This is a genomic window from Proteiniphilum sp. (assembly GCF_034927365.1).
Taxonomy (GTDB): domain Bacteria; phylum Bacteroidota; class Bacteroidia; order Bacteroidales; family Dysgonomonadaceae; genus Proteiniphilum.
In genome coordinates this window covers 57,672-115,342 of the sequence record NZ_JAYFQD010000015.1, presented here as the reverse complement: position 1 = coordinate 115,342, position 57,671 = coordinate 57,672, and the positions used below count along the sequence as shown (strand labels likewise).

Genomic DNA, 57,671 nt, shown 5'->3' with positions numbered 1-57,671 from the left:
CGAGGAGTTCAAACCCTATGAACAGAAGGAATACGATTGTATCATCAAAAATGAACTTTATCCCCAGAACGGAGGAGCTATAAAGATGGGCGAGGTGGTTAACAAGGTCACCGAAGCCACCCGGAACAGGGCGATCTGTGTGACGGACGTAGGGCAACACCAGATGATGGCTACCCGCTATTTCAAGTACAATCAAACACGGAGTATGGTTACGTCAGGCGGATTGGGTACGATGGGATTCGGACTGCCTGCAGGAATTGGCGCTAAATATGGTGCACCCGACAGAACAGTTTGTATCTTCGTGGGCGACGGTGGACTGCAGATGACGATCCAGGAATTCGGAACCATCATGGAGTACGGCATCGATGTGAAGATCATCCTGCTGAACAATAATTTCCTTGGGATGGTGCGCCAATGGCAGGAACTTTTCTTTGATGAACGCTATTCGGAGACCCACCTGAAAAATCCTGATTTTATAAAAATTGCCGATGCCTATAATATCAAGGGAAGGAAAGTGACAGAACGCACAGAACTCGATAGTGCTATACAGGAGATGCTCGCTCACAAAGGAGCTTACCTGCTCGAAGTGCTTGTAGAAACCAAAGGTATGGTTTACCCGATGGTACCTGCCGGAGGGACTATTACGAATATTCTTCTCGGGAACGGACACTCTTTATAAAGTTAAAAGTGAAAAATTAAAAGTGATTTTCTTGGAAACGCGGACAACATCAAATTTGTATGTAGAATGCCGGATTACGATAGAAAATCAGACTAATAAATAATTAGCATGGACGGGAATAAAAAATTATATACCATCACTATTTTCTCAGAAAATACGGTAGGTGTGCTCAATCAGATCACTACGATCTTTACCCGCAGACAACTCAATATCGAGACATTGTCGGTTTCTCCTTCTGCTATCAGAGGAATCCACAAGTTTACCATTACTACTTTTTCAGAAGATGATGAGGTAATGAAAAAACTGGTACGGCTGATCGATAAACGGGTAGATATCCTGAAGGCTTATTTCAACACCGATGAAGATCTGGTACATCAGGAGTTGGCTCTCTATAAACTTTCCACCGATAAGGTAATGGAACATGGTTCTATAGAGTATCTGGTAAGAAAATACAATATCAGGATACTGGAAGTCAATAAAGACTGCGTGGTATTCCTGAAGGCAGGCCATTATGAAGAGACTCAGAATCTGTTCGAAGAACTGGCCGACTCCATTGGTGTGTTGCAGTTCGTTCGTTCAGGAAGGATCGCCATCACCAAATCGAAGGTGGAACGCCTGAGTGATATGCTGGCTAAATGGGAACAGCAGAGAAACGGGATTGCTCAACCTGAGAGTGCAGTACAAAATCAATGAAACAGGAAATTAATTATAAACAAACAGTCAGGGATTTAGGATGTAAGATGTAGGATTGAGAAATTTAGATTCGGAATTTAAAGTCTTGAGTCTAAAAATCTTGGTTCTAAAAGTCTAAAAATCTTGATTCTTGACTCTAATAGTCTAACAAAAATGGCAAGAATGAATTTTGGCGGGGTTGAAGAGAATGTCGTTACCCGCGACGAGTTTCCCCTGGAGAAAGCACGGGAGGTATTGAAAGATGAAACAATTGCGGTGATCGGTTATGGTGTGCAAGGTCCCGGACAATCCCTCAACCTGCGTGATAATGGTTTTAACGTGATCATAGGGCAACGGAAAGAGAGTAAAACCTGGGATAAGGCGGTAGCCGATGGATGGGTTCCCGGCGAAACGCTCTTCGATATTGAAGAGGCTTGTCAACGGGGAACTATCATTCAATACCTGTTGTCTGATGCTGCACAGATTGCTTTGTGGCCGACGGTGAAAAAACACCTGACTCCCGGTAAGGCGCTCTATTTTTCACATGGATTCGGTATTACCTATAAAGAACGTACCGGTATCATTCCTTCCGCCGATGTGGATGTGATCTTAGTCGCACCCAAAGGATCCGGCACAAGCCTCCGCAAGATGTTCCTGGAAGGACGTGGATTGAATTCCAGTTATGCCGTTTATCAGGATGCAACCGGAAGGGCACACGATCGTGCTATCGCCCTCGGTATTGGTGTGGGTTCAGGTTATCTTTTCGAAACCGACTTCAAACGTGAAGTGTATTCCGACCTGACGGGTGAACGTGGTACGCTGATGGGGGCTATCCAGGGTTTATTGTTAGCACAATACGAAGTATTGCGTGAAAACGGACATACCCCTTCCGAAGCGTTCAACGAAACCGTAGAAGAACTTACCCAGTCGTTAATGCCCTTGTTCGCAGAAAAGGGTATGGACTGGATGTATGCCAACTGTTCAACTACTGCGCAGCGCGGAGCTCTCGACTGGATGGGACCGTTCCACGACGCTACCAAGCCGGTATTCGAAAAACTCTATAAAGAAGTAGCTTGTGGCAATGAAGCACAACGTTCCATCGACAGCAATTCCCAGGTTGATTACCGGGAAAAACTGGAAGAGGAACTCAAAGCCCTTCGTGAGAGCGAAATGTGGCAGACCGGTGCAGTTGTAAGAAAATTGCGTCCGGAAAACAATTGATTGCTACGAAGCTGATCATAGATGCAGTAACCCTAAAAGTTAGAGCCCGATGAATACCGGGCTCTTTTTTATTTTAGGGAGTAATTCAAATTGCAAGGATCAGGATTTATAGCTAATTTTGTTTCATAAATCAAGAATATGTCTTGCATCTTGTGTCTAAAAGTCTTGACTCTAAATTTTCAATATATGAAACAGAATCTGATCATTTTTTTTATCTATAGCCTTATTTCATTTGGAGAAGTATTGAGTGTAGAGGCGCAAAACCTAAAAGGTTTTACACTACCTACCCCGTGGACAGAAGATGCGTTGAGGGCTGAAGTCCCTTTGCCGGAATACCCTCGTCCGCAAATGGAACGTACCGAGTGGCTTAATCTCAATGGTAAATGGGACTATATGGGAGGAAAAGACAAGGCAGATCCCGTATCAGCTATTATGACTCCAAAATTCCCTGCAAATCCCGAAAAAATATGGGTGCCCTTTGCTCCCGAAGCAGAGCTTTCGGGCATTGCGCGAAAGGACGAAGTGAATTTGTGGTACAGACGTTCCGTAACTCTGCCTGCTCAATGGAAGGATAAACGTATCCTGCTGCATTTTGGTGCGGTGGATCGGATTGCCGCTATTTTTATCAATGACCGGAAGGTGGGTACACACAAAGGTGGATACGGAAGTTTCTCGTTTGATATTACCGATTATCTGAGACCGGGGATCAATACTCTTGTGGTAGGTGCGTACGATCCTAATGACGGACTTGCTCCATCAGGTAAGAATGGACCTCGCGGCGATTACACTTTCTCTTCCGGAATATGGCAGACGGTATGGATGGAACCTGTGGAAAAAGAATACATTTCCGGCATAAAACTTATTCCCGATATTAACAACAACCGGTTGGAAGTAACAGTGTCGACAACCATGAGTGGACTTAAAGTAACCGCCACAGCTATGGCCGACGGTTCACAAGTAGCCAGGGTAGAAGGAACAGCAAGCGAAAAATTCTATATACCTATTCCAAATCCAAGACTTTGGTCTCCGAAAGATCCTTTCCTGTATGACTTGAAACTGGAACTGCGCAACAAACGCGGACAGGTAGTAGATGTGGTAAAAAGCTACTTTGGAATGCGCTCAATAGAACTTGGGAAAGTGGGAGGAGTAACCCGTACACTGCTTAATGGTGAGTTCCAATTCCATCTCGGCCTTCTCGATCAGGGTTACTGGCCCGATGGCGTATTCACTGCTCCCTCGGATGAGGCTTTGCTCTACGATATCGAGCTGGCTCAAAGAACAGGTTTCAACGTGATACGTAAACACATTAAAGTGGAGCCGCAACGTTGGTATTATCATTGTGATCGTCTTGGGGTGCTTGTATGGCAGGATATGCCCAATCTCTGGGAACCCGATCTTCCCGATTCGGTAGCCTTAAGGAAGCAGTTCCGCGAAGAATTGAAGGAGATGATCGATCAACATATCAATTCACCATCCATTGTGATGTGGGTACCATTCAATGAGAATTGGGGTGCTTTCGAAGTTACCGATATCACGGACTGGATAAAAAAGTATGATCCTTCCCGATTGGTGAATGGGAACTCCGGTTATAACTATGCCCCAGGATACCGACCGGCTTATGGTGATCCGGGTAACGGTGATTTTAACGATTTACATAACTATGGACAAATTAATGAATCGCATACTCCTGCTCCTGACGATCGCCGTGCTGCTTCTATAGGTGAATTCGGCGGCAAAGGACTTTATGTGCGGGATCACATGTGGCCGGTAAGAAACAATGCATACGAGATACTAATCAATAAAGAAAACCTGTCCGACACTTATGTCAAGTTGATTTTTGATGTAGAGCAAATGATGGTCTATCGGGGGGTAAGTGCAGCCATTTACACTCAAACTACCGATGTGGAACACGAGATCAACGGTCTTGTTACCTATGACCGTCAGGTTGAAAAAATGGAATTCGACAAAGTAAAGGCTATCAATGAGGCTTTGTTGAAAACGGCAAAAAAGCTGAATGATAATGGCAATACCCTGTCGGAATCACGTACCTATCCACAATAATTGCGGTTACTATTATTGCAAGATTCATCGAATTATTCTGATACTCTATCTGTCATTCACTGATTTAACGATATGGTTTGAAACCAGGCTATCGTATAAGGTATTGTAATAAGAGTTGCTTATCGGTAAGGATAAATTTTCTGCGATGATGACCCTTTTATATTCTATGGCTTTTATTCGCGATACTGACACTATATAGGAGCGGTGTATTCTTTTGAAAAAGTCATTGGGCAATGTTTTTTCCAAATTTTTCAGACTATCCATGATTACGATGGGCTTGGAATTTTCGTGATGAATTTTTATATAATCACCTATTGCTTCAATATAAATAATATCAGTATAGTTTATTTTAAGTAATTTCCCTTTTGATTTTATGAAGATATAGTCCTTTGCTGATTCGATGGATGGTACATGATCTTTCATATCCGTATCTATATCTTTCGAACCCTTCTCTTTTATATAGTCGAGTATTTTTTGTGTCGTTTTAAGGTATCTGGCAAAAGGCACGGGTTTCAACAAATAGTCGATAGCATTGATATTGAATCCGTCTATTGCATATTTGGTATGGGCCGAGATTATAACTACCAGGGCATTTTTATTCTGGTTTAAACAGAGAGACTCCAGTAGCTGAAGTCCGTTAATATCAGGCATCTCTACATCACAAAAGATCACATCAACTTTTTTAGTCCTTAACCCCTCTAAAGCCTTTATCGGATCATAATATATTTCGGTTACTTCAAAATTCGGAGTCTTATCTATGTAGTATTTTAAAATATCCGAAGCGGGAGGTTCATCATCAATAATAACACAGTTTATTTTTCTCATTATCGTATCTATTATATTATTTCTATTTACACGAAGTATCAAAGATGATTAAATCGAGGTAGAAAGAATCATTTGTTTCCTTTATAAACAGTTTGTGTTTATCAGGATAGATGAGGTTTAATTTCCTTTTCGTATTCTTTATTCCGATATTTTTTCCGATATGTTGAAAATCAATCTTCTTGTATTTTTTATTTTTTGTCGTGAAATGTATGCTATTCTCTTCTGCTTTGATATGGATAGATATGGTAGACTGGTAATGATTACTTATCCCATACTGAAAGCTGTTTTCAATGAATGAGATGAATGTAAGAGGAGCAATCATGTGCCCCTCTGTATTACCTTCCACATTAAATTCGATATTTAAAGTATCCGTAAACCGTAAACTTTGCAGATCAATATAATTAATGATATAGTCGATTTCTTCTTGTAAAGTGACAAGATTTGTATCTATTTTGTCAAATATATAGCGAATTACCTGTGAATATAGTAGTATGGCATCCAGTGCTTTATCGCTTTCCTTAAGGACTAATGAATAAATCGTATTTAGCGTATTGAGAATGAAATGAGGATTGATCTGGGCTTTTAAATAAGCAAGTTCAATGATGGTTTTTTCAGCTTCTATTTCTTTATTTCTTTTGTTGAGTGATATCCATTCATCTGTTAGCCTATAACATGAACTAAGCATCCAGAATAGTAAAAATTGGGTCAGAGGGAGAATAATCCGCCTGCTGTGAATTATTCTTCTCCTTTCCGGTGTAAAGGGTGGGATTTCAAAAGGAGGAGGTCCTTTTGGATACATTTCCGGATTATGAAAAAAATCAAATTGAAAAAAAAGAGAAAAGACATAATGATGAAAATAGATGTATAACACAAGGATTATCGCTATTATGAGGCTATAGAGTATATACTTTTTATTGAAGATTAATGTGACGAATAAATAATTGGCATTCACGTAAAAGAAACATACTAAATACAAATATATAATGATAAAGGGAAGGCTTCTTATCAAAGAAAATGTATTGTCCGGATGTGAAGACATTGATGTTATGATCAGGAGAATAACAACCCAGATAAGAATGTGTAATAATATTCGTATTAATTTTTTATACATCAAATAGTTAGTTTAAATCTAAAGTGAATTGTAGATTGTGATTATATATCGCTAATCAGATATATTGATTTTTTCACTGAGTTCTTCAACCGTAATGGATGGGTCTCCTCCGTTTCTTATTTTTGAGACAACAATTTCACCAATGTCGAGGGCTGATTTTTTATCCGGGAAAGGCTTACCTCCTGTAATACAAGGTATATATGGTTGCAATATGATCACTTTGTCATTCTTGCTTATTTGATATCCCCAGCCATTTCCTGATTTAAATGTTTCTACCTTATAAATGTCACTACTTTCATTTTTGATTGAAAAGGGAAGTGAGAAATATATCAGTAAAGTAACTGCGATTACAGATAATATAATTATTGATACTCTTTTAATCATACTCACTATATTCATCTCTCGGTTTAAATTCCCACATATCATCAAAATAAAGAGAGGTTGATGTTGTAGACCCTACACCCGTTAAGACAAACCCCCTGTTATCGATCGAAAAGCCAACAGCTCCGGTGCGGGCTGATCCTTCAAAAGATGTTCTTTGGGTCCATCTGTCGGTAGTAGGATTATATTCCCAGGTGTAGCTGTTAAGACTACCGGTTTCACCTGTTGATAAATATCCCAATCCGTTAATGACAAAAGAAACAGTATTTAAACGTGCAATGGTCGTATAATCGTCATCGAAATCGGAATCAGTTTTATCACCTATATGAGCTTTTTGTTCCCATGTTTGAGTGTCGGGATCGAACATCCAAAAATCAGTAGGATAGGTAGCATTATTTATACCTCCCACCACATATGCTTTATTGTTTATAACAAAACTGGTAGCATTGCCCCGTTTTGTCCCTTGTATACTCACTCCGGTTTCCCATGTATCTGTCTGGGGGCTGTATTTATAAAAATCCATATAATAATTGGTGCTAAAACCGGTACCTACATAGCCAATGCCTTTCAGATAAAATGCAGTAACACCATAACGGGCACCGCCTGGAAAATCGGCTTTTTGTGTCCATTGATTATTGACCGGATCAAATTCCCAGAAATCGCTATGATAATTGATACCATCGGTTCCGGTACCATAATAACCTTTATCTTCAGATGCAAATACAAAGGCAGAACTCCGCGCGGGTCCGGGAAAATCAGCTTTCTGTGTCCAATAGCCCTGATCAATATTATACTCCCAAATGTCATTTAATCTTTGGCTTCTGGTAGTATAGCCTCCTACTACATATGCTTTTCGGTCTATTACGAAGCAAGACGCAAATCCCCTGACCGGCCCTCCGAAATCCGAACGTCTGATCCAGTTACCCACCAAATCATCATCGTCATCATCAGAGCAGGAGAGAAAACAGAATAGACTGCATAAACCAAGAAAAAGGATTACTAATAGTTTGATTCGATCATTCATAATAATATGGATTAATTAATATTTTACTACTCCTTTGTTTTCTTCAAGTATGGACAAAAGTATACAAGCTCTCTTTCCTGAAAAAAAAATATCGACGAATGTCGTTTGAATTACGATGAACGCCCAAAAAACATCGCCAATTGACTTTCAACTGATGATTCCTCACAAAAATCGTATTTATAGAACATAAGGAATGACTCAAAGATGAACCTATTCAGGTCATCGATTATATTTTTCAATCATATTTCCTTCATATTTCTTTGTTGAGTCAACTAAAATACATTTATGAAACGAACATAAAATCGATGAGTGATATACCGATAAGGTAGTTCTGATCAAAAGTCGATAAATCATTAAATAAATAATGTTGTATGAAATTTGCATCCTGCTTCTTATTATGCTTTCTCTTTTTTGCATCCTGCATCAGCGATCATTTTTCCGTGGGAGATAATCTCGTTTCAGTGAAAGGAAGGAATATGATTATAGAAGATTGTACGGTTGAGTTGGAAAGTCATTTGGGCGATTCATCCGTAACAACAGGATTGTCGAGAATTTTTGAGGGTAGGTATCACTCCCCAGACTTTGGAGTGATTACGGCCCATTCCTATTTCGACTTTAACCCTCCCTCTTATAGTTTGTCGGAATTTGCTCCTGATGCCATTACCACAGTTATATTTGATTCGATTACGTTGATTCTGAGATATGATAATTTTAGTTACGGAGATACAACTCAAATTCAGACAATGAATATTTACAAACTTCAGCAAATCATTGAATTAGATGGTAGAAATCAATTGTATACCACTTCATCTGTTCCTGTCGGGGAAGATCCCTGGGTGACTTATAAATTCCACAGGCCTGCAGAACATTGGGAAAACGATACTTTATTGGAACTGAGACTGCCGGATGAATTCGGATTAGAGTTGGTTAATCTTATGAAAACCCAGTCTGATTTGCTAAAAACCTATGATAATTTCCGAACTTATTTCAAAGGGATAAAGCTTTCTCCCGGTGTAGATGATAATGCTGCCGTCAACAGTTTTGTGATTAATAATGAATATCCGATTATAAGAATTTATTACACCACTATAGAGGGTATCACTACTGAAGAAAGAAAATTGGATATGACTGTTAATTCAACTACTGCCTTTTCTCAAATTGAAACCGACAGAAGCGAGACATTATTATATCCGTTGGGCTATAACAATTCTTTACCGTCCGCTGAAACCGATCATAAGGTATATTTACAGGGGTTGACCGGTTTATATACAAAACTTAGTTTCCCAGATCTAAATGAAATTCTAAAACTGGGAAAGCATATAATCATTTCTTCAGCAATCCTATATGTGTACCCGGTATTAGGGACATATGACGATTTTACTCCTCTGCCGACAAATCTTTCATTGAATTATCTGGATGAGAACGGCAAGGCAATAGATATATACGTTGATCCCAGTACAACAACTGTGCAATCCGGAACCCTGGTCGAGGATAAAGTTTATAATAAAAACACATATTATGTATTTGATGTAACAAGTTATCTGCAATATGAGTTAGGAATGATCGGGATGTACAAATCCTCATTACAATTATTTTTAGATGACACCGACAAGAACAACACCTTAAAAAGTTTAGTATTGGGCGATTCATCGTTTTCAAATGAGGAGAACAGAATTAAATTAATTATACAAGTTGTAATTTATGATAGAGATTAGAAAAAAGATATTTGTAATAATATTAACTCCAATCTGTTTTGGTTTGAATATTCAGGCCCAGGCAACTTATTCACCTTACTCGATGCTTGGGTTGGGAGAAATTGAGAACAGAGATTACGGAAGAACAGCAGGAATGTCTAATATCGGAATAGGAGTAAGAGATTTTGATTATTTGAATGTAATAAATCCGGCTGGTATTACGAAGTTGGATAGTTTAAGATTCATATATGATTTGTCGGTGGCAGGTAGACAATCGTATTTTACAGGAAAGGGAAAGCAAGACAATGCATTTAATGCAAATATGAAAAAAATCGCATTGGGATTCAGAATGTTACCTGGGTGGGGAATCTCTTTAGGGATAAAACCTTTTAGTGATACGGGTTATCAAATATATAGTGAAGAGCCTATCGAAGGATCCATAAATACAAAATCAGTATATCTCGAAGGGAGCGGAGGATTGTATCAATTATATCTGTCGAATGGAATTAAAATAACAGATTACCTATCTATAGGGGTCAATACAAAATATATAAGAGGTACATTGAAACAAACTGAAAATCAGTCAGAGTATCTTTTTGAAAAAGAGTCTAGAGTTTCTCAATTCTATAATACATTTGGGCTTCAATATCATAAAAAAGGAGTGACGGTTGGAGCAACCTATGGATATAAACAAAATATTTCGATGAAAAATAAAATGATAATATATAATAGTGGGCGCGAAATAATTCAGGAACAAAACGGCAGATTAACAGATCAATTTATCCCGGAAACGTTCGGACTGGGTTTTTCCAGTGGCACGAAAAAGATTATTTGGGGGATGGACTTCGAGTATCAGAAATGGAAAGGCCTTGAGTCCGGAATCAGTAGCGCTAAAATAGTAGATTCATATAGTCTGAATGCCGGTCTTGGTTATACTCCTAAAGGTAATCGATATTATAAATTCAGAACTTCAGGACAAATACAAGTCGGAGGCTCTTTTTCTAAATCTTATATACACATAGGAGGAAAGGATGCTTATAACTATTCTGTATCTGCCGGATACAGTTTGCCTGTATATTGGAATTTATTAAATATTTCACTTGAATACGGCAATTCTTTATCTGCACCATCAAGTTACATAAGAGAATCTTATTTAATGGTCACATTAAATTGCTCGATTATTGATGAATGGTTTAATATTAGAAGGTTTGAATAAAGATATTCGTTAAGTTAATACCTATTGTTATATCTCCTCCTCATGGGTAAGATCGAGTTTCTCGTCATCCTTGCCTCGGTCGAAGAACATCTTCTTGAGTGGATTTTTGCGGGCCTCATCATAAGCCTGCCTGTTCCTGAAGATGTCAATCCCCATATAGATCGCCTGACGGAACGACTCGTCGGATGCCAGGTCTTTACCTGCGATATCGTAAGCCGTACCATGATCGGGTGAGGTGCGAACGATGGGGAGCCCGGCGGTAAAATTGACCCCCGAATCCATGGCGAGCGTCTTGAAAGGGATCAGTCCCTGATCATGATACATAGCCAGGATGGCGTCGAATTCCTTGAAACGTCCGGAACCGAAGAATCCATCGGCGGGGAAAGGGCCGGCACAGAGGATCCACTGGTCTTGCGCCTCTTTCACCGCGGGAGCAATGATTTCGGCTTCCTCTTTACCCAGCAATCCGTTTTCACCGGCATGAGGATTCAAACCCAACACTGCAATACGCGGATTCTCTACCCTGAAATCGCGTTTGAGCGTCCGGTCGAGTGTCTTCAATTTCTCCATGATCAGTTCCTTGGATAGTTTCGACGACACTTCGGCAAGGGGAACGTGGGCTGTAGCCAATGCTACGCGCATCGTTTCGGTAGCCATAATCATCAAAGCCTTTTCTCCATTCGAGGCAAAACGTTCCTCCAGAAATTCGGTATGTCCGGGGAAATGGAACCGTTCGTTCTGGATAGAGTCTTTGTTGATAGGTAGGGTGACTAAAAGGTCGATCTTGCCATTGGCCAGATCACGGCAGGCAACATCCAATGCCGTATAGGCCGCTTCACCTGCTTCGGGACTTGGAGAGCCAAGCTCTATCTTAGTCTCCTCCCTGACACAATTGACAAGGTTAACTTTCCCTGAATGGGATTCTTCAACTTTAGAGATAATATGAAAGTTTACGGTGTCATTCTGAAGCACCTTGCGGTGATAAGACGCCGATTTGGATGATCCGTATACGATTGGGTGGAATAACTCTAATATTCTGGTGTCGGAGAAGGCTTTCATCAGTATCTCGTACCCTACGCCGTTCACATCACCATGCGTGATACCCACCTTGATTAATTCTGACATGTATATATGTTGATTAAAAACTTATGTAACTTTAAATATTTATCATCTTACGATTCTTCTTTTGTCGGAACACTAATGGTATATAGTGTGGATTCCAGATTTCTCAGAAGATTTCTTTTGTTCATTTCCGGGGCATAGACGAATACTTCCGCAACAACTACCATGCCGGTGTTCTTGTTGACGAACGCATGCATCACGAAGGGACCTCCCATCATATCGGAAGTCATCTCCCAGAGACCACGCAGTTCTGCCCTGAAAAGGCTGTCAGCCACCATCGTCCGGTAATCGGGAGAATAGGCAGAGGTGGTTGTCATTTCTGAATCGAATGATCCCCTGATATATTGGCCTAACACCTTATTGCGAGTAGTGATGAGAGAATCCTTTTCGAAAACGTTTTCCGTTCTGTAGGGAAATTGGTATATTACAACGTCCTGGCGTCCACGCGCAGCATTGTTGGTTGCCCAATAAAAATTCTCATGTTCAGTGACAGTCGTTAATCCCCTCGGAACATGGATGTTGATGTCAAAGATCTGCTTTACACGTGATAACGGTTCTTTTGTCTGATTCTTCAGGAGTACTACATTGCGTTGCAGTTCCTTTGTGACAAAATAATCCACTATCTCCTCCCTGTTTTCTCTGACGAATTCCACGAAAGCGGCCGTATCGGAGGCATGGATATGCATGATTACCTGTCCTACGGCATATTTATCGAGCTCCGAAGAGAGTTTCGGGTAGCTGTATATATTTGATATTTCCGGAACGATTATGTTCCTCGCCATCTTAAAAGTACCACTGAAATTCTCCGGTGTAAGTTGTAATATCCTGAAGTTGGGCTCCGGTTGTGGTAGCGCCTTCGCATTGGAGTTGAGTACGTCAAAAAGAGTCCTTCCCGCAATACCATCCCAATCTGTCTTGTCCATTATCACCATCACCTCGTTGGATGCTCCTGTGGCGGTAAAAAAACCGGCTCCGCTATCACAAGATGCAAACAGCAGGATAAATCCAAAAACAAGGGGCAAAACGGGATATCGTTTCATACTTATTTTTTAACGAACAAATATACGATTATTTGTATGAAATAAGAGTGCCCCGGTGAAAATAATCGTTAAACTTGCTGATAGAATGATGGCTATTTTACCAGTTTCGCCGTCGACAGCATGCCGCAGGCGGCGAAGATATCCTCTCCCCTCGAAGCACGGATGGTACAGATGAACCCTTTGGCGGTAAGAAAATCGCGGAATTTAACCATGTTCTCGTTGGTAGAGGGTTTCAGGTTACTCATCGGGATCACGTGGAACCGGATCAGGTTGATACGGCAATCCAGTCCGGCGAGCAATTTGGTCAGTTCGCGTGCGTAAAGTAGGGTGTCATTTACTCCGTCGAACATAATGTATTCGAACGAGAGCCTTCGCTGGTGACTCCAGTCATACTCACGCAGCATCTCAATGACCGAAGCCGAAGGCGCCGATTTCTCGATGGGCATGATAGCGAGCCGTTCTTCCGGGATCGGGTTGTGAAGGCTGACGGCCAGATGGCATTTACTTTCATCGAGGAACCGTTTCAGGTTCGATGTCAGCCCGATGGTGGAGAGTGTGATACGTCGGGGGCTCCAACCCAGTCCATACTCAGCCTGAAGCAGCTCCGACGCTTTTTTAACATTCTTGTAATTGTCCAGCGGTTCTCCCATTCCCATGAATACAAGGTTGGTAATCTCTTGTGAGTCGGGTACCGAGTAGACCTGGTTCAGAATTTCGGTGGTGGTAAGGTTGTCGTGCAACCCCTGTTTCCCCGTCATGCAGAAGTCGCAATTCATCCTGCATCCCACCTGGGAGGAGACACAGATGGTGAGTCGATCCTCTTCAGGAATAGTCACTGTCTCGATAAATTTTCCGCTGTAAGTCCTGAACAGCATCTTGCGGGTGCCGTCAACTGAGGTCTGTATATCTAAAGGCTCCGATCTACCAATATCAAATTTTTCCGAGAGCATTTCCCGATTCTTCAGCGAGATGTTAGTCATCTCATCGATGCTTTTTACACGTTTCGCATATATCCAGTCGGCAATCTGCTTGCCTGTGAATTTGGGCAAACCCAGTTGCGTCACGTTTTCGGTGATCTCGGCAAGTGTCATCCCCAGAAGATATTGTTTTTGATCCATTTGCTGCAATTGTATTTAGACTACAAAGATAGCACCAAACGGCCGTTTTTCTTCTATCATCGTAATACAAAATGAATTTGTTTAGCCGTAGGACTCAAAAAAATCCTATCTTTGCGATGAAACGCAATCATGTAAGACGGAGATGAAACAGATAATTTTCTCAATTTTTTTATTTTCAATAATGACCATAAGTACAATGGCTCAACATAATCCGATCCTGTTGTTTCCAGATGGTGCCCCGGGTGAGTCCCGGAAGATGGAGCAGGAAGATGACCTGAGTGGTAATAAAGTAGCCGGTTACCCTGTGCTTCGTGTCAGTAACGTGAGCGAACCTACACTTACTTTCTATCCTGCACCTGCCAACAACAATACCGGTGCTACGGTTATTGTGAACCCAGGCGGTGGTTATAATATCCTGGCATATAATCTGGAGGGAACGGAGATATGCCTGCGGCTCAACAGTTTCGGTGTCAATTGTGTATTGGTGAAATACCGTGTGCCGCGCCGGGAAGGGTTGGCAAAGCATGAAGCTCCCTTGCAGGACCTGCAGCGTGCCATCGCTTATACACGTTCCCATGCCCGTGAATGGAATATCGATCCCCGCAAGATTGGCGTGATGGGCTTTTCTGCTGGAGCACATCTCTCTGCGATGGCAAGTACCGCATACAGGGAACGAACCTATCCTAAAATCGATGCTTATGATGATGTGAGCCTCCGTCCTGATTTCTGTGTCCTTGTCTATCCTGCCTACCTATCCGGAGAGAATTTTTCCATATCTCCGGAATTAAAGGTCGACTCAGATACGCCTCCCACTATCCTTATCCAGACGCAGGACGACAACAGCTTTATCGACAGTAGCCTGTTTTATTACTATGCACTGAAACAAGCCAAGGTGCCCGTAGCCATGCATTTATATCCTTCGGGCGGTCATGGATACGGATTGAGAAATACGGGCCATGCCGTGAATGAATGGCCGGACAGGGTCATTTCATGGATGAAGGATATGGGTTTTATCACTTTACCTTCTATTCCTGAACTCTATCGACCTTTTGGGGATGATGACAGGGAGGCATTCTTAACACCTGCAAAAATCTACTACCCTGAAACATGGTTTCACTATATCGGAGGAAATGTGTCAAAGGAAGGTATTACAAAGGATTTAGAAGCGATCGCTGATGCTGGGATTTCAGGGATCCAGCTTTTTCACGGACAATTTGGTGGACCGTGGCCGGGGGTGGAACCGCAGATCACCAGTCTAAGCCCAAAATGGGATGATGCGGTGAAACATACGGCACAGGAGTGTCGTCGCCTGGGATTGCGTTTTGTAATGCAAAATTGTCCGGGCTGGGCCACTTCCGGAGGACCCTGGATCGAGCCGTCCAATGCGATGCGCCATCTTGCGTGGAGCCGCACAGACGTGGAAGGGGGGACAGTAGCTCAGTACATACTCCCTGTCCCTCGTCCCTTGCCTGAGTTGTATAGCGCCTCCAGGACCGGGAATGAAGAGTGGTTGGATTATAAGGACATCATGGTGCTGGCTTTCCCGACCCCGTTGGGCGATACTGGAGAGCCGCTTATACCAATCGAGGTGAAAAGTAATGCCGAAATTGCAGCGGAAGATTTTTTTACTGGTAACGCGAAAGGGCCTGTCCGGTTTTCGCCGGCAACGCAAGAAAACCCGAATTGGATAGAGGTTACTTTTTCAGACCCCGTCATGCTCCGTTCCGTTGAATTCCCCAGTATCAATAGCTTTAATCATCACCAATGTTATGAGCCGGGAGTAAATGTCCGGATAGAAGCCGTTTTGCCAAATGGGGATGTCAGGGATATCCTGCAAGTGGAAATGCCGCAGGCCAATTCACAGGATAATCGTCCCATCACACTTGCCTGTTCGGAACTGCCGGATGTGAACAGGTACAGGTTTTCCATCGTCAATAAATACCCGATGAGCCTCTCATCGCTTCGCTTATTTTCCGCAGCACGTAAAAATAGCTGGGAATCCGAAGCGGGATGGACGTTGCGTAGCATCGTGCGTGCCGGTGAATCGCCTGTCCAGACGACGGATGCTTTTGTCTCTTCTGATCAGATTATTGATATATCGGATAGTATGGATGAGCAGGGATATCTGAACTGGAAAGCTCCTTCGGGTAAATGGACGATCCTTCGTATCGGTCACATGAATACGGGAAGGCGTAATAGTCCGGCTCCTCCGGAAGGTACCGGATGGGAGTGCAACAAACTTTCCACCTCGGGCGCTGATGCCCAATTTGCCGGTTATATCGGGCGACTCTCTGCAGAGAATGGACCGCTTGCCGATGGTCTATTGAACGGAATACTTCTTGACAGTTGGGAGTGCTATACGCAAACCTGGACTCCTGACATGGAGAAAGAATTTGAAGGACAGGCCAACTATTCTCTCAGAAAATGGCTTCCGGCGATATTTGGATACGTGATTGACGATCACGAAACTTCGAAGCGTTTTTTATTGGACTGGCGCAGAACCATTAATAGCCTTTTTACTAATAATTTTTATGGACGTATGGCTAAATTGGCGCATGATAATGGTTTATATATCACCTATGAAACAGCGGCGGGAGATGTCTTCCCCGCCGATATTATGGAATATTTTAAATATGCGGATGTTCCCATGTGTGAATTTTGGCAACCCCTTATGGATGGTTTCGTGGGATCGAATAATTTTAAACCGGTCAAACCGGCTGCCTCTGCTGCACGTCTGTATGGTAAGCCGCGCCTCGCTGCAGAGGCCTTTACCTCTTTCGACCTGACATGGGATGAACATTTGGAAATGCTGAAGGAAGTCGCCAATATCAATAGTGTTGATGGTGTGACACATCTTGTATTTCACACCTATACCCATAACCCACAGGAACCATTCCTGCCACCGGGAACAGCTTTCGGTACCGGAATCGGTACCCCTTTCCTGCGCGGGCAGACATGGTGGAAATATATGCCTTTTTTTACGGATTACCTGGCCAGGTGCAGCTACCTTCTCGAGCGGGGACAGCCTGTATCGGATGTCTTATGGTATCTTGGAGATGAATTGAATCATAAACCGAATCAGAATGCCCCCTTTCCGAAGGGTTTCAGGTATGATTACTGTAATCCCGATATCTTGTTGCATAGGCTTTCGGTACGGGACGGATTGCTGGTAACTCCTGAAGGGATCAGCTATAAGGTGTTGTGGCTGCCCGATATCGCCCGTATGTTGCCGGAAACCCTCGAGAGAATTTATGCATTGGTGAACGATGGAGCCATTGTGGTGGGAGATGCCCCCCAAGGGCCGGCTACGCTTACTGACAGTCAAGCCGCTCAAAAGCGTTTCGATGCGGCAATAAAGAGTTTATGGGGAGAACGGCAAACAAAAGGAATACGTGCTGTAGGAAAAGGATCGGTTGTTTCAGGGTTAGCACTTGCCGATGCATTAGCGGCACTAAAAATAACACCCGATGTAGTGGGAGGGGATGCTTTATGGTTACATCGTCAAATTGAAGGGGCTGATTGGTATTTCATCTCAGCGCCAAAAGGAAGGGGATTTTCCGGCTCACTCGATTTCCGGTCGGTTGGGATTGTTGAGTTATGGGATCCGGTTACCGGAAATATAGTCTCAGTACCGGGTAAACGTAATGGCGACAGAACATCAGTAGAAATAGAGTTGCCTAAAGCCGGCGCATGCTTTGTCGTATTCAGGAAGGATGATGTTAATTCTGAATCTGTTGGGCGAGAGAAAGGGGAAATGATTGCCGGTTATTCACTATCTGATCCCTGGATACTCCGGTTTCCGTCCGGATGGGGAGCCCCGGCCTCGTTGAAACTGACGGACTTAAAACCATGGAAGGAACTGGATATCTCCGATGAGGCCAAAGCATTTTCCGGTACGGTCAATTATAGTACTACATTCAACATTGATAAATTGCATCCCGGGAAAAGATATATTCTCGATCTGGGGCGAGTGGATATGATCGCTGTGGTTTCTGTAAATGGTAAAGAATTACAACCGCTCTGGGCTTCTCCCTATAAAGTTGACATCACCGGTTTCGTGAAATCCGGAAAGAATACCATCAAAATAGACGTGACCAGTACCTGGTTTAACCGACTTGTGTATGATGCCGGACAACCCGAAGAAAATCGAAAGACCTGGACGATCAGTGGCCCGGGAAAGGATTCCCCTCTAAGGGAAACCGGCCTGTTGGGACCTGTAAAACTTCAGGTTTGGGGTGAAAAATAATTTACTTCTCACTATATTTGTGTTTTTGATAGTTATATAAAAATAAAATGATGCGTTGTAAGATCTTTGTTTTAGTTGTATCCATTCTTTTTGTCTGTGCTGAAAGTAATGCCGGCGAACTTTATCCGAATAACCGTTATCCTTTGGTGCGAAAACCCTATATCGAACTCCCGTTAGGAAGTATCAGGGCCAAAGGGTGGCTCTTGGAGATGTTGCAACGTCAACAAAAAGGGGCTACCGGACAAATGGATCGATTGTATCCTGAAGTGATGGGTCCGCGTAACGGATGGCTGGGCGGCGATGGCGACCAGTGGGAAAGAGGTCCTTACTGGATCGACGGATTGTTACCGTTGGCGTATATCCTTGACGATAAAGCGTTGAAGGAAAAAGTGCAACCCTGGGTGGAATGGGCATTGCACAGTCAGCGTGGGGACGGATATTTTGGTCCGGCGAAGGATTATCCTTATGAACCCGGATTGCAACGGGATAACTCTGCCGACTGGTGGCCCCGGATGGTGGTTTTGAAGATATTACAACAATATTATAGTGCAACGGGAGATACTCGTGTTATCTCTCTTATGACCAATTATTTTCGTTACCAGTTGAAGACCCTTCCCGAAAAGCCGCTGGGAAACTGGACCTTCTGGGCGGAGTTTCGCGCATGCGATAATCTGCAGGCGGTCCACTGGTTGTATAATATTACGGGAGAACCCTTTCTGCTGGAGTTAGGCGAACTCCTGCACAAGCAGAGTTATAGTTTTGTGGATATGTTCATGCATCGGGATGATCTCACCCGGTTTAATACCATCCATTGCGTGAATCTGGCACAGGGACTCAAGGAACCGGTGATATATTATCAGCAGGATCCCGATAAGAAATACCTGGAAGCAGTGAAAAAAGGATTGGCAGATATCAATAAGTATCACGGCCAACCGCAGGGAATGTATGGCGGAGATGAAGGTCTCCATGGCAAGAATCCGACACAGGGGTCGGAACTCTGTTCTGCCGTTGAATTGATGTTCTCGTTGGAGAAGATGATGGAGATCACCGGTGATATTGCTTTTGCCGACCATCTGGAACGGATCGCATTCAATGCTTTGCCTACGCAGGTGACCGATGATTTTATGGACAAGCAATATTTCCAACAGGCCAATCAGGTGATGATTACCCGTCATTTCCATAACTTTTATGAAGATCATAACCATGCGGGAACCGATATCTGCTTTGGCGCACTGACAGGATATCCCTGTTGCTTCTCGAATATGCACCAGGGATGGCCCAAGTTTACCCAGAACCTGTGGTATGCCACTCCCGATAATGGTCTGGCTGCTTTTGTTTATTCTCCTTCCGAAGTAACGGCCAAAGTAGGCAGTGGTGTAACCGTGACTATCACTGAAAACACTGCTTATCCGGTAGATGATCAAATATCTTTCAGTATCGAAATCAAAGACAAGAAACAGAAACAGGTCGATTTCCCATTGTACCTGCGTATTCCCGGCTGGTGTCAGGAAGCATCGATTTCCATCAACGGCGAGAAGGTGGAAACAAAAAGAGGGAGTGAAGTGGCTATAGTACATCGCACCTGGAAAACCGGAGACAAGGTAGAATTACAATTACCGATGGAGGTGAAAACAAGCCGTTGGCATGAAAACTCGATAGCCGTAGAGCGTGGGCCGTTGGTATACGCTTTGGAAATGGAAGAAAATTGGGAAAAGAAAGAATTTCCGGAAGAGGAAAGATCTCGTTACGGGGCTTATTACTATGAGGTAAATTCCCCCACAAAATGGAATTATGGTATTCTCAATTATCGGTATGAAGATATGAAAGAGCATTTCAAGGTAACCGTGCATCCCGAAAAGCAACAGGAAAACTATTTCTGGAATAAGGAAAATGCCCCTATACAAATTAAGGTAAAGGCGAAAGAAATTAAATTCTGGCAGTTATACAACGAAATGTCCGGGCCATTGCCTTACTCTGTCAATCAGAGCGATGCGCCCGAAGAAGAGATTACTTTAATACCTTACGGTTGCACTACGCTGCGAATCAGTGAATTTCCGGTGGTGAGGTAAAATAGAGGTTGTGAAGAATATGTACAAAAAGAAATTTTTTCTATTTATCGGTCTCCTTTTTTATTCCTGTTTGTCTCATGCACAATATAATGGCTATTGGATATGGGACTCGACTTGTGAATCTAATACATGGTTGGCCTTTCGCAAAAAAATCATCTTAGACAGCCAGACTGAAGATGTATTGGCGACTATCGCTGTTGATTCAAAGTATTGGTTATGGATCAATGGAGAACTGGTTATTCGTGAAGGCGGTCTAAAACGTACACCTAATCCGGTTGATACTTACGCAGATACTATAAATCTGTCGTATCATCTGAAAAAAGGAGAAAATACGATTGCTATTCTTGTTTGGTACTGGGGGAAAGAAGGGCATGGTCATAACGGAAGCGGACATGGTGGTCTTTATTTTGAAGCCGGAGCAGGTAAGCAAAATATTATAAGTGATAGTTCCTGGAAGGTTACGCGGAATTCAGCATTTAATAACGAGTGTTATGGCCCGCAACCTTATAGGCCTTTGTCTGAATTCAATATTGTTTATGATGCAAGAAAAGAAATTGGGGAATGGTATGAAGAATATTATGATGACACTGGCTGGAAATTTGCTTCTGTCATAAGTACACCGCCACATGGTTATTGGGGTAATTTGGTTGTCCGTCCCATTCCTCAGTGGAAAGATTATGGTTTAAAAGATTATTTGAATGGCTTTTCCAGAATTTCAATGGGAAACATACTAAAAATGAAATTACCTTACAATGCCCAAATAACTCCTTACTTTAAAATCAAAGCGAAGGCGGGTTTAAAGGTTGACATATTAACCGATTGTTATACAGACGGTGGAGCTTATAATGTACGGGCTGAATACATCACAAAAGAAGGTATACAGGAGTTTGAATCCCCTGGATGGATGAGTGGTGAAGAAGTTTTGTATTGTTTTTCGCCTGAAATAGAGATCATATCTTTAAAGTACAGAGAAAGTGGTTATGAAACAGAATTTGAAGGTAGTTTTGTTTGTGATGATGATTTTTATAATATACTCTGGCAGAAAGCTCGACGTACGGTATATGTGAATATGCGTGATAACTTTATGGATTGCCCGACAAGAGAAAGGGCAATGTGGTGGGGTGATGTCGTTGTGCAATCCATGCAAACTTATTATGCTTTTTCTCCCGATGTTTATAAGCTTACTCAAAAAGCCATATCGGAATTAATGAATTGGCAAACAGAAGAAGGAATTTTGTATTCTCCTATACCGGGACCTCATCCGCCGTTGATGTTTGGTCCTTACCGGGAACTCCCATTACAAAGTCTTGCTGCAATTGGTCAATTAAGTTTAGGGTACTATTATTTATTTACAGGAGATAAACAAACATTAATTAGAGCGTATCCTGCCATAAAAAAGTATTTGTTCTTATGGAAACTGGGAGAAGATGGATTAGTGGAGCATAGAGATGGAAAGTGGAACTGGGGAGATTGGGGAAATAATATTGATTTCCCTTTACTTGACAACGCCTGGTATTATTCGGCTTTGGAATCTGCATCAAAGATGGCGGTGCTTGCCGGACATAGCAAAGATACAGTAGAGTATCACAAACGGATGGAAAGTATTAATCATAACTTCAATCGGTTGTTCTGGAATGGAACTGCATACAGGTCTTCACAACATAAAGGGGCTACGGATGATCGGGGAAATGCTTTGGCTATTCTCTCAGGTATTGCTGACAGGGATAAATGGAAAGCTATAGCACAGGTTCTGGAACAAGAGTGTCATGCGAGCCCATATATGGAGAAATTTGTGATAGAAGCCCTTTTTCATGTTGGTGAAGAAGGGAAGGCATTGGAACGCATGAAAAAAAGATATGGAAAAATGGTTGAATCTACGTTTAGTACCTTGCCGGAAGGATGGTATTTTCCTAATTCTTCGAGGAATCACGGGTGGAGTGGAGGACCTTTAACTTTGTTGATGCAATATGTGGCGGGTATAGTACCTATTGAACCAGGGTATAAAACTTTTAGAGTAAAACCACGATTGGGAAATTTAAAAAATGTTTCGGCCACTGTCCCAACGAAACAGGGAAATATTGAAATAGAGGTACAAAATGAAAATATGTATAAAATGAAAATAACTGTGCCTAAAGATACCAAAGCCTGTGTAGAATTACCCGATCATTTCAAAATAGAAGAAATATACCTTAACTCAGTAAAACAAGATAATAGGAGTTCTATTATGATTTTACAGCCAGGTAGTTGGATTATTGAGATCCCAAAGGACGACAGCACTGCTCTGCGAATCAGTGAATTTTCGGTGGTAAGGTAGATGGTTGTTCACTTGTATATGTAGTAGTTCAATTCATCAAACAAAAATATTTTCTATGAAGAGCTTTTATATTATATCCTTTCTGCTTATTTCTTCATTGATGTATGGTCAACTCGTGTGGGTTGAGACTGAATTATTTGACCATAAAGGTGGGTGGATAAACGAGTCTCAATTTGTCGATCAGATGGGATCCCCTTATTTGATGGCACATGGGCTCGGCCTACCAGTGGAGGACGCCCATACGATAGTGGAATTCCCGGAGACAGGAGAGTATCATTTTTGGGTAAGAACCAAAGATTGGGTTCCCACCGATACGAAGGGACCGGGAAAATTTAAAGTATTGATAGCTGATGTAGCGTATGGCCCAGTGTTTGGTGCAGATGGAATTAAGAATTGGCATTGGGCTTATGGTGGAACGGTTAACATTGGAAAGAGGAGAGTCCGAGTATCTTTACAGGATTTGACAGGATTCGAAGGAAGATGTGATATTATATGTTTTTCCAGAAAAAAAGTATCATTACCTGACTCATTGACAGATATTGAAAGACTGAGATACAGTAATATATCAGTTTCTTCTCAACCTCAAATGCTGGGACGATTCGATCTTGTAGTGGTGGGTGGTGGTGTCGCCGGTATTTGCGCAGCGGTACAGGCTGCCCGATTGGGAGTAAAGGTTGCGTTGGTGCAAAACAGACCGGTATTAGGTGGTAATAGCAGCTCGGAAGTCAGGGTATCCACCGACGGAAGCACATTTAAAAATAAATACAGATCGTTAGGGAGAATTGTAAGGGAAATCGATAATTACGAAGCCGGTGTAGGTGGTGTAGGACATTTCTACCGGGACGGGACAAGACAAGATATTGTACTAAACGAACCGAATATAACCCTCTTTACCAATTTGCATGTAAATAGGGTAGAGATCCAGGAAGGTAAAATCAAGGCTGTTGGTGCACTTAACCTAGAAACATTAGAGAAATTTATAATTGAGGGAGAACTCTTTGCTGATTGCACGGGAGATGCCTCTGTCGGGATACTGGCAGGAGCTGATCATCGTTATGGAAGGGAGGCGGAGATGGAAACCGGGGAGACTTCCGCTCCCGCAACGGCCGATAACCTGGTGATGGGATCTTCCAATCAATGGAGGAGCGTGAGGGAGAATATTTCTTCCGATTTTCCTGTGGAAACGTGGATGTTTCGCTTTTCAGAAGATTACCATTTTCCAATTACCCAATCACGATGGGACTGGGAGAGTGGTTTTAATAATTTGCACACAGTAGATCAGGCGGAAGAGATTCGTGACTTGAATTTGTGTGCTGTTTATAGTAACTGGTCTTTTTTGAAAACTTTTAAAAAAGAACGTTTTTCTCATTACCGTTTGTCAGAACTGCAACATGTAACAGGGAAAAGGGAGTCATATCGGTTGTTAGGGGATCTTATCCTGACAGAGCAGGATATTGTCAAAAAAGTGGATTATCCTGATGCTGTGGTAACTACTACGTGGGGAATAGATCTGCATTATCCACATCCCGAAAATTCCAAACGATTTCCCGGAATGGAATTCATTGCCTATGCGGAACATCCCTTTAAACAACAGGACGTATATACCTTCCCTTATCGTTGCCTTTATTCCCGCAATGTGCCTAACCTGTTTATGGCGGGAAGAAATATCAGTGTAACCCATATTGCCTTAGGCACTGTCAGGGTGCAGCGGTGCACCGGCATGATGGGAGAGGTCGTAGGACTGGCGTCTTACCTTTGCCTTAAAAGGAATGTTTTGCCGAGAGGTATCTATGAAGAATATTTGGATGAATTGCTTCAACTTGTGCAGTCAGGGGGTATTGACTGAAACATCCATGCGAAGAATATCTTAATTTTTTTTAGAAAATAATTTGCTCTCCTTTTATATTTTATTTATCTTTGTACGTACACAAGTGAATAATTCTTTATTTTAATCTCTTTTACCCTTTTGAAATGTTAGCGGAGAAAAGATTTGTAGCAGAGGTGAATACTATTGCGAATGATAAGGATTTGGTTGTTCGTCTCATCAATAATGATCAGGAAGCATTTTGCGAATTGTATGCAAAATATAAACAGCAGTTGTTGTATTTTGCCATGAAATTTGTTAAATCAACTGAATTTGCTGAGGACATTTATCAGGACGCATTTAGTGTTATTTGGCAGAGTCGTCGCTTCCTTGACCCCGAAAAGACATTTTCCTCTTATCTTTATACTATTGTAAAAAACAGAATTCTCAATGCTTTAAGAGAAATTGAAAACGATCGAAAACTTAAAACATACATCCTCTCTAATGCTATTGACTATTCCGATGTTACCAATCAATACATTCAGTTGAATGAATTGGAGATTATTCTTGATAGAGCATTGGAAAAACTGACTCCACGACAACGTCAGATATTTGAAATGAGTCGAAATGAACAGATGACCCATAAAGAAATTGCAGATGCACTGGATATTTCGGTATTTACGGTACAAGAGCATATTTCAATCTCTCTAAGATCAATAAAGCATTTTCTAAGGAAATATCCGGATTATCTGGTAACTCTACTGCTTATCCTTATCTGTTTAAATACTTAAAATAAGTTAACCTGCCCCCAGCTATTTATACTGTTTGTGTATTAATATAACAGAGGAAAGATTAGAAACGAAATTTTTTCTAAAGTTATAATTAGTACAAGACAGGAATGGATATCTTACAATCTTTGTAAGAAGAACACGTAATTTTCCAGTTGATGTTATAAAATATTTATGAGTAACAAAAGTGAAAAGGAGATAATAATCAGACGCTTCTTTACAAATCTTTATACAAAAGAAGAAGCAGAGCGTTTTTTCAGTGATGTGAAAGATCCGGGAAATGATATCCTGATAGATACTATAATACTGGAGTTGGAAGCAGAGAGTCAATTGAGAGGAAATAGTGATACGGTGAATTATCAGTTGTATAAACAGGAAGCCCGTCAACTGCTAGAGCATATTGAAAAGAAGAGAAAGATCCGGTTCCGTCGGATTACGGCATATATTGCCGCAATGGTGTCAGTATTCCTATTATCTGTGTATATATTTCGTTATATAAAAACAACGGAAACATCTTCTCTGATCTATTCGGAAACTACTTATGGAGAGAAAAGGCGTTTAGTGTTTTCGGATAATAGCCGGGCAATGTTGAATTCATGTACAGATATCAGTTATCCTGAGAATTTCGGTAAAAATAATCGGCGGATAAGACTTTCGGGAGAAGCCTATTTTGAAGTGAAAAAAGATAAAGTTCCTTTCATAGTAGAAACAGCACGCTTTGATGTGCAGGTATTGGGTACAGCCTTTAATGTAAAAGCGTATGATGAAGATGAGACTGTATCAGTGACGGTAAATGATGGTCGTGTACAGGTATCATTCTCTGGAGCTTCTTTTGTATTAGGGCAGAAAGAAAAAGTAACCTTGAATACCCGGACAGGAGAAATTATCAAGGAAATCCGAGAAGATGAATATTCTTTTGTATGGATGAAGGGAGGACTCTACTTTGACCGCACACCCATTCGTGATATAGCAAGGGAGTTGGAAAGGATATATGGATGTCATATAGTATTTAAAGAAGGACAAGTATTTAATAATCTTATCTCGGGCGAACATGACAATCAGAGCCTCGAATCTGTATTGCAATCAATCAAATATACAAGTGGAATCAAGTACATGAGGACAGGAAATCAAATAATTTTTTATAAATAATATACATTCTAATCCAAAAAATACGCCTATGAAAATATTACCAGACAGATAAAATAGAGACAATAAGAGCATTTTGTAAGAAGTGTTCGATAGAAAGTGGTAACTCCATCATTGATCAATTTGCAAATTCGCATGATAAGGAGTTATCTGTTAAAAATTTTGTTTAAAAAACATTAAACAGGACAAATGTATGAAAATCACCGATCAATTAAAAAAACAAATTCAATCTTTTCCTAATTTTCTTAAGATGATGCTTTTGTTTTTTGTTGTGATTGCCCCTGTTTACGGGCAAAACACCAAAGACAATAATCTTACACTCAATGTCCAAAATCGACCTGTTCGCGAAGTATTCCAGCAAATCAGCACAATGACAGGTTACAAATTTTTTTATGATCAGGATATTGTAGACAATGCGCCAAATATTACATTGGATATGGAAAATGTTACTATTCAGGATATACTGGATAGAATAACGGCGAAAACGAACCTTTATTTCCAACGTACAAACAACACTATATCCGTTGTGTATAAGAAATCTGAGAGAGATAATACTCCGGCTAAGCAAGTCGGCGGCAACGCTATTCTGGTAAAGGGCCAGGTGACCGATGAGGGAGGAGTTCCTTTACCAGGAGTTACTATTACAGTAGTAAGCTTGGTCAAGGGCGTAATTTCTGATATCAATGGCTATTATTCTATTGAGGTAAATCAAAACGATGAGTTGGCATTTTCATTTGTAGGATTAGAAACCCAGAAAGTCAAAGTTGGAAACAACACAACAATAAATGTCGTTATGAAAGAAAAAATAGACGAACTGGCTGAAGTTACCGTTGTTGCTTTCGGTAAGCAAAAAAAGGAGAGTGTATTATCTTCCATCTCGACAGTAAAACCGGGTGACTTGAAAATACCCAGTAGTAATCTTACCACCGCCTTGGCAGGAAAGATTTCTGGATTGATTTCTTATCAACGGAGTGGAGAGCCCGGAGAAGATGATGCCAGTTTCTTCGTGAGGGGGGTGACTTCATTTTCTTATGCCCGTGGGCCACTTATTCTTATTGATGGCGTGGAGATGTCTTCTTCAGATTTGGCACGTCTTCAACCTGATGATATTGCCAGTTTCTCTATCATGAAGGATGCCGCGGCTACTGCATTATATGGAGCACGTGGAGCTAATGGTGTGATTATGGTTACCACGAAAGAGGGTCGGGAAGGAAAAGCGCAGATTTCATTTCGTTACGAGACATCTATATCAAGCCCGACTTCAAAGGTCGATCTTGCCGATCCCGTTACCTATATGATACTGAACAATGAGGCGGTTACGGCAAGAAACCCGTTACAGGCTGTACCCTACTCGTATGAAAAAATCGATAATACGAGAGCAGGCGTTAACCCTTATGTTTATCCTGCAAATGATTGGTATGGTATGCTCTTTAAGGATCAGACAGTCAATCATCGCGCCAACTTTAATGTCAGTGGAGGAGGTAATATTGCCAAATATTATATTGCAGGGACGTTCAATCAGGACAATGGGAGTTTGAATGTAGATAGGAACAATAACTTTAATAATAATATCGACTTGAAGAGATATCTCTTAAGATCAAATATTAACATTAATATAACGCCAACCACTGAGACTATTGTCCGGTTACACGGAACTTTTGATGATTATTCCGGGCCTATTGACGGTGGAACGGCTTTATATAAGAAAGTAATGCGATCCGATCCGGTTCTTTTCCCTGCCTATTTCGCTCCGGATGAACAATATCGACATGTGACTCATACCCTTTTCGGTAATTATGATCAAGGGCAGTACATTAATCCTTATGCCGATATGGTAAAAGGGTATAAAGACTATGCCAAATCGTTGGTACTTGCTCAATTTGAATTAAAGCAAAAGCTTGAATTTATCACAGAGGGGTTGAATTTGCGTGGACTTTTTAATACGACCAGATATTCTTATTTTGACGTTAACCGCTTTTATAACCCTTTCTGGTATTCAGTATCCAGCTATGATAAACGTGCCGATACTTATATGTTGACACGATTAAACCCACAAGAGGGGACAGAATGGCTCAGTTATAACGAGGGCCCGAAAGAGATTACCTCCACCACCTATATGGAAGGAGCTATTAATTATGATCGGGTATTTGATAAGCATTCAGTAAGTGGTTTATTGGTTGGCACTATGAGAAACGCCATCAAACCCAATGCCTCCACTTTGACGTTATCGCTTCCTTCAAGAAATCTGGGTCTATCGGGTAGGTTTACTTATTCCTATGATAGCCGTTATTTCACTGAATTTAATTTTGGATATAACGGATCGGAAAGATTTTCAAGGAACGAAAGATTCGGATTCTTTCCTTCTGTAGGGGCTGCATGGATTGTCTCTAACGAAAATTTTTGGGGAGATGATATCCGTAAAACTATCAATAATCTTAAGTTGAAAGCTACTTATGGTCTGTCGGGAAACGATGCAATAGGAGAAATAACTGACCGTTTTTTCTATTTGTCCGAAGTCAATTTGAATGATGCGGGAAGAAACTTTACCTGGGGAGAAAATTTTGACTATACGGTGAATGGAGTAGCCACATCCCGGTATGCAAATGACAAGATTACCTGGGAAATATCCAGGAAGTTGAATACGGGTATCGAAATCGGTTTATTTAATAAGTTAGATATTCAACTGGACTATTATACCGAACATAGGTCGAATATCCTAATGGCCAGGGCAGATATCCCCACTTCCATGGGATTACAGGCAACACCGCGCACCAACGTGGGAGAAGCCAATGGAAGTGGAATTGATCTTTCTGCCGATTATCAATACTCTATCAATAAAGATTTATGGATTACCGGACGGGCTAATTTTACTTATGCAACGGCAAAATACAGAGTGTATGAAGAGGTGGATAATACATTGACTCCCTGGCTCTCCAGAATAGGCCAACCCATCTCGCAGACATGGGGATATATAGCTGAACGGTTATTTGTGGATGATTATGAAGTGATCAATTCTCCGCGTCAAACTTTTGGAGAGTATATGGGAGGAGATATCAAATACAGAGATGTCAATAAAGATGGAGAGATCAATTCGTTGGACAGGATCCCTATCGGTTATCCTACGCAACCTGAAATTATTTATGGATTCGGTATTTCTACCGGATTTAAGAATTTTGACTTATCTTGTTTCTTTCAGGGACTAGCAAGAGAGTCGTTCTGGATAGACGCTTATGAGACAGCTCCCTTTATTGACACTGATGGAAATTCAAATATTGCCTCTAAGAATGCCTTATTACAAGCGTATGCCGATCAACATTTTTCTGATAATAATCCCGATATTTATGCGTTGTGGCCGAGATTAGCTGACAGGCATATTTCCAATAATACGCAGACCAGTACATGGTTTATGAGGGATGGATCTTTCCTGAGGTTAAAATCGCTTGAGTTCGGATATACTTTGCCGAAAGAATTTGTTGGACGTGCCAATGTGAAAAATCTACGTTTGTATTTTTCAGGTACTAATTTGCTGACTTTTAGTAAATTTAAACTTTGGGATCCCGAGATGGCGGGTAATGGGCTGGGTTATCCCATTCAAAAGGTATTGAATGTGGGACTTCAAATTTCATTTTAATAAAAAAATGCACGATGAAAAAGTTAAAATATATCATAGTCATTTCTCTCTTTACATTCATTTTTGCGTGTGAAAATTATTTGGATGTCGTTCCTGATAACGTGCCGACCATTGATCATGCATTTTTGGATAGAACCAGTGCCGAGAAATATCTGGCAACCTGTTATACTTATCTTCCCAATTTAGCCACACCCGCCGGTGATCCGGCCATATTGGGTAGTGATGAATGGTGGGCAATAGAAGACCAGACTTATAATGGTACTACTACAAATTATGCCGGACTGAAATTAAAAAAGGGAGAGTTAAACTCTAATGAACCGTTATTTAATTTCTGGGATGGTCTTAATGGCGGTAGAGCATGTTACAGGGCAATACGCGATTGCAATGTATTCCTGGAAAATATTCATAAAGTGGGTAACGATCTTAGCCAGGAAGAAGCAAAACGATGGATTGCAGAGGTGAAATTTTTAAAGGCTTATTATCATTACTGTTTGATGCGGATGTACGGTCCGGTTCCCATTGTCAAGGAAAATATACCCATCTCGGCAGGAATTGAAGAAGTGCGGGTTTATAGGGATCCTTTTGATGAAGGAATAGAATATATTGTCAGTTTATTGGATGAAGCAGTTCCCGATTTACCGATACAGATTATGAATGTAAGTGCTGAACTGGGGAGAATTACCCGGCCTATCGCCTTGTCGTTGAAAGCCGAGATTCTGGTAATGGCAGCAAGTCCCCTGTTCAATGGAAATCCCGATTATAGATCTTTCAAGGATAATAGGGGGGTAGCACTTTTTTCCCAGGAATATAGCCGCGATAAATGGGTGAAAGCCGCGGACGCTTGTAAAGATGCCATTGATGCCTGTTTATTGGGTGGACATGATCTATATGAGTTCACAAAACAGACGAACATATCCGATTCCACAAAACGATTGATGTCTCTCCGGCATGTAGTGACAGATAAGTGGAATAAGGAAATTATCTGGACAGCCGCTAAATTAACTATGTATGATTATCAGAGAGGGACTACTCCGTTTTTCTTTATGGAGCAAGCACAGTGGACACCTACAAATCCATTTATGTGCCCGACATTGAGAATGGCAGAACTCTTTTACACCAAAAATGGAGTGCCGATAGAAGAAGATATTCAATTTGAGTATGGCAATAGATTTCAAACCGAATCTGCACCGGCAGATCATAAATACTATATCCAGCCCGGTTATGAAACAGCAAAACTCAATATCGGAAGAGAAACACGTTTTTACGCCAACCTGGCATTTGATGGAGCAATCTGGTTTGGAAACGGACGTTTTAGGGATGTAGGGGATGGTCCTGCCAACGAACAATCCTGGGTAATCCGTACAAAAAAAGGTGAACCACAGGGGAAAGCATCTAATTTAAGATATTCTCTTTCGGGATATTGGGCAAGGAAAACCAGCCATTTTGAAAGTGTGAGCACTTCGTCCTCGTCTGTGGTTGTAGTACGTTCCACTTTTCCGATTATCCGTTTGGCCGACTTATATTTGCTGTATAGTGAGGCTTTGAATGAATCTTTAGACAGTCCTACCGAAGAGGTGTATCATTATATCGACTTCGTGCGTGAAAGAGCCGGTCTAAAGGGGGTTGTTGAGAGTTGGCAAAACTATTCAAGATATCCTTCCAAACCGTCCAGCAAAGAAGCAATGAGGGAGATCATACAACATGAACGGATGATAGAATTGGCATTTGAAGGGAAACGTTTCTGGGATATTCGCAGGTGGAAGACAGCCCATATATGGCTAAACCAGCCGATAAGGGGATTGAATCCGGAAGGAACCACTCCTGTAGAACACAATACCGTGAGGGTACTTTATACCCCGGAATTTTCGACAAAAGATTATCTTTTTCCAATAAGGCAACACAATCTCAGGGTCAATACCAACCTGATACAGAATCCCTATTGGAAATAATTTTTTCAATGTATGTAACGATATAAGAAAATGAAAGAGAATATGATAAAGAACAGTATAATTTTTAATGTCACTTCCTTACAAAAGGAACGGGCTTCTGTCCTGGGTAAGTTATTACTTTTATCATGGTTGGTATGTTCGGTCATTCTTACCTCTTGCAAGGAAGAATATATCGGACAGTATCCGATAGATGGTATACCTCCACAAAAAGTTTCTAACCCTGTTGTCACAAATTTAAAAGGAGGAGCTACCATAAAGTATGATTTGCCGGGAGATAAAGATCTGCTCTATGTGAAAGCGCAGTATAGACTCCCTAATGGTGAACAGAAAGAGAAATTGGCATCTGCATTCGTCAATGAGTTGACAATTAAAGGATTTTCAAAATCTGCAAAAACGACCGTTCGTTTGATCACTATTGACAGGAGTCAAAATGAATCCGCCCCTGTAGAGGTGGAAATAGAACCGTTGAGCTCTCCTATTTTTGATGTTTATGAGAGTCTTTCGGTAGTTGCCGCCTTTGGTGGAATTAAGCTTACCTGGGATAATCCTGAAAAGGAGAGTATCGTAGTAGGCATTCTTCTCAAAAATGAAGAGAATTCCTTTACATCAATAGAAAATTTTTATACTACTGTACCCAAAGGAGTGGGGGCGATACGCGGTTTGAAAAGCGAGGAGACGGAGTTTGGCATATTTATCAGGGATATTTATAATAACTATACAGATACTCTTTTTAAGATGCTCACTCCATGGTATGAATCGGAATTGGATAAGAAATTATGGAGAGGGATGACGTTGTGTTCTTCGTTTACCCTTTCTCAGTGGGGAGGGCCAATTACAAAGTTATGGGATGGTCAGACTATTGTGGACAATACAGACGTCTACTATCTAAATACGACTACTCCTACCAGAACATTTTTCACGATAGATTTGGGTGTCAACACCAATTTGTCAAGATTTAAATTCTGGGGAAGAAATAACTGGTATTTTAACCTGCATCATCCCAAAGAGCTTGAAATATGGGGAACCAATGATCCAGTGGTCGCTAATGGAGATCCCTGCTCGTGGGATGGATGGGAGTTATTGTTGAGCTGCACGTCAGAAAAACCTTCAGGTCCGGATGCAACAGCATTTGCCAATTTATCCACAGAGGACTTAGCTTTGGCCAGAAACGGAGAAGAGTTTGAATTTCCGTTGGAAGTTCCTTCTGTACGGTATATCCGGGTGCGGACCCTTCGAAGTTGGACCGATTCCAATAGTTCGTTTATAGGCGAATTGACATTCTGGGGACAGATTAACGATTAATTGATCATTTTAATATAGGAATGCGCTATGAAACAGAAAAAATATTTATCAATCATACTTATTTCTCTATTTACGGTTCTTGCTTGCTCTGATATGAATGATAAGCATGACTTTTATTTGCAGGAAGGTGAAATAATGTATATTGGGCGGGTTGATTCTGCAAGAGTCTTACCCGGTGAAAATCGATTCCTTTTACGTTACTGGATTACGGATATGCGGGCAAAGGAGTTGATTATTTATTGGAATCAAATGGAGGATTCACTTATTGTTCCAATTCCTGCTCATCAATCAACTGATTCTATAGATGTGCTAATTGGGGATAAAGAGAGTGTTATGGCAGAAGGGAACTATACTTTTCAGTTAGTGTCAAGTGACGGGGAGAATTTAAGATCAATCGTCTTTGAACGGTTGGGAAATGTATATGGACAACAGTTTTCCTCAACGTTAAGTGACCGGTTTATAAGAAGTATCGATTATAATTCCGATGAGCAGCAGGTAATTATAAATTGGGGGGAACCCTCTTCTTCCAAAGAGATTGGGGTTGAGATGACCTACTTCACGGAAGAAGAAAAGAATGTGGTTCGCTATACAAATGAGGAGATGGGCTTGAAAACTGTATTGAATGATGTGAACGTGGAAAAAGGGGTATCTTACAGGACTATGTTCCTGCCTGAACCTATAGCTATTGATACTTTTTTTACTGCTTCTGCATCATTGACCATCCTGCAAAATGTGGCTTTACATAAACCAGTAAGAACCAGCAGTATTTTGAATGATAGTTATGTTGGAAGTATGGCTGTAGATGGCATAGTTTCATCTGCTTCCAGATGGATTACTGTTGCGGGCGAGGGATTGGAACATTGGATTGAAGTGGACCTGGGCAAAGAATATAGTCTATATTCCTTTAAGGTACATAAACATTTATACAATGAGTTTTTACTACCCAATTTCACATTCCAGATATATAAAAATGGAGAATGGGTAGATATTACGAAAGTGGAAAATTATCTGGGTGAAATATATGAACTGGTTTTTACCGAACCGGTGGTAACCGATAAGGTAAGATTATTCGTTCCCGTATACCCGAAAAATATGGTGCGACTGATGGAGTTTGGAGTGTATGCGAAATTTTGATTTTTTTGTAAATAGTAAGTAATGCATTCAGATCCCTCTGGTTTTTGTATTAAATTTGAGGGATCTGATATTTTTAAAAAAGATTGATCGGATATAATAGGTAGTTATATTATTCTTATTTTTGAGAATTCTAATATACAAATGAAAAGATGAAAAAAATATTTCTGCTAAATCTTTTTCTTTCAGGAATAATAGTTGTCTATGCCCAAAATTATACAGAATGGAACGATCCGGATGTGAATCAGATAAACAGGTTGAATACCCGTGCCACGTTCTTTTCATATCCCGACCGGGAGTCTGCTATGCGTGAAGATAAGGAGAATAGTGGAAATTGGCTTCTACTCAACGGAATGTGGAAGTTTAACTGGGTGCAGGATCAGGATAAGAGGCCTGTCGACTTCTATAAAACAACCTTCGATGACAAGCATTGGGTGGATTTCCCGGTTCCCGGTATCTGGGAACGCAATGATTACGGAGTCCCGGTCTATAAGAGCAATTCCTATCCGTGGTTTAATCAGGTAGTGTTGAACCCTCCGGGTGTGGAGATAAAAAACAATGCGGTGGGTTCATACCGCCGTATGATTACAATTCCCTCCTCATGGCGGGGACTGAAGATCTTCCTCTCCATTGGAGCGGTCACTTCGAATGTCTATCTATGGGTAAACGGCCGTTTTGTAGGTTATAGTGAAGACAGTCGTATGGCAGCAGAATTCGAAATCACTCCCTATGTAGAATACGGTAAAGATAATCTGATTGCCATGCAGGTTTATCGCTGGAGTGATGGTACCTGGCTTGAGGATCAGGATATGTGGCGCGTGGCGGGTATAAGTCGGGATGTGATACTTTATACGCGTAATAATCAACATATAGAGGATATTTTTATGACACCTGATCTTGTGAACGGTTATCGGGACGGAGTACTTGATATAAAGGTAGATATAAAAGGGAAAGGAAATTCGGACTTAATAGGAGAGCTTTTGGATGCAGAGGGGAAACAGATAGACTCTTTCAGGTATAATTCTGATTCAAAGGGTCGTGTGCACCACATACTGGAAATCGCTTCTCCGAAAAAGTGGAGTGCCGAAGAACCGAATCTTTATATCCTTCTTCTCACCCTACGAGATGCAAAGGGTAAAGTTCTTGAGGTAATCCCCCGGAAGGTGGGTTTCCGAAAGGTGGAGATCTGCGACCGCCAGCTTCTGGTAAACGGAAAAGCGATTCTGATCAAGGGTGTTAACCGGCATGAAACAGATCCGGAAACAAGCTATTATGTTACACGCGATCGGATGGAGGAGGATGTGCGCATGATGAAGGAATTGAACATCAACGCCGTACGAACGAGCCATTATCCCAATGATCCCTATTTCTATGAGTTATGCGATAAGTATGGCCTGTACGTGGTGAGCGAGGCGAATCTGGAAACGCACGGAATGGGTTTCGGCGAGCGGACGCTGGCCAGGGATACCCGGTTCGAGAAAGGTCACCTTGAACGTAACGAACGTATGGTACGGGCCTTCAAGAATCATCCTTCAATTATTATCTGGTCGCTCGGCAACGAAGCGGGTAATGGCCCCAACTTCGAAAAGGCGTACAGGTTGGTGAAGGAATACGACCCCAGCCGTCCGGTGCAATATGAACGTGCCGGTCGAGAATGGAATACAGATCTCGTTGTTCCTATGTATAACTCTCCAAAGGATGTGGAAGCCTATGCCCGTGGAGATGATCCCCGACCGTTTGTCCTTTGCGAATATGCACATGCCATGGGCAATTCGATGGGCAACTTCAAGGACTACTGGGATCTGTTCCGTCAATATCCCTGTCTGGGAGGAGGTTTTATCTGGGATTTCGTGGATACAGGATACCGCGAATATGATGCGGAGGGGAGGATGTACTATACATACGGAGGGGATTACGGGCGCTATCAACCTTCAAAGCAGAATTTTAATTCCAACGGAATACTGACCGCTGACCGTACATATAATCCACATGCCTATGAGGTGCGCAAGATATACCAGTCGATATGGGTAACCCCCACCAACCTCGATGAAGGTGTTATCGAGATTTATAATGAAAATTTTTTCACCGATCTTTCGGATTGTTATCTGGAATGGGAACTCCTCTGCGATGGAAAACCCTATCTTGGAGGTGTAGTTCCTGATCTTGTCGTTGCCCCGCAGGAAAAGATGAGAGTGAAACTGGATTACACTGCGTCGGATATTCCCCCCCAAGGCGAGATACTATTGAACCTCTCCTTTAAACTCACCCGTGCGAAACAGACACTTCCGGCAGGACATCGTCTGGCCTATGAGCAGTTGGAAGTTCGCCCGTATGATTTTACTGAGGTCGTATCTGACGGATCGGAACAACAACCGGAATTTTATGAGGATCTGGTACATTACGAGATAAGGAGTGTGCATTCCACGGTGATGATCGGAAAACAAACAGGGTGGATAGAGTACCTGATCGTAAAAGGGAAGGAACTGATTAACCGGGAATATCCGTTGAAACCCAACTTCTGGCGTGCACCGACTGATAACGATTATGGTGCCAGATTGCATCAGAAACTGAAGTTATGGCGTGATCCGGAGATGTCACTGAAGGATATTTCTGCCGGCTATGAAGAGAATAGGGTCGTTGTAAAGGCAAACTATGAGTTGAAAGATCTCCATGCCTCCCTTTTAATGTACTATATTATTGATTATAATGGTAATATCCGTGTGATCGAATCACTGGATGTGGATGACAGCTATAAAGAAATGCCCCCTCTGTTCCGTTTTGGGATGCAGACGGTCCTGCCGGAAAAATATTCACGTATCGAATATTATGGACGTGGCCCGTGGGAGAATTATATGGACCGTAAATCGTCTGCCTCGCTCGGGATCTACCGTCAAGGGGTGAGAGAACAGTTCTTTCCCTATGTCCGTCCACAGGAGACGGGAACAAAAAGCGATGTTCGCTGGTGGAAGTTGACGGATATGGACGGGGTGGGTGTGCGCGTGACAGCACCCTCTGCATTTTCCGCGTCCTCCTTGCCATGCTTTCAGGAGGATCTGGATGGGGGAATCGGTGAGTTGCCAGCACAGACGCATGGTGGTTTGTTAAGGATGCGTGATATAACCACGCTTACCATAGATTATAAACAGATGGGAGTGGGGGGAATCAATAGTTGGGGTGCATTGCCATTAGATAAATACCGTCTTCCATACAAGGACTATGAATTCGAGTTTACAATCATACCGATTTGGAAGGAGTAATGCAAAAGGGATAACTGAATATATCTGCTTTGTAGTCAGCGTTGACACAAGATAAACAGCCTGACTGGAGTATAAGTGAAAGGGATATGAAGAGTATAAATTTTTCCTTGCTTTTGTTGCTAATTCCCCTGCAACTGAACGCCACAAGTCTTCTTGTGGAAGCTGAAAGTTTTCGGGAGAAAGGAGGATGGGTTGTAGACCAGCAATTCATGGATCTAAATGATCGTCCCGTATTGGGCGGAAATAATAGTTCTGAAATCCGAGTTCATTTATCGGGAAGAAATGACTTCCCAATAATCAAAAGTATGATGAAGGGCAAACCTTAAAGGAGAGGCCGTTGATTAGAATCAGTACCGAGAGGGAATAAAAGTTATATATCAAATATTTTAAAAAGATGAAAAATTCATGCTATCTTTTTCTGGTTTCTTTATTGTTGTTGTTGCTTTCTTGTAAGACTTCAAAGGAAATGACTTCTGTAGATAAACTTAGTATCAGCGGAGTCTATCCCCATTTAGCCTACTATAATAATGAAGGTGAATGTGGTACCGGGGCGGTGGTTCCCTGGGCTGGTAGTTTATGGGTGATAACCTACGGTCCTCACTTGCCTTTCGGTTCGTCCGATAAGTTATATCAGGTAACCCCCGGTTTACAGCAAATTGTGTGGGACAAGAGTATCGGAGGAACCCCTGCCAATCGTATGATCCATAAGGAAAGCAACCAACTCTTCATCGGTCCTTATGCTATTGATGCGGAAGGAGAAGTGCGTATAATCTCCTATAAGATGATGCCGGGAAGGCATACGGGTAATGCCCGACATTTGACCGATCCTACCCATAAAATCTATTATGGCACGATGGAAGAGGGATTTTATGAGGTGGATGTCAATTCGCTGGAAGTGAAAGAGTTGTTTCGTGATGGGAATGTCAACCGAAAGCCCGGTGAAATGGACCAGGAGGCGGCATTATTACCAGGCGCACATGGAAAAGGGCTCTATTCGGGGCAGGGAGTAATGGTTTATTCCAATAATGGGGAAGCCACAGAGCAAGCCAAGCATAAGTTCGATGTACAGGCGGGTTCCCTTTCAGAGTGGGATGGAAAAGAGTGGAAATTGGTACGCCGTAACCAGTTTGTAGAGGTAACCGGTCCCGGAGGGATATATGGGAACCCGCATCCGGAAACCGATCCGATATGGGCGACCGGCTGGGATCACAAGTCATTGTTGCTTGGTGTGCGGGATGCGGTGAGAGGATGGTACTTTTATCGGTTGCCCAAAGCAAGCCATAGTTATGACGGTGCCCATGGATGGAATACAGAGTGGCCACGTATTCGTGACATAGGCACGGAAGGAGAACCGGATTATTTGATGACGATGCATGGTATGTTTTGGAGTTTTCCGGGTACATTTACGGCTGCAAATAGTGCGGGTGTCCGTCCCCGTTCAGCTTACCTGAAGGTGATCGGTGATTTTACAAGATGGGAGGATCAGTTGGTCTTTGGATGCGATGACTCAGCCCAGAAAGAATTCCTGAACAAACGTAAAGCTAAAGGTAATATTGAGGGTCCCGGCCAATCTAATTCAAACCTCTGGTTTACGCCGGTATCCATGCTCGATCAGTTGGGACCTGCTACCGCAGTAGGGGCCGTCTGGGCCAGAGAAACGGTCGGTGCCAATGAATATTCCGAACCGTTCCTGTTTGCCGGTTGGCCGTATCGTAGCAGTTGGATAAAGAATGAAGGGACAACGCCCATAATTGTGACCTATGAGGTGGATAAGGCCGGGAATGATCAATGGAGCACGCTCAGAAGTATAGAACTGACTGCTGGAGAATCAACATCTATCGATTTCAATCCATCTGAAACAGGAGAGTGGGTCCGTGCCAAACCCGACAAACAGTCAACCCTAACCTTGACTTTCGCATACAGGAGCAATGATACAAGGAATACTTCTCCGGATGCAATTTTCAAGGGGTTGGCAGATGTGCGGTCGTCATCGAATAAGGGAGGTTTATTGTATGGCTTGGGTGATAACCGCCGTGCACTCGGTATACTTGCCAATGTGACCTCCGGAGGGAAAACAACGGAGACAGGATATTATGAAATGAGAGAGGAACTCAAACTGGAACGCAAAGAGGACGTTGCTACAGCCGACTTTATCCGTGAACGGTTTGTCATACCCCAACAGGTAGTGGAGATAGGAAATGGTTCGGTTCTGGTAGTCGATGATAAAAACCGACGGTGGAGATTACCTCTGGGAGATGATGCTTACAGTACACTGACTAATAAAGGAGAGTTACGCATTTGCAGGGAAGTGGCTACTGAAAGGGATTTGTTCAATTGCCATGGTACCTTCTACGAATTACCGGCGGAAAATGCGGACGGGTATGCCAAGATTCGACCGGTAGCTACCCATCGTTACCGTATCAACGATTATGCATCCTATCGTGGAATGCTTATTCTGACTGGTATTGTGCCGGAAAAGGGGAAGAAAAACCCGCATATCATTGTTTCGGAGGATGGTAAGGCTGCCGTATGGGCTGGTGTCATTGATGACTTGTGGAAATTAGGGAAGCCGACCGGAAAGGGTGGCCCATGGGTAGAAACAGACGTGAAAGCCAACATTCCTTCCGATCCTTATCTGATCGGATTTTATGATCAACGCGAACTGACTTTATCGCATACTTCTAAAGATGCGGTGACAATCTCCGTAGAAGTAGATCCTACTGGAAACGGTGATTGGATGGAATACGCAGTATATACTGTACAACCGGGACAGAAACAACGCCACCAATTCCCTGTTTCTTTCCAGGCTCGCTGGATCCGGTTTACTTCCGATGCCGATACAAATGTAACCACCTGGTTGGAATATAAATAAACTATACAAATTATTAGATTTTATGAAAAAATATGGTGTAATTTTATTCTTCTCGATGATTGTGAATCTGGTAGCAGCGCAGTCGGTATCCCTTCTGGTAGAAGCAGAGAGCTTTGGAGAGAAAGGAGGCTGGGTGGTCGACCAGCAGTTTATGGACTTGATGGGATCTCCTTATCTTATGGCGCATGGGATGGGTGTCCCGGTAGCCAACGCCGAGACATCTGTCGAGTTTCCCCGGACCGGGAAATACAATGTGTATGTCCGTACTTTCAACTGGACTTCACCATGGTATGAAGGAGAGGGACCCGGACAATTCCAGCTTATGATCAATGGAGGGAAAATAGGATCGGTACTGGGCAATGCAGGTAAGGAGTGGTATTGGCAAAAGGTTGGAACCGTGAATATAAAGAAAAGAAATAGTGTGATTGGACTGCAGGACCTCACCGGATTCAACGGCCGGGTGGATGCAATCTATTTTACGAAGGATAATGTTCCCCCTCCTAATGACCCCAAAGCTTTAGATCAATTCAGAAAACAACAACTTGGTATTCCCGAAGTACCGGAGAACGCCGGTAAATTTGATCTGGTGGTTGTGGGAGGTGGAGTCGCCGGTACCACAGCAGCCATATCTGCCGCGCGATTAGGATTGAAAGTCGCTTTGATTCAGGACCGGCCTGTCCTCGGTGGAAACAACAGTTCGGAAGTGAGGGTGCATCTTGGCGGAAGAATTAAAGTAGAACCCTATCCTGCATTGGGTGATGTGGTCAAGGAAATTGGCCCTTCGCGCGGTGGCAATGCCCAACCGGCGGAATTCTATGAGGATGAGAAAAAAATGCAGATGGTGGAAGCCGAAGAAAATATTTTACTCTTTACCAATTGGCGGGCATTTGCCGTCAAAACAGAAGGATCCACCATTAAAGAGGTTTATGCCCGTCATATTGAAACTGCGCAGGAACTCTCCTTCACCGCACCGTTGTTTGCAGATTGTACGGGTGATGGTACAGTCGGTTTTCTTGCCGGCGCCGATTATGCCATGGGACGCGAGGCCAAAAAGGAATTCGGAGAGGCTACCGCTCCCGAAATACCGGACAAGATGACCATGGGGGCATCCGTACAATGGTACTCTGCGCAAGAAAAACAACCTGTCGATTTTCCGATATTCCAATATGGAGTAGATTTTAATGACGAGAGTGCAAAACAGGTGACCATGGGTGAGTGGACGTGGGAGACCGGGATGAATTATGATCAGATCACACAGTTTGAACGTATTCGTGATTATGGCCTTATGGTAGTCTATTCCAACTGGTCGTGGCTGAAGAACCTCAGCGCTAAAAAAGAGAACTATGCCAACCGGAGGCTGGATTGGGTCGCTTATATTGCCGGCAAGCGGGAATCACGACGGTTGTTGGGTGATCATATTCTGAAAGAACAGGATCTGACCGATTTCATTATTTATCCCGATGCTTCCGCACCTACAAGCTGGACAATAGACCTTCATTATCCCGATCCCAAGAACACGCAGCATTTTCCCGGTAACGAGTTCTTGTCGATCGCCGTGCATAAACCTATTCATCCCTATCCCATACCTTATCGTTGTCTCTATTCCAGGAATGTCGACAACCTTTTCATGGCCGGTAGGAATATCAGTGTGACGCATGTGGCGTTAGGTACTATACGGGTGATGCGCACCACCGGGATCATGGGAGAAGTGGTAGGAATGGCTGCATCTATAGCTATTAAGAACAATACCAACCCACGTGGTGTTTATAACAATCATCTCAATGATTTGAAAAAGTTGATGGAAACGGGAGTTGGTAAATATGATGTGGAGAATATGCAAAACTATAATTTAGGTGGATCATTGGGACCCAAAAAGAGTTCGATAGATGTCCCCCCTTATGGTAAAGATTAAATTATTATTTTTTTCTTGTTTTATACTACTGGGTGGGGTAGATTATCCGTCCGGTAGTACGGTTTTCCAAATTCCTGAAAAGGACTTCTTGGGAATGAAGGGTGTTAAAGTTACTCATTTTCTTGAAAATTCAAAAGATAGTTTATCGGATGATAAGATTATCGAATTACAGGATGAAAATGGTTTGACTATCTGGTTCGGACGTTATTTCTTTAAGGATATATGTATTTCAGGTCTCTGCAGAATGGTTAGGTTATGGATCTTCTGGGATGAAACAGCCAATTATCTGGGAATACAATTGAGTGAGGATGACCCTTTGACCAAATCGGACCATACTCCTTTCAACCCACAGGATTATATCCGGCTGGATGAAATCCTGTCGGATACTGTCTCCATTTTAAAGGATCTCGGTTATGAAGACCTTACGGTTGACGAGAAGATTAGTAAAGCGGAGGAGGCTTTTTTTGAGGTGGATGGCTATTCGGGGGCTACTTCCTCTTCGCTGAAAGAGTATGTTGTAGATGATGCGGTGTTTACCTGTTATACGCTATGGCATACCGTATATGGTGAAACAAAAGCCTATATAGATAACCTGTTAAAAGAAAGAATCAGTCCGGAATACCTTACCCGTTTGATGAACGGAACTAACCGCCAGCAATTATTTGCCCTGGAGAATATCCGAAATAATGATAAATATTTTTCTATATTTGAATCCCGGATTTTAAATTTCATTGCTTCTGAAGACATACATATTGCGGAGAAGGCTATCTCTTTGATTACCCCGGATTACTTATCGAATCCGGAGAAACAGTCCCGTTTTGTAGGATTCATCAAAAGAGCGCGTCCAGCAGTGAAATATGAGATCATCTATAAAATACAAGCAGTCGAACATCTTTTTCCTGATGCTATCATCCTTATGCTCGACATGTGTTATGCCGGTACTATCAATCAGGGAGCCTTCAATCATGTTTTTAAAATCATCGAGAAGCAGATGGCCACTGACAAATCAATAAAGGAAAATAAGAAGATAGGTGAGCGACTGGAAAAACTGGCTTCTCATTCCGACCCGTATACATCACGGCTTACCAGGAGTTTTATTGAAAACATCAGGAGGTTACATTAATCACTGCTGTCTCCAACTACATCGGTTTTGAGAATTGCTTGTCGGTATAGAGCATCAGCTTATCGAGTGTGGCAGCCACATTGCGGACAAACGGAGTGGCTTCGGGACGTACCCGGATGCCCTCATCATCCCATTCGATCAGTCCGTCTTCCTCCATTTCGCACAATTTTTTTTCATCGTAGTGCAGCGTTGCTTTTACTCTTTCCGGTGTCGTCCGGAATGATGCTGCAACCTCTTGCCATCTGACGTAGTTATTGCACATCAGCGAAGTGATAACGGCACGGGTGACCTGTTCATCCGGATTCAATGCATACCCTTTCAGTATGGGTAAGTCCCCCTTTTCAATCTGAGAGATATAACCGGAAATATCTTTTGTATTCTGGCTGTATGACGTCGCTAACTGGCTGATCCCCGTCACCCCGAAAGCATACACCTGACCGGTAGTCCTTCGGGTACAGTATCCTTGGAAATTACGATGCAGCGTCTTTTCCTGCACTGCTTTATACAATTCATCTTCCAGTAAGACAAAGTGATCCAATCCGATCGTTTTGTAGCCCGCTTCCTGCAGCAAACCGGAGGCGGTATTGAAAAGCTTTTCTTTTTCAGGAGCAGTGGGTAATCCCACTTCTTCCAGTTTCTTCTGCAGTGGATTCACCCAGGGTACATGAGCATAAGAGAAAGTAACGATCCGTTCGGGTTGCAAACGGATAGCTTCCAGAACCGTTTCGGCAAACGATGTTTCCGTCTGCAGTGGTAGCCCGTAAATGAAATCCAGGTTTACCGATACATTCTGTTGATGTAGTTTGGCTATAATCTCACCCACTTCCAGCCGGGATGGTTTCCGGCGGGATGCTTTTAAAACCTCCCGGTTAAAGTCCTGCACGCCGATACTTATCCGGTTGAACCCGATCTCCGGTAATGTGGCCCAATATTCTTCCGACAGATATCCGGGATGACATTCGATGGCGATTTCGGGATCTTCGATGCATTCGAATTCATCAAAGACAAGGTTATTGATTTCTTTTATTATATTGACGGAATAAGATGTAGGGGTACCTCCCCCGTAATGGATCTGTGATACTTTCCGGTTTTTTGAGAGCATTGGAAAGATCAGTCGCATCTCTTTTTTTACTGCCTCCACATATTTGGCAGCTGTGGATTTATCCGTCAGCAAAAAAGCATTACAACCGCAATAATAACACATGTGGAAACAAAACGGCAGATGGATATAGATCGAGATATGAGACGGTTCCATGTTGTTCGATTCAATGACCGCCTGCCGATGTTGTTCTGCGGTATACGATGGTGAGAAGAAATTGGCCGGTGGATAACTGGTGTATCTCGGAACCGGGACGTTGTATTTAGTTACGATCATACGACTTACGGAAAAAAATAATAATATAGATCAGCGAAAGCACTGCAATCCCGATCTCGACCTGAAAAAGAGTGTCGTATCCGAAGCTTCCGGCTAACTTTCCGGAAAGCACCGCGATGACCATACTGCTCAGATGGGTAATCACCGTCTGGATCGTGAAGTCGGTGCCTTCATATCCTTTCCGCACACAATCCATCGCGGTGGTATACACAATGATCGTGGACATCCCGTAACTTGCCCACAACAAGATAATTCCCAGGTGCAGCGTGGTGAGATTGACAGGAAGGAAAGTCGCCAGACAATAAAAATAGACCGCGGCAATCAAGGTCATGCAAGCAAACAGGATACGGGAGGTCCTACGGCCGATCTTACGCACAATAAATCCTCCTCCCAATGAAGCCACGCATCCGATAGAGGATCCGATCACTCCGGACATGATACCGATTTCCCTCATACCATACCCATAATCCACCAGCATCGGTTTCACCATTGCCAAAATACCGATCAAGCCCATATAATAGAGAAACAGGAAAACGATTTGCTTCCAGATACCTTTTTGTTTGAAAAACCCCAGTAGATCATTGGGGTGTATCTTTTCTATTTTCTTTTCAGGAATGGGTTCTTCCATATGTCTTTCCTTGAAGAAAATTAACGGGATGATGGAGATTACCGTGAAAAGAGCCAGAAAGGGTAGGAGAGTCTCCCATCCTAACCGGTTATAGATGAGGAGTAGCAGGCCACCACCGACCATAGCACCGCCGAAGCTACCCATCGATTGCATACTATTCACCAGGCTTTTGTTTTTCCTGCTGAAGGAAATAACCGCCAGCGCATCGGTCGCAATATCCTGGGTGGCGGAAGCCACGAATGCACAGAGGATGAGTCCGATAATCAAAAGTGGTGTGACTTGAAAATCAAGAAACGAGACGGTGAGGATTATGGCGGCATAGATCATCTCCGAAGAAAAGATCCAACGTTTGTAATGGCTTAAGTGGGTACTTGTCCGGTCTATGGCGGGCGACCATAAGAATTTCAGGATCCACGGGAGTTTCAGGAATTGCAACATCGCGATCAACTCCAGTGAGAAATTTTGTTGCCGCATAATCACCGGTAATACCGTCGAGAAAAAGCTCATCGGTATCGACTGCGCAATATAGAGACTGAAAAAGGTGAACAGTTTGCCTCCTTTTTGAATATTCATACGAAACATTTAGAAGGTTAATTGTATATCAGTACCCATGGTGAAAGGTTTACCCCTTTGGGCAAATTCTTTTCCCATTGAATCAAAGTAGTAGGCGATATAGGAACTGTTTGTGATATTCTTTGCCCAGAAGGAGAGTGCCATCTTTTTGCACAGGAACGATACTTTCCCGTTCAATGTATGGTAATAGGGCTGTTCCCCGATATTGTTATCCTTCCAGAAGAGTTTACCGATACCGGTATATTCCATATTGAACACGATGTTTTGGAGATGTCTTCTCCTTATATTAAACGTGTAATCTCCTGCTGAGCTAAAGGTATGACGGGGAACCAACGGCAGGAAGTTTCCTCCGTAATCGATATTTTGGGTTTCTTCATACAGGTATTCCCTGAACTTCGCATAGGTATATCCATAGTTTAAGAGGAAATGTAATTGGTCCACCGGACGGATATGAGATGTGATTTCTATCCCTTTGCTGGTGGACTTGCCGGCATTCCTCAGTTTGAAACCCTGTTCGGTCGCTCTCTTCTGTGTTACCTGCTGATCACGCCAATCGATATGGAATAGGCTTATCTCAGTCTGTAAACGGTTTTCAAAAGTGCTTCCTTTCCATCCGATCTCGTAGGTCCAGCTATATTCGGGTTTGAATACCCAGTCCTCTTCACGGTCGGCCGCAGTGTTAAATCCCCCGGCTTTATAGCCCTGAGTGAGTGAAAAATAAGCCAGATGGTTTTTGTTTGTCAGGTATTGTATGGAAAATTTTGGGGTCAGCCTCGAATAGCTGTTTTTCTTATGGATGGGTTCATCTTCCTTGATGGTAGGTACTACGGTTCTTGTCCGATTCTCCATTTTTATTCTTTCCCAGTCGTACCGTAAACCGAGGGTGGCAGACAACCCGTCCTTCAGCAGGTCGTTGAAGGTGGATTGATGATACAGGGCAAATCCCGATGAAGGATTCTTGGTGTTGGTGATCTTGTTGCTTCCCGATTGTCGGTATTCGATATCATTATTTTGGCTGTAATGTTGGTAAAAGCCAAATATCCCCGTTTGCCATTGGTAAGGTGTATCTTTCGATGACTGTGCATTGATCTCCTGGGATACCATGTTCTGCTGATGCGTAAAAGTGACGTAATACTGATCGGCCGGTGTGAAATCCTGATCAATTCCCTGCTCTCCGTTAAAGTGCTGGAAGGAGGTCTGGGAATCTATCTGATAATCCGCACCTCTGTATTTCAGGTGAAGGCCGTTATTCGACAGGTGGCGCCGGTAGTAAGAGCGTTCGTTATAATTGACCTCTTCCGCTTTGTTGGTTTCAGTATCATACAGGCCATACGGGTATCCGTCCTGGTCGGAATACTCATAGGCCGTGGTCAGATAGGCTACCCACTGTGGGTTGATCTGCCATCCCAGACGGACACGTCCAGCCAGGGCATCTGATCCATCAGCCTTGTTTCCAGTATAAAGGTTGTCGAAATATCCTCCCTGATGATTATAATTGGCTGAAACGGTATAACCCAGTGCTTGATTTATTTGTTCCACATGCGAACCTTCCACCTTGTAATGATTGTAATTCCCCACTGTGGCTCCGAAGGTGGTTTCCTTATGCTGAAAAGGTGATTTCGTATATACATTGATGACTCCTCCCATCGTGTTCCGGCCGTAGATTGTACCCTGGGAGCCTCTCAACACTTCAATCTTCTCAATGTCATTGATATTGAAATCGTAGGAGGAGCGGTCGAAATAGGGTATTCCGTCCACATAAAGCCCTACGGATGGAGCATTAGTCCTGGAACCGATCCCCCGTATATAGACGGGAGAGGTCAATCTGGAACCATAGTCGGGCATAAAAAAATTCGGGACAAAAGCCGATATCTCTTTTATATTGATAAAATTACGGTTTTTTATCGTCTCTTTGGTTAGAATGGTCGCTGATACCGGTTGGATCGATAGATCCTTATAGGATTTGAACGCCACAACTTCTATTTCACCGATCGTATACGTGCGGGTTGAATCTTTATCGACAAGAGGCTCGGAAGCCCTGATCAAAGAGGAAACCATACATAATGAAGCAATAAGAAAAATAGATCTGTTCACGTGGAATACTTTAATTTTTAGCGGACAAAGGTAGGGTGGAAAAGCTTATGCTGCAATCACTAAAAGTAGTGATATTGATCCGTTTGATAAAAACAAAATTTGCCGTAACCAAAAAGTTTTTCGTTTCACATGCTTGGAAATACGAGATTTTTCATGTTATTTTGCCGCATGGAAACAAATGGAAATCCCACTCTATATGATTGTATTGTTATTGGCGGAGGTATAAGCGGTATCTCTTTCGCCCATAAGCTGCATGAGTGCGGTGATAGTGTGCTCCTGCTTGAGAAGGAGCAGCGTCTCGGAGGCCAGGTACAGACCTACGTATCATCCTCCGATCCCGGTTTCTGGTCGGAAATGGGTGCACATACCTGTTATAACTCCTATACCCGCTTGTTGTCGATGGTTTCCGGTTTGCATATCGAACAATATGTCCGGCCTTTGGAAGGGCATAAATATATGCTTTATGTCGATGGGAAAATAATGAGTCCGATGAGTAAGGTGTCGATACCTTCTTTGTTGATGCATGGTCCCCGCATGTTTTTTGCTTCCAGGAGTGGAAAGACCGTTCGCGATTATTTCAGGCCGATCGTCGGTGCCAGAAATTATGATGGCCTGTTTTCAAACATGTTCCGGGCAGTGATCTGCCAGAAAGCAGATGATTATCCTGCCGAACTTTTCCTGAAAGGGAGGAAAGAGCGATTGAAACAATTTCCCCGGAAATTTACTTTTGAGCGGGGTTTTGCTTCCTTATTGGAGCAGATTATCCTCACCAGTGGGTTTAACCATCTGAAGGATGAAGAGGTCTCCGAAGTACAATATATCGATCATATCTATTCTGTTACCACACGGAAAGGAAATAGATTCCACGCCAAACGTATCGCATTCGCTACTTCGCCACATATTGCGTCCCGGTTGCTGGAGAAGATAGAGCCGGAGATAGCGAAGCTACTGGATACCATACCCTTGGTTGAATCGGGGACATTCAATGTAGTTGTTCGGAAAGATCGTTTACTGCTGGAAAAGGTCGCCGGAATTATTCCTGTGACTGATGATTTCTTTTCGGCGGTATCCCGGGATGGGGTAGATCATCCTACCCTGCGTGGTTTTGCTTTTCATTACGGAAAGCAGCAACAAGACAAGGAGAGCATATCCGGTCTTGCCTGCAGAGTGCTCGGAATCAGCCAGGAGGATATCGTGGAGACGAAGTTCACATCACATCTGCTGCCTTCACTCAGATTACAACACAGGGGGATGGCCCAGCAGATAGAAAATGTGCGTAGGAACGATTCCATTTTTATGCTCGGTAATTATTTCTACGGCCTTTCGTTGGAAGATTGTGTGCACCGTTCATTGGACGAGTTCGACCGCTTATCGGCACGGTAGCCTGTGTGAAAATCAGATTCATTTGTTCCGTGTTCGTTATGTTATTGATAATTATTTAGTTTGTAAATGTTTTTAATAAAAATAGTTGAATGAAAAAATATTCTACTCGTCTATTGGTTCTGTTCTGTATTCTGATTTATGGTTGTGGTTTGCAAAGTAAATCCGTGGTACAGAATGATGGAGTCGTAGAGAAACTGATTATCCCGGGAGAGAAATGGTTTGATACCGATGGAAATATCATCAATGCACATGGTGGGGGAATACTGTTTCACAAGGGTAAATATTACTGGTTTGGGGAACATAAGGGTGAACGCTCTAACGCCGCGTTGGTGGGTGTAACCTGTTACTCTTCCTCCGATCTCTATACCTGGAAACACGAAGGGATAGCGCTACCCGTGAGTGACGATCCGGAGAGCCCGATCGTTAAAGGGAGTACTATCGAGCGGCCCAAGGTGATTTATAATGCCAAAACCGGGAAATTTGTGATGTACTTCCACCTGGAATTGAAAGGTAGGGGTTATGATGCCGCTCAGGTAGCCGTAGCGGTAAGCGATCGTGTGACGGGACCTTATAAGCTGCTGAAAAACGGTAGACCCAATCCCGGAAAATGGCCGATGAACATGACGGAAGCACAACGCAATTCATCCGTAAAAGCCTCCGATTTTGAGAAATGGTGGACAACCGAATGGATGGCAGCGATAAAAGATGGACTATTCACCCGTCGTGACTTTGAAGGGGGACAGATGTCCCGTGATATGACCCTGTTTGTGGATGATGACAACAAAGCTTATCATATCTATTCATCCGAAGATAACCTCACGCTGCACATCGCAGAGCTGACGGATGATTATCTGGATTATACCGGGAAGTATATCCGTATTGAGCCGGGAGGGCACAACGAAGCGCCCGCGATCTTCAAAAAGGATGGTCGTTATTTTATGATCACTTCAGGATGTACGGGTTGGGATCCCAATGCCGCCCGTTTACTGATAGCCGACCATATCATGGGGGAATGGACGTTGCATTCCAATCCGTGTAGGGGAGAAGATGCGGAACTCACCTTTCATTCGCAGAGTACTTATATTCTTCCCGTGCAGGGAAAGCAGAACGCCTTCCTGTTTATGGCGGACCGCTGGAGGCCGAAGAATCCGATCGATGGTAGGTATATATGGCTGCCCATCCTTTTCGAAAACGGATTGCCGGTACTCAAATGGTTCGATCAATGGGACTTGAATATCTTTGATCAGATAAATACAGACTCCTCTACCCCCGGTAAGATAAAAGGATACAAGCTTGTCTGGAATGATGAGTTCGACAAAAACGGTGCTGCCGATAGTAAAGTGTGGTCTTTTGAGCAGGGCTTTGCCCGTAATCAGGAACTGCAATGGTACCAGGAAGGAAATGCGGTATGCCGTGACGGCCTGTTGGTGATTTCGGCACGTAAAGAGAAAAGGGAGAATCCGTTGTATCAGTCGGGGAGTAACGACTGGCGCCGCAACCGGGAGTATATCGAATACACCTCTTCTTCCATAAAGACAAAGGGTAATAGGGAGTTCCTGTATGGCCGGTTCGAGATACGTGCGAAGATACCGGTAGCCGGAGGAGCCTGGCCTGCTATCTGGACGCTGGGAACGGAGATGGAGTGGCCGTCCAACGGCGAGATCGATATCATGGAGTATTACCGTGTTGACGGGGTACCGCATATCCTGGCCAATACGGCATGGGGTACCGAGAAGAGATGGAATGCCAAGTGGAACACTTCGGCAACCCCGTTTACCCATTTTACCGACAGGGATCCCCATTGGGCGGATAAGTTTCATGTCTGGAGAATGGATTGGGATGAAAAGGCCATCCGGCTTTATCTCGATGATGAGTTGCTGAATGAAACACTCCTGTCAGAAACTGTGAATGGATCGCTGGGAGAGTTCAAAAACCCGTTCAAGCAGCCCCATTACCTGTTATTGAATCTGGCAATTGGCGGCCAACACGGCGGCACACCCGATGATGCGGCATTCCCGCTTTATTACGAAATAGACTACGTGCGTGTATATCAGAAAAATACAAAGAAATAATAGCATGCTGAAAAAAACGCTGTCAATAGCAATCTTATTGGTTTTGAGCATTACACACTCTCTTCGGGCACAGGTGTCTTTTGGTTTGCCTGAGAAGATAAATGACGATTGGAAGTTTACCCTGAATGATGTGCGTGACGGACAATCCGTTACGTTGGATGATTCGAGATGGCAACAAGTGTCGTTACCACACGACTGGAGCGTGAAAGGGCAATTGAGTCCTGCCAATGCAGCGTGTACCGGCTACCTGCCGGGTGGAATTGGCTGGTATCGTAAAACCATCGATATTCCGGCCGACAAAAAAGGACAGAAGGTATATCTCTATTTCGAGGGGGTCTATAACCGCAGCGAAGTGTTCCTGAATGGGCAGTCGCTGGCCAGGCGTCCGAACGGGTATATCTCTTTTATGGTGGATGCCACTCCCTATATTCAATTCGGAAAAGAGAATTTGATAGCAGTGAGGGTAGATCACAGCCAGTATGCCGATTCGAGATGGTATACCGGCTCGGGTATCTACCGCGATGTATGGATGGTATATGCCAGTCCGGTGCATATTGCCCAATGGGGTGTGTATGCCTATCCGGAGAAGGTGAAGAATGGCAATCAACTGAATGTGGAGATTGAGATAAATAACCAAGAGGAGATCAATGCATCTTTGGTGATTCTAAATGAATTGTATGCTGCTGATGGGAAGCTTGTTGCAAAAGATTCTAAAAAACTTATTGCGAAGCCGGGCAACGGGAATAAACTGACGACCTCCTTAAAGGTGAATAAACCCGCACTCTGGTCTTTATCCGCACCGAATCTGTATGAGTTGAAAACTACCGTGTTGAAGGACGGAATTGAAACTGATCAAACCACAACCCGTACAGGGTTCCGCAGCTATACCTTCGATCCGGATAAGGGATTTGCCCTCAACGGTGAATGGATGAAGGTGAAAGGGGTATGCATACACCATGATGCCGGTGTATTGGGATCAGCCGTCCCACGGGATGTATGGAAAAGACGGTTGCAGACATTGAAAGATGTGGGTGTGAATGCGATACGCACCAGCCATAATCCCCAATCAACCGATCTCTATGCCCTTTGCGATGAGATAGGGCTGTTGGTGCTCAACGAGATGTACGACGAGTGGGTATTCCCCAAACGTAAATGGATAGAAGGGTGGAACGTGGGCACTCCCGGCTTTCAGGGCTCTTACGATATTTTCAAGGAGTGGGGAGAGATTGATCTGGCTGATCTGGTACGGCGTGACCGCAACCATCTCTCTCTCTTTGCATGGAGTATTGGCAATGAGGTGGATTATCCCAACGATCCTTATTCACATCCGGTGCTTGGCGGTGAAAAGGCTGGATTTACGCAGGCCTCTTACGGTGGATACAATCCCGATGCTCCCGATGCAATGGAGTTGGGTGATATTGCGAAACGCCTGGCAAAGGTGGTGAAAAAATATGATCATACGCGCCCTGTCACTGCCGGGTTGGCGGGTGTGGCCATGTCGAATGAAACGGAATATCCTGCAGCACTGGATATCGCAGGATATAACTATACCGAAGATAAATACGACAGTGACCATCAAAAGTATCCCGACAGGGTGATTTACGGTAGTGAGAACCGGCACGATATGCCTGCATGGAAAGCTACGCGCGACCGGGAGCATATCTTTGGACAGTTCCTCTGGACCGGCATCGATTATCTTGGTGAGTCGGGCCGATGGCCTTCAAGAGGGTTCTATTCCGGCTTACTCGATTTCGGAGGCTTCATCAAACCGAGAGGCTACTTCCGCCAGTCGTTGTGGTCGGACAAACCGATGGCGTACCTGGGAACATATCCCGTGCAGGGTGGAGATCGTGGAAGAGAAGGTGCGCCTTCCATGGATGCGTGGCCTGTATGGAATTACCGTGAGGGCCAAACTATCCGGGTGGTTTGTTATACCAATGCTGTAAAGGCAAAGCTACTGCTCAATGGAGCAGAGGTAGGTGAGACAAAGGAGTATGACGACAATACCGGCATCCTATTCTGGGATATCCCTTACAATCCCGGAAAACTGGAAGTAGTAGGCCTGGACAAGGAAAATAACCCTGTTTCCGGTTATTCGATACAAACTTCGAAACGCCCCCATGCATTAAAGGTCGTTCAGGTCGATAAAGAGATAAAGAGCGATAAAGGGGTGGCCCATATTGTGGTGCAGGTAGTGGATGAAGATGATATTCCGGTGATGTTGTCGGATGATGAGGTGACCTGCCGGATATCCGGTCCCGCCAGGCTCCTCGGGTTGGAGGCGAGCAATAATTCTGATATGAGTGATTATACCGATAACCGCCACCGTGTTTTTCACGGGAGAATATTGGCATACGTACAAGCGACCGGTGAAGCGGGCGAGATTAAGATAAGCTTCACCTCTCCCTGGCTGGAACCCGTGGAGATAGTGTTGCTGTCGGGAATTTTTTAACTTTCCACCTCAGTTTTTGGAAAAGTGTATTTTTTTTGTTGTTATTTATATGGAAAAGTGTAATTAGCGATGCTGTATAGGTAGATTAGCACATATATAGAGTTCTATTTGATAGTTTCTCGACTCCACAGGTCAAAACCAAGAAGATGTTTTCTTTTAAAATATGGATAAGGTTGGAGATGGTGTGCTTGTAGTACCTGTGGGGTATTTAAAGGAGTAAGTATTTCACAAGGAGAAATAATATCCTTTGCGGAGCAACTCATCATATTTCTCCTTGTTGAATGTATAGTAGAAAGCACCTCGTTTGGAAGTCGATTTGTCTTTGTCTTCCTGTTTCTCGAGGATATCCATGTCGAGTATCCTCTTACGGAAATTGCGTTTATCCAGTGTAGTCTGGTAAATGGCTTCGTACAACGATTGCAGTTGTGGCAAGGTGAATTTTTCGGGGAGCAGGTTAAAACCTAATGGTTGTGTGGCCGCCTTTCTTCTCAATATTTCGATGGTATCGTTCAGCATCTGGTTATGGTCGAAAATCAATGCACCGACTTTATCCAGTTCTTCCCAGCGGGCGTTATGTATCTTACACAGTTCATCATCGAATAGTCCAAGGTCTATCAACGCGTAATAAGCGATGGAAATCACACGTTCCCCTTCATCGCGGTGGATACTTCCATAAGTACCCACCTGTTCCATATAGACATCCCTGATGCCGGTATATTCGTGTACTACGCGAGAAACGGTCTCCTCAAGGTTTTCGTCCGAACGTAAAAAGCCTCCCATCAGGGAATCCCGATTCTTTAATGGCTCGAATTTCCGTTTCGAGATCAACAGATACAATCTTCCTTTTTTAAAGCCAAGTATTATGCAATCGACCGATAATAAAAACTTCTCTTGTTCTATATAAAACGATGCCATAAAAAATACTTTTTTACAAAGATACGATATATTTATGTTTTTAAACATATGGGGAATAAGTGTATATTTATACGCTTATTATTAATTTTGTCACGGCGAAGAAAAGTCTTGGCTCTTAGTTCTAAAAATCTTGGTTCTAAAAATCTAAAAACATATGCATTCAAAAAGAACACTACTGTTGACGTTACCACTGCTTGTTGGTACTATTTATATTTCGGCTCAAAATCGGTTGATCATCGAAGCCGATCGTGGGCAGAGCACCATTAGCCGGCATATCTATGGCCATTTCTCGGAACATCTGGGACGTTGTATCTATGGCGGCTATTGGGTAGGAGAGGATGCCTCCATCGCTAACACACGAGGTATCCGTAACGATGTGGTAGCGGCGTTGAAGGATATAAGTATCCCCAACCTGCGGTGGCCGGGCGGTTGCTTTGCCGATGAATACCACTGGATGGATGGTATCGGTCCCCGTAATCAACGTCCCAAAATGATCAATACCCATTGGGGAGGGGTTACTGAAGACAACAGCTTCGGGACCCATGAATTTCTCGATCTTTGCGAGCAACTGGGTGCCGAACCTTATATCAGTGGTAATGTGGGGAGTGGTACGGTCGAGGAGATGTCCAAATGGGTAGAGTACATCACTTTCGATGGGGAGAGCCCGATGGCCAATCTGCGCCGGCAGAACGGGAGAGAGAAACCATGGAAAGTCAAATTCTGGGGTGTGGGAAATGAGAGCTGGGGTTGTGGTGGAAATATGACGCCCGACTACTATTCTGACCTCTATCGTCATTATGCCACCTTCTGCCGCAATTATGGTGATAATCATCTTTATAAGATTGCCTGCGGATCCAATGTAGATGATTATAATTGGACTGAAACAGTGATGAGGAAAGCCGGGGGACATATGAATGGCTTGTCGTTACATTACTATACCGTACCCCGGAACTGGAATGATAAAGGCTCTGCCACCGATTTCGATGAAAAAGAGTATTTCACGACCATCCAAAAAACTTTGTTCATGGAAGAACTGGTTACCAAACATTCGGCAATCATGGATCGCTATGATCCTCATAAACGGGTTGGCATGATCATCGATGAATGGGGAACATGGTATAATGTGGAGCCGGGTACCAATCCCGGATTTCTCTATCAGCAAAACACCCTGCGCGATGCTATCGTGGCAGGTATTAACCTGAATATCTTTAATAACCACAGCGATCGGGTACAGATGGCTAACCTCGCGCAGACGGTCAACGTGTTGCAGTCCGTCATACTCACCGATAAGGAAAAAATGGTGCTTACTCCCACCTATTGGGTGTTTTATCTCTACAAGGTACACCAGGATGCCACCCTTCTGCCTGTTTCTTTCAGCGGTAATAAATATCGTCAGGGGGACAGGGAGATAGAGGCGGTAAGTATTTCCGCTTCGAAAAACAGTGAAGGTAAAATCCATATCACGCTGGTGAATGCCGACCCTCATAATGAACAGCGAATTTCGACCCAACTGGTCGGTATTTCGGCGAAGAAGGTGAACGGTGAAATAGTTACTTCTAAAAATATAAACGATTATAATAGTTTTGAACAACCCTCTAAAGTGACCGTGAGCGACTTCAAAGGCGCTTCGCTTTCCGACAACGGTCTTTCGGTGGTCTTACCTCCTAAAGCGGTAGTCATGCTCGAAATAGAATAGTTATTTTCCGGATTTACTACACTTTTTTATATGCATAAATAACTCATAATGATTCTGATTGATAGAATAAGTAAAGCTGTAAAAATATTTTTTTTGCTAAGTGCCTTGATTTTCACTTCTCTTTTCCTGAGAGCGAATGAACCCGATTCGGCATATGTCTTCGCCTATGGTGAGGAGAACGGAGGCGGATTATATTTTGCATGGAGTATCGATCAGAAGGAGTGGCACACTATCGGCAATAGGTATCCCTTTCTGAAATCGGATTACGGCAGATGGGGATCCCAGAAAAGGATGTACGATCCGTTTCTGTATCAGGCATCCGATGGGTTATGGCATTGCATCTGGAGTCTGAACAACGAGGATGGGGCTGTCGCTCATGCAGTCTCTTCCGATCTGGTATATTGGAAGCCTCAGTCATATCCGGTATTGATGCCGTATGGGAATTGCCTGAAACCTGAAATATCCTATGATCTTCAGAGAAAGGAATATCGTATTCTTTGGCATAGCGACAAACCCGATCAGGGAGTGTTCCATAGTTTCACCGCTGATTTCAGGCATTACTCGCCTGCCGGGAGAGACGACCGGCACGGGAGTGAAGGAAAGAGTGCCTCTATGGGGAGAAAAGATATTTCCCTCGCGGGGAAAAGACAGGCCGGTACACTTCATTGTGTGGCGTGGCCTGTGATCGAGGGTCTTATCAATTCACAAAGATTGGGAGCCTATAGGCAGATGCTCAATGAGGAAAGGGTGTGGATGGATCCCGCCCATTTCAAAG

The 57,671-nt window shown here is 43.1% G+C and carries 37 protein-coding genes (2 of these 37 cut by a window edge); 26 read left to right on the top strand and 11 right to left on the bottom strand.

What is annotated here, in order from left to right:
* The 4 genes from ilvB to VB073_RS11980 form a co-directional block, all read left to right on the top strand.
* A protein-coding gene (gene ilvB / locus VB073_RS11995; RefSeq protein WP_323404419.1) for a biosynthetic-type acetolactate synthase large subunit crosses the window boundary here: on the top strand, positions 1–679 show its final stretch. Its footprint begins 1,046 nt before the window's first position; only the last 679 of its 1,725 coding nucleotides appear in the window; the start codon falls outside the window, past its left edge; its stop codon occupies positions 677–679.
* A gap of 108 nt (positions 680–787) precedes the next feature.
* Positions 788–1,372 carry an acetolactate synthase small subunit gene (gene ilvN, locus VB073_RS11990; protein WP_323404418.1) on the top strand — a complete coding sequence of 195 codons (585 nt, stop codon included), beginning with the start codon at positions 788–790 and terminating at the stop codon, positions 1,370–1,372.
* Positions 1,373–1,525: 153 nt separating this feature from the next.
* On the top strand, positions 1,526–2,572 hold the full coding sequence (ilvC, locus tag VB073_RS11985) for a ketol-acid reductoisomerase (protein WP_323404417.1): 1,047 nt from the start codon (positions 1,526–1,528) through the stop codon (positions 2,570–2,572).
* A 186-nt stretch (positions 2,573–2,758) separates the two neighbouring features.
* On the top strand, positions 2,759–4,633 hold the full coding sequence (locus VB073_RS11980) for a glycoside hydrolase family 2 protein (RefSeq protein ID WP_323404416.1): 1,875 nt from the start codon (positions 2,759–2,761) through the stop codon (positions 4,631–4,633).
* A gap of 45 nt (positions 4,634–4,678) precedes the next feature.
* Here the strand turns inward: VB073_RS11980 and VB073_RS11975 are convergent, their stop codons facing one another.
* The 4 genes from VB073_RS11975 to VB073_RS11960 form a co-directional block, all read right to left on the bottom strand.
* Positions 4,679–5,458 (bottom strand): LytTR family DNA-binding domain-containing protein, encoded by a 780-nt coding sequence (locus VB073_RS11975; protein ID WP_323404415.1) that lies wholly within the window; start codon positions 5,456–5,458, stop codon positions 4,679–4,681.
* Between the two features lie 22 nt (positions 5,459–5,480).
* On the bottom strand, positions 5,481–6,257 hold the full coding sequence (locus VB073_RS11970) for a histidine kinase (protein ID WP_323404414.1): 777 nt from the start codon (positions 6,255–6,257) through the stop codon (positions 5,481–5,483).
* Positions 6,258–6,620: 363 nt separating this feature from the next.
* Positions 6,621–6,953 carry a DUF4907 domain-containing protein gene (locus VB073_RS11965; protein WP_323404413.1) on the bottom strand — a complete coding sequence of 111 codons (333 nt, stop codon included), beginning with the start codon at positions 6,951–6,953 and terminating at the stop codon, positions 6,621–6,623.
* Positions 6,946–7,974 (bottom strand): Kelch repeat-containing protein, encoded by a 1,029-nt coding sequence (locus tag VB073_RS11960; RefSeq protein WP_323404412.1) that lies wholly within the window; start codon positions 7,972–7,974, stop codon positions 6,946–6,948. The genes VB073_RS11965 and VB073_RS11960 overlap by 8 nt, the downstream gene beginning before the upstream one ends.
* Before the next feature lie 371 nt (positions 7,975–8,345).
* Between VB073_RS11960 and VB073_RS11955 the strand changes: the two genes are divergently transcribed.
* Together VB073_RS11955 and VB073_RS11950 are read left to right on the top strand one after the other, a co-directional pair.
* Positions 8,346–9,689: a DUF4270 family protein gene (locus tag VB073_RS11955; protein ID WP_323404411.1), complete on the top strand. Its 1,344-nt coding sequence runs from the start codon at positions 8,346–8,348 to the stop codon at positions 9,687–9,689.
* Positions 9,676–10,884, top strand: a complete 1,209-nt coding sequence (locus VB073_RS11950) for a hypothetical protein (protein ID WP_323404410.1) — start codon at positions 9,676–9,678, stop codon at positions 10,882–10,884. Before VB073_RS11955 ends, VB073_RS11950 begins: the two co-directional genes overlap by 14 nt.
* A gap of 27 nt (positions 10,885–10,911) precedes the next feature.
* Here VB073_RS11950 and pdxA read toward each other — a convergent pair whose 3' ends face one another.
* The 3 genes from pdxA to rlmN form a co-directional block, all read right to left on the bottom strand.
* On the bottom strand, positions 10,912–12,009 hold the full coding sequence (gene pdxA, locus VB073_RS11945; RefSeq protein ID WP_323404409.1) for a 4-hydroxythreonine-4-phosphate dehydrogenase PdxA: 1,098 nt from the start codon (positions 12,007–12,009) through the stop codon (positions 10,912–10,914).
* A 47-nt stretch (positions 12,010–12,056) separates the two neighbouring features.
* Entirely contained in the window at positions 12,057–13,046 is a 990-nt protein-coding gene (locus VB073_RS11940; RefSeq protein WP_323404408.1) for a DUF4837 family protein, read from the bottom strand.
* Between the two features lie 92 nt (positions 13,047–13,138).
* Complete coding sequence (gene rlmN, locus VB073_RS11935) at positions 13,139–14,164, bottom strand: 23S rRNA (adenine(2503)-C(2))-methyltransferase RlmN (RefSeq protein ID WP_323404407.1); 1,026 nt, start codon at positions 14,162–14,164, stop codon at positions 13,139–13,141.
* A 196-nt stretch (positions 14,165–14,360) separates the two neighbouring features.
* On the opposite strand from rlmN, the gene VB073_RS11930 reads away from it, so the two are divergent.
* From VB073_RS11930 to VB073_RS11860, 15 genes are all read left to right on the top strand, one after another.
* The gene (locus tag VB073_RS11930; RefSeq protein ID WP_323404406.1) at positions 14,361–18,410 is read left to right on the top strand and encodes a glycosyl hydrolase; all 4,050 of its coding nucleotides are present in this window, start codon (positions 14,361–14,363) and stop codon (positions 18,408–18,410) included.
* Between the two features lie 47 nt (positions 18,411–18,457).
* Positions 18,458–20,479, top strand: coding sequence for a beta-L-arabinofuranosidase domain-containing protein (locus tag VB073_RS11925; RefSeq protein ID WP_416349538.1), 2,022 nt, complete (start codon positions 18,458–18,460; stop codon positions 20,477–20,479).
* A 19-nt stretch (positions 20,480–20,498) separates the two neighbouring features.
* Entirely contained in the window at positions 20,499–22,793 is a 2,295-nt protein-coding gene (locus VB073_RS11920) for an alpha-L-rhamnosidase C-terminal domain-containing protein (RefSeq protein ID WP_323404405.1), read from the top strand.
* Between the two features lie 55 nt (positions 22,794–22,848).
* The gene (locus tag VB073_RS11915; RefSeq protein WP_323404404.1) at positions 22,849–24,639 is read left to right on the top strand and encodes an FAD-dependent oxidoreductase; all 1,791 of its coding nucleotides are present in this window, start codon (positions 22,849–22,851) and stop codon (positions 24,637–24,639) included.
* Between the two features lie 125 nt (positions 24,640–24,764).
* On the top strand, positions 24,765–25,388 hold the full coding sequence (locus tag VB073_RS11910) for an RNA polymerase sigma-70 factor (protein WP_323404403.1): 624 nt from the start codon (positions 24,765–24,767) through the stop codon (positions 25,386–25,388).
* 171 nt (positions 25,389–25,559) lie between these two features.
* The gene (locus VB073_RS11905) at positions 25,560–26,534 is read left to right on the top strand and encodes a FecR family protein (protein ID WP_323404402.1); all 975 of its coding nucleotides are present in this window, start codon (positions 25,560–25,562) and stop codon (positions 26,532–26,534) included.
* Positions 26,535–26,724: 190 nt separating this feature from the next.
* Complete coding sequence (locus tag VB073_RS11900) at positions 26,725–30,162, top strand: TonB-dependent receptor (RefSeq protein WP_323404401.1); 3,438 nt, start codon at positions 26,725–26,727, stop codon at positions 30,160–30,162.
* 14 nt (positions 30,163–30,176) lie between these two features.
* Positions 30,177–32,111, top strand: coding sequence for a RagB/SusD family nutrient uptake outer membrane protein (locus tag VB073_RS11895; RefSeq protein WP_323404400.1), 1,935 nt, complete (start codon positions 30,177–30,179; stop codon positions 32,109–32,111).
* Between the two features lie 42 nt (positions 32,112–32,153).
* On the top strand, positions 32,154–33,413 hold the full coding sequence (locus tag VB073_RS11890; RefSeq protein ID WP_323404399.1) for a DUF5000 domain-containing lipoprotein: 1,260 nt from the start codon (positions 32,154–32,156) through the stop codon (positions 33,411–33,413).
* Positions 33,414–33,440: 27 nt separating this feature from the next.
* Positions 33,441–34,547 (top strand): DUF4998 domain-containing protein, encoded by a 1,107-nt coding sequence (locus tag VB073_RS11885; RefSeq protein ID WP_323404398.1) that lies wholly within the window; start codon positions 33,441–33,443, stop codon positions 34,545–34,547.
* 149 nt (positions 34,548–34,696) lie between these two features.
* Positions 34,697–37,801: a glycoside hydrolase family 2 TIM barrel-domain containing protein gene (locus VB073_RS11880; RefSeq protein WP_323404397.1), complete on the top strand. Its 3,105-nt coding sequence runs from the start codon at positions 34,697–34,699 to the stop codon at positions 37,799–37,801.
* A gap of 86 nt (positions 37,802–37,887) precedes the next feature.
* Positions 37,888–38,127 carry a hypothetical protein gene (locus tag VB073_RS11875; protein WP_323404396.1) on the top strand — a complete coding sequence of 80 codons (240 nt, stop codon included), beginning with the start codon at positions 37,888–37,890 and terminating at the stop codon, positions 38,125–38,127.
* A gap of 68 nt (positions 38,128–38,195) precedes the next feature.
* On the top strand, positions 38,196–40,673 hold the full coding sequence (locus VB073_RS11870; RefSeq protein WP_323404395.1) for a hypothetical protein: 2,478 nt from the start codon (positions 38,196–38,198) through the stop codon (positions 40,671–40,673).
* A gap of 22 nt (positions 40,674–40,695) precedes the next feature.
* Positions 40,696–42,585 carry an FAD-dependent oxidoreductase gene (locus VB073_RS11865; RefSeq protein ID WP_323404394.1) on the top strand — a complete coding sequence of 630 codons (1,890 nt, stop codon included), beginning with the start codon at positions 40,696–40,698 and terminating at the stop codon, positions 42,583–42,585.
* Positions 42,586–42,679: 94 nt separating this feature from the next.
* Positions 42,680–43,708 (top strand): hypothetical protein, encoded by a 1,029-nt coding sequence (locus VB073_RS11860; protein WP_323404393.1) that lies wholly within the window; start codon positions 42,680–42,682, stop codon positions 43,706–43,708.
* 16 nt (positions 43,709–43,724) lie between these two features.
* Here the strand turns inward: VB073_RS11860 and hemN are convergent, their stop codons facing one another.
* From hemN to VB073_RS11845, 3 genes are read right to left on the bottom strand one after another with little or no spacing between them, the layout of a single operon-like run.
* Entirely contained in the window at positions 43,725–45,083 is a 1,359-nt protein-coding gene (hemN, locus tag VB073_RS11855) for an oxygen-independent coproporphyrinogen III oxidase (RefSeq protein ID WP_323404392.1), read from the bottom strand.
* Positions 45,070–46,284, bottom strand: a complete 1,215-nt coding sequence (locus VB073_RS11850) for an MFS transporter (protein WP_323404391.1) — start codon at positions 46,282–46,284, stop codon at positions 45,070–45,072. Before VB073_RS11850 ends, hemN begins: the two co-directional genes overlap by 14 nt.
* Before the next feature lie 9 nt (positions 46,285–46,293).
* Positions 46,294–48,378: a TonB-dependent receptor gene (locus VB073_RS11845; RefSeq protein ID WP_323404390.1), complete on the bottom strand. Its 2,085-nt coding sequence runs from the start codon at positions 48,376–48,378 to the stop codon at positions 46,294–46,296.
* A 153-nt stretch (positions 48,379–48,531) separates the two neighbouring features.
* Between VB073_RS11845 and VB073_RS11840 the strand changes: the two genes are divergently transcribed.
* The 3 genes from VB073_RS11840 to VB073_RS11830 all read left to right on the top strand — a co-directional run bounded on the left by VB073_RS11840 (position 48,532) and on the right by VB073_RS11830 (position 54,285).
* Positions 48,532–49,761 (top strand): FAD-dependent oxidoreductase, encoded by a 1,230-nt coding sequence (locus VB073_RS11840; RefSeq protein WP_323404389.1) that lies wholly within the window; start codon positions 48,532–48,534, stop codon positions 49,759–49,761.
* Between the two features lie 89 nt (positions 49,762–49,850).
* Positions 49,851–51,833: a family 43 glycosylhydrolase gene (locus tag VB073_RS11835; RefSeq protein WP_323404388.1), complete on the top strand. Its 1,983-nt coding sequence runs from the start codon at positions 49,851–49,853 to the stop codon at positions 51,831–51,833.
* 4 nt (positions 51,834–51,837) lie between these two features.
* Positions 51,838–54,285: a sugar-binding domain-containing protein gene (locus VB073_RS11830; RefSeq protein ID WP_323404387.1), complete on the top strand. Its 2,448-nt coding sequence runs from the start codon at positions 51,838–51,840 to the stop codon at positions 54,283–54,285.
* Positions 54,286–54,510: 225 nt separating this feature from the next.
* Here VB073_RS11830 and VB073_RS11825 read toward each other — a convergent pair whose 3' ends face one another.
* Positions 54,511–55,200 carry an NUDIX hydrolase gene (locus tag VB073_RS11825; protein ID WP_323404386.1) on the bottom strand — a complete coding sequence of 230 codons (690 nt, stop codon included), beginning with the start codon at positions 55,198–55,200 and terminating at the stop codon, positions 54,511–54,513.
* 154 nt (positions 55,201–55,354) lie between these two features.
* Between VB073_RS11825 and VB073_RS11820 the strand changes: the two genes are divergently transcribed.
* Both VB073_RS11820 and VB073_RS11815 read left to right on the top strand, forming a co-directional pair.
* Positions 55,355–56,896 carry an alpha-N-arabinofuranosidase gene (locus tag VB073_RS11820; RefSeq protein ID WP_323404385.1) on the top strand — a complete coding sequence of 514 codons (1,542 nt, stop codon included), beginning with the start codon at positions 55,355–55,357 and terminating at the stop codon, positions 56,894–56,896.
* Between the two features lie 48 nt (positions 56,897–56,944).
* Positions 56,945–57,671, top strand: partial view of an alpha-L-arabinofuranosidase C-terminal domain-containing protein gene (locus tag VB073_RS11815; protein WP_323404384.1) — the 5' end (the start) only. Its footprint extends 1,889 nt past the window's final position; the window shows 727 of its 2,616 coding nt (coding positions 1–727); it begins with the start codon at positions 56,945–56,947; the stop codon falls past the right edge of the window.

Excerpts from the sequence above, each read along its gene's own strand:
- ilvN (WP_323404418.1), top strand. The coding sequence starts at position 788 with ATGGACGGGAATAAAAAATTATATACCATCACTATTTTCTCAGAAAAT.
- ilvC (WP_323404417.1), top strand. The coding sequence starts at position 1,526 with ATGGCAAGAATGAATTTTGGCGGGGTTGAAGAGAATGTCGTTACCCGC.
- VB073_RS11980 (WP_323404416.1), top strand. The coding sequence starts at position 2,759 with ATGAAACAGAATCTGATCATTTTTTTTATCTATAGCCTTATTTCATTT.
- VB073_RS11975 (WP_323404415.1), bottom strand. The coding sequence starts at position 5,458 with ATGAGAAAAATAAACTGTGTTATTATTGATGATGAACCTCCCGCTTCG.
- VB073_RS11970 (WP_323404414.1), bottom strand. The coding sequence starts at position 6,257 with ATGTATCCAAAAGGACCTCCTCCTTTTGAAATCCCACCCTTTACACCG.
- VB073_RS11965 (WP_323404413.1), bottom strand. The coding sequence starts at position 6,953 with ATGATTAAAAGAGTATCAATAATTATATTATCTGTAATCGCAGTTACT.
- VB073_RS11960 (WP_323404412.1), bottom strand. The coding sequence starts at position 7,974 with ATGAATGATCGAATCAAACTATTAGTAATCCTTTTTCTTGGTTTATGC.
- VB073_RS11955 (WP_323404411.1), top strand. The coding sequence starts at position 8,346 with ATGAAATTTGCATCCTGCTTCTTATTATGCTTTCTCTTTTTTGCATCC.
- VB073_RS11950 (WP_323404410.1), top strand. The coding sequence starts at position 9,676 with ATGATAGAGATTAGAAAAAAGATATTTGTAATAATATTAACTCCAATC.
- pdxA (WP_323404409.1), bottom strand. The coding sequence starts at position 12,009 with ATGTCAGAATTAATCAAGGTGGGTATCACGCATGGTGATGTGAACGGC.
- VB073_RS11940 (WP_323404408.1), bottom strand. The coding sequence starts at position 13,046 with ATGAAACGATATCCCGTTTTGCCCCTTGTTTTTGGATTTATCCTGCTG.
- rlmN (WP_323404407.1), bottom strand. The coding sequence starts at position 14,164 with ATGGATCAAAAACAATATCTTCTGGGGATGACACTTGCCGAGATCACC.
- VB073_RS11930 (WP_323404406.1), top strand. The coding sequence starts at position 14,361 with ATGGCTCAACATAATCCGATCCTGTTGTTTCCAGATGGTGCCCCGGGT.
- VB073_RS11925 (WP_416349538.1), top strand. The coding sequence starts at position 18,458 with ATGATGCGTTGTAAGATCTTTGTTTTAGTTGTATCCATTCTTTTTGTC.
- VB073_RS11920 (WP_323404405.1), top strand. The coding sequence starts at position 20,499 with ATGTACAAAAAGAAATTTTTTCTATTTATCGGTCTCCTTTTTTATTCC.
- VB073_RS11915 (WP_323404404.1), top strand. The coding sequence starts at position 22,849 with ATGAAGAGCTTTTATATTATATCCTTTCTGCTTATTTCTTCATTGATG.
- VB073_RS11910 (WP_323404403.1), top strand. The coding sequence starts at position 24,765 with ATGTTAGCGGAGAAAAGATTTGTAGCAGAGGTGAATACTATTGCGAAT.
- VB073_RS11905 (WP_323404402.1), top strand. The coding sequence starts at position 25,560 with ATGAGTAACAAAAGTGAAAAGGAGATAATAATCAGACGCTTCTTTACA.
- VB073_RS11900 (WP_323404401.1), top strand. The coding sequence starts at position 26,725 with ATGAAAATCACCGATCAATTAAAAAAACAAATTCAATCTTTTCCTAAT.
- VB073_RS11895 (WP_323404400.1), top strand. The coding sequence starts at position 30,177 with ATGAAAAAGTTAAAATATATCATAGTCATTTCTCTCTTTACATTCATT.
- VB073_RS11890 (WP_323404399.1), top strand. The coding sequence starts at position 32,154 with ATGATAAAGAACAGTATAATTTTTAATGTCACTTCCTTACAAAAGGAA.
- VB073_RS11885 (WP_323404398.1), top strand. The coding sequence starts at position 33,441 with ATGAAACAGAAAAAATATTTATCAATCATACTTATTTCTCTATTTACG.
- VB073_RS11880 (WP_323404397.1), top strand. The coding sequence starts at position 34,697 with ATGAAAAAAATATTTCTGCTAAATCTTTTTCTTTCAGGAATAATAGTT.
- VB073_RS11875 (WP_323404396.1), top strand. The coding sequence starts at position 37,888 with ATGAAGAGTATAAATTTTTCCTTGCTTTTGTTGCTAATTCCCCTGCAA.
- VB073_RS11870 (WP_323404395.1), top strand. The coding sequence starts at position 38,196 with ATGAAAAATTCATGCTATCTTTTTCTGGTTTCTTTATTGTTGTTGTTG.
- VB073_RS11865 (WP_323404394.1), top strand. The coding sequence starts at position 40,696 with ATGAAAAAATATGGTGTAATTTTATTCTTCTCGATGATTGTGAATCTG.
- VB073_RS11860 (WP_323404393.1), top strand. The coding sequence starts at position 42,680 with ATGAAGGGTGTTAAAGTTACTCATTTTCTTGAAAATTCAAAAGATAGT.
- hemN (WP_323404392.1), bottom strand. The coding sequence starts at position 45,083 with ATGATCGTAACTAAATACAACGTCCCGGTTCCGAGATACACCAGTTAT.
- VB073_RS11850 (WP_323404391.1), bottom strand. The coding sequence starts at position 46,284 with ATGAATATTCAAAAAGGAGGCAAACTGTTCACCTTTTTCAGTCTCTAT.
- VB073_RS11840 (WP_323404389.1), top strand. The coding sequence starts at position 48,532 with ATGTTATTTTGCCGCATGGAAACAAATGGAAATCCCACTCTATATGAT.
- VB073_RS11835 (WP_323404388.1), top strand. The coding sequence starts at position 49,851 with ATGAAAAAATATTCTACTCGTCTATTGGTTCTGTTCTGTATTCTGATT.
- VB073_RS11830 (WP_323404387.1), top strand. The coding sequence starts at position 51,838 with ATGCTGAAAAAAACGCTGTCAATAGCAATCTTATTGGTTTTGAGCATT.
- VB073_RS11825 (WP_323404386.1), bottom strand. The coding sequence starts at position 55,200 with ATGGCATCGTTTTATATAGAACAAGAGAAGTTTTTATTATCGGTCGAT.
- VB073_RS11820 (WP_323404385.1), top strand. The coding sequence starts at position 55,355 with ATGCATTCAAAAAGAACACTACTGTTGACGTTACCACTGCTTGTTGGT.